This is a genomic window from Chryseobacterium foetidum (genome assembly GCF_025457425.1).
In the GTDB taxonomy this organism is placed as follows: Bacteria; Bacteroidota; Bacteroidia; order Flavobacteriales; family Weeksellaceae; genus Chryseobacterium; species Chryseobacterium foetidum.
Map to the genome: position 1 here is coordinate 288,356 of NZ_JAMXIA010000001.1, position 57,671 is coordinate 346,026.

General features: G+C 37.1%; 57 protein-coding genes, 1 tRNA gene and 1 other RNA gene (2 of these 59 running past the window's edge). 42 read left to right on the forward strand and 17 right to left on the reverse strand.

From position 1 onward, the window contains the following. The 5 genes from hisB to hisIE all read left to right on the forward strand — a co-directional run. Window positions 1–185, forward strand: partial view of a bifunctional histidinol-phosphatase/imidazoleglycerol-phosphate dehydratase HisB gene (gene hisB / locus NG809_RS01320; protein ID WP_262147369.1) — the 3' end only. It extends 910 nt beyond the left edge of the window; 185 of the gene's 1,095 nt are visible here — the last part of the coding sequence; its start codon lies off the left edge, out of view; it ends in the stop codon at window positions 183–185. A gap of 1 nt (window position 186) precedes the next feature. Beyond that, a complete protein-coding gene (gene hisH, locus NG809_RS01325) occupies window positions 187–765 on the forward strand; it encodes an imidazole glycerol phosphate synthase subunit HisH (protein ID WP_262152540.1) in 579 nt (192 codons plus the stop codon). Window positions 766–871: 106 nt separating this feature from the next. Further along, entirely contained in the window at window positions 872–1,591 is a 720-nt protein-coding gene (hisA, locus tag NG809_RS01330; protein ID WP_262147371.1) for a 1-(5-phosphoribosyl)-5-[(5-phosphoribosylamino)methylideneamino]imidazole-4-carboxamide isomerase, read from the forward strand. A 155-nt stretch (window positions 1,592–1,746) separates the two neighbouring features. Continuing rightward, window positions 1,747–2,499: an imidazole glycerol phosphate synthase subunit HisF gene (hisF, locus tag NG809_RS01335; RefSeq protein WP_262147372.1), complete on the forward strand. Its 753-nt coding sequence runs from the start codon at window positions 1,747–1,749 to the stop codon at window positions 2,497–2,499. After that, window positions 2,496–3,083: a bifunctional phosphoribosyl-AMP cyclohydrolase/phosphoribosyl-ATP diphosphatase HisIE gene (gene hisIE, locus NG809_RS01340; RefSeq protein WP_262147373.1), complete on the forward strand. Its 588-nt coding sequence runs from the start codon at window positions 2,496–2,498 to the stop codon at window positions 3,081–3,083. The genes hisF and hisIE overlap by 4 nt, the downstream gene beginning before the upstream one ends. Window positions 3,084–3,124: 41 nt before the next feature. On the opposite strand, the gene NG809_RS01345 is transcribed toward hisIE, so the two are convergent. The 13 genes from NG809_RS01345 to NG809_RS01405 all read right to left on the reverse strand — a co-directional run bounded on the left by NG809_RS01345 (window position 3,125) and on the right by NG809_RS01405 (window position 17,323). Then, window positions 3,125–4,054, reverse strand: coding sequence for a M28 family metallopeptidase (locus tag NG809_RS01345; RefSeq protein ID WP_262147375.1), 930 nt, complete (start codon window positions 4,052–4,054; stop codon window positions 3,125–3,127). 31 nt (window positions 4,055–4,085) lie between these two features. Then, window positions 4,086–5,246, reverse strand: coding sequence for a M28 family peptidase (locus tag NG809_RS01350; protein ID WP_262147377.1), 1,161 nt, complete (start codon window positions 5,244–5,246; stop codon window positions 4,086–4,088). A gap of 91 nt (window positions 5,247–5,337) precedes the next feature. Further along, window positions 5,338–5,682 (reverse strand): 50S ribosomal protein L20, encoded by a 345-nt coding sequence (rplT, locus tag NG809_RS01355; protein WP_262147379.1) that lies wholly within the window; start codon window positions 5,680–5,682, stop codon window positions 5,338–5,340. Window positions 5,683–5,801: 119 nt separating this feature from the next. Next, on the reverse strand, window positions 5,802–5,999 hold the full coding sequence (gene rpmI, locus NG809_RS01360) for a 50S ribosomal protein L35 (protein ID WP_027385360.1): 198 nt from the start codon (window positions 5,997–5,999) through the stop codon (window positions 5,802–5,804). Window positions 6,000–6,270: 271 nt separating this feature from the next. Further along, window positions 6,271–8,049 carry a glycosyltransferase family 39 protein gene (locus NG809_RS01365; RefSeq protein ID WP_262147384.1) on the reverse strand — a complete coding sequence of 593 codons (1,779 nt, stop codon included), beginning with the start codon at window positions 8,047–8,049 and terminating at the stop codon, window positions 6,271–6,273. Between the two features lie 146 nt (window positions 8,050–8,195). Beyond that, the gene (infC, locus tag NG809_RS01370; protein WP_185113201.1) at window positions 8,196–8,696 is read right to left on the reverse strand and encodes a translation initiation factor IF-3; all 501 of its coding nucleotides are present in this window, start codon (window positions 8,694–8,696) and stop codon (window positions 8,196–8,198) included. A 170-nt stretch (window positions 8,697–8,866) separates the two neighbouring features. Next, window positions 8,867–10,804, reverse strand: a complete 1,938-nt coding sequence (thrS, locus tag NG809_RS01375; RefSeq protein WP_262147388.1) for a threonine--tRNA ligase — start codon at window positions 10,802–10,804, stop codon at window positions 8,867–8,869. Between the two features lie 156 nt (window positions 10,805–10,960). Then, a complete protein-coding gene (locus tag NG809_RS01380) occupies window positions 10,961–11,143 on the reverse strand; it encodes a hypothetical protein (protein ID WP_262147390.1) in 183 nt (60 codons plus the stop codon). Window positions 11,144–11,155: 12 nt separating this feature from the next. Beyond that, window positions 11,156–11,761, reverse strand: a complete 606-nt coding sequence (locus NG809_RS01385) for a DUF4230 domain-containing protein (protein ID WP_262147392.1) — start codon at window positions 11,759–11,761, stop codon at window positions 11,156–11,158. Then, a complete protein-coding gene (locus NG809_RS01390) occupies window positions 11,758–12,330 on the reverse strand; it encodes a TlpA family protein disulfide reductase (RefSeq protein ID WP_262147394.1) in 573 nt (190 codons plus the stop codon). Before NG809_RS01390 ends, NG809_RS01385 begins: the two co-directional genes overlap by 4 nt. A 1-nt stretch (window position 12,331) precedes the next feature. Next, window positions 12,332–12,799: a nucleoside triphosphate pyrophosphohydrolase family protein gene (locus tag NG809_RS01395; RefSeq protein WP_262147396.1), complete on the reverse strand. Its 468-nt coding sequence runs from the start codon at window positions 12,797–12,799 to the stop codon at window positions 12,332–12,334. Between the two features lie 196 nt (window positions 12,800–12,995). After that, window positions 12,996–15,929 carry a reprolysin-like metallopeptidase gene (locus tag NG809_RS01400; protein WP_262147398.1) on the reverse strand — a complete coding sequence of 978 codons (2,934 nt, stop codon included), beginning with the start codon at window positions 15,927–15,929 and terminating at the stop codon, window positions 12,996–12,998. Between the two features lie 254 nt (window positions 15,930–16,183). Beyond that, window positions 16,184–17,323: an acyl-CoA dehydrogenase family protein gene (locus tag NG809_RS01405; RefSeq protein WP_262147400.1), complete on the reverse strand. Its 1,140-nt coding sequence runs from the start codon at window positions 17,321–17,323 to the stop codon at window positions 16,184–16,186. A 186-nt stretch (window positions 17,324–17,509) separates the two neighbouring features. Here NG809_RS01405 and NG809_RS01410 point away from each other — a divergent pair, with 186 nt between their 5' ends. After that, window positions 17,510–19,381 (forward strand): endonuclease, encoded by a 1,872-nt coding sequence (locus tag NG809_RS01410; RefSeq protein ID WP_262147402.1) that lies wholly within the window; start codon window positions 17,510–17,512, stop codon window positions 19,379–19,381. Between the two features lies 1 nt (window position 19,382). Here NG809_RS01410 and NG809_RS01415 read toward each other — a convergent pair whose 3' ends face one another. Continuing rightward, entirely contained in the window at window positions 19,383–19,580 is a 198-nt protein-coding gene (locus NG809_RS01415; protein WP_262147404.1) for a hypothetical protein, read from the reverse strand. A gap of 138 nt (window positions 19,581–19,718) precedes the next feature. On the opposite strand from NG809_RS01415, the gene amaB reads away from it, so the two are divergent. From amaB to NG809_RS01495, 16 genes are all read left to right on the forward strand, one after another. Then, window positions 19,719–21,269, forward strand: a complete 1,551-nt coding sequence (gene amaB / locus NG809_RS01420) for an L-piperidine-6-carboxylate dehydrogenase (RefSeq protein WP_262147406.1) — start codon at window positions 19,719–19,721, stop codon at window positions 21,267–21,269. Window positions 21,270–21,330: 61 nt separating this feature from the next. Then, entirely contained in the window at window positions 21,331–22,656 is a 1,326-nt protein-coding gene (lat, locus tag NG809_RS01425) for an L-lysine 6-transaminase (RefSeq protein ID WP_262147408.1), read from the forward strand. Between the two features lie 61 nt (window positions 22,657–22,717). Beyond that, window positions 22,718–22,948, forward strand: coding sequence for a DUF2007 domain-containing protein (locus NG809_RS01430; protein WP_262147409.1), 231 nt, complete (start codon window positions 22,718–22,720; stop codon window positions 22,946–22,948). Between the two features lie 118 nt (window positions 22,949–23,066). Next, window positions 23,067–23,579: a GNAT family N-acetyltransferase gene (locus NG809_RS01435; RefSeq protein ID WP_262147411.1), complete on the forward strand. Its 513-nt coding sequence runs from the start codon at window positions 23,067–23,069 to the stop codon at window positions 23,577–23,579. 116 nt (window positions 23,580–23,695) lie between these two features. Next, the gene (locus NG809_RS01440; RefSeq protein ID WP_262147413.1) at window positions 23,696–24,160 is read left to right on the forward strand and encodes a GbsR/MarR family transcriptional regulator; all 465 of its coding nucleotides are present in this window, start codon (window positions 23,696–23,698) and stop codon (window positions 24,158–24,160) included. A 2-nt stretch (window positions 24,161–24,162) separates the two neighbouring features. Then, window positions 24,163–25,347, forward strand: a complete 1,185-nt coding sequence (locus NG809_RS01445) for an efflux RND transporter periplasmic adaptor subunit (RefSeq protein WP_262147414.1) — start codon at window positions 24,163–24,165, stop codon at window positions 25,345–25,347. Next, on the forward strand, window positions 25,347–28,493 hold the full coding sequence (locus tag NG809_RS01450; RefSeq protein ID WP_262147415.1) for an efflux RND transporter permease subunit: 3,147 nt from the start codon (window positions 25,347–25,349) through the stop codon (window positions 28,491–28,493). Before NG809_RS01445 ends, NG809_RS01450 begins: the two co-directional genes overlap by 1 nt. Window positions 28,494–28,516: 23 nt before the next feature. Further along, window positions 28,517–29,932 carry an efflux transporter outer membrane subunit gene (locus NG809_RS01455; protein WP_262147417.1) on the forward strand — a complete coding sequence of 472 codons (1,416 nt, stop codon included), beginning with the start codon at window positions 28,517–28,519 and terminating at the stop codon, window positions 29,930–29,932. A gap of 195 nt (window positions 29,933–30,127) precedes the next feature. Next, a tRNA-Ala gene (locus tag NG809_RS01460) sits at window positions 30,128–30,201 on the forward strand. Between the two features lie 29 nt (window positions 30,202–30,230). After that, window positions 30,231–30,611, forward strand: a complete 381-nt coding sequence (locus NG809_RS01465) for a hypothetical protein (RefSeq protein WP_262147418.1) — start codon at window positions 30,231–30,233, stop codon at window positions 30,609–30,611. A gap of 137 nt (window positions 30,612–30,748) precedes the next feature. Continuing rightward, entirely contained in the window at window positions 30,749–33,577 is a 2,829-nt protein-coding gene (gene uvrA / locus NG809_RS01470) for an excinuclease ABC subunit UvrA (RefSeq protein WP_262147419.1), read from the forward strand. Between the two features lie 40 nt (window positions 33,578–33,617). Next, window positions 33,618–33,800 (forward strand): hypothetical protein, encoded by a 183-nt coding sequence (locus NG809_RS01475; RefSeq protein WP_262147420.1) that lies wholly within the window; start codon window positions 33,618–33,620, stop codon window positions 33,798–33,800. Between the two features lie 228 nt (window positions 33,801–34,028). Beyond that, window positions 34,029–34,430, forward strand: coding sequence for a hypothetical protein (locus NG809_RS01480; RefSeq protein WP_262147422.1), 402 nt, complete (start codon window positions 34,029–34,031; stop codon window positions 34,428–34,430). A 90-nt stretch (window positions 34,431–34,520) separates the two neighbouring features. Then, on the forward strand, window positions 34,521–35,033 hold the full coding sequence (locus NG809_RS01485; RefSeq protein ID WP_262147424.1) for a DUF421 domain-containing protein: 513 nt from the start codon (window positions 34,521–34,523) through the stop codon (window positions 35,031–35,033). A 3-nt stretch (window positions 35,034–35,036) separates the two neighbouring features. Further along, window positions 35,037–35,531 (forward strand): GNAT family N-acetyltransferase, encoded by a 495-nt coding sequence (locus NG809_RS01490; protein ID WP_262147425.1) that lies wholly within the window; start codon window positions 35,037–35,039, stop codon window positions 35,529–35,531. Between the two features lie 107 nt (window positions 35,532–35,638). Next, window positions 35,639–35,929, forward strand: a complete 291-nt coding sequence (locus tag NG809_RS01495; protein ID WP_262147427.1) for a hypothetical protein — start codon at window positions 35,639–35,641, stop codon at window positions 35,927–35,929. A 45-nt stretch (window positions 35,930–35,974) separates the two neighbouring features. Here the strand turns inward: NG809_RS01495 and NG809_RS01500 are convergent, their stop codons facing one another. Then, window positions 35,975–36,289, reverse strand: coding sequence for a DUF4286 family protein (locus tag NG809_RS01500; RefSeq protein WP_262147429.1), 315 nt, complete (start codon window positions 36,287–36,289; stop codon window positions 35,975–35,977). 147 nt (window positions 36,290–36,436) lie between these two features. On the opposite strand from NG809_RS01500, the gene gyrA reads away from it, so the two are divergent. Together gyrA and NG809_RS01510 are read left to right on the forward strand one after the other, a co-directional pair. After that, entirely contained in the window at window positions 36,437–39,019 is a 2,583-nt protein-coding gene (gene gyrA, locus NG809_RS01505) for a DNA gyrase subunit A (RefSeq protein ID WP_262147431.1), read from the forward strand. Between the two features lie 122 nt (window positions 39,020–39,141). Further along, window positions 39,142–40,170 carry a tetratricopeptide repeat protein gene (locus tag NG809_RS01510; RefSeq protein WP_262147434.1) on the forward strand — a complete coding sequence of 343 codons (1,029 nt, stop codon included), beginning with the start codon at window positions 39,142–39,144 and terminating at the stop codon, window positions 40,168–40,170. A gap of 54 nt (window positions 40,171–40,224) precedes the next feature. On the opposite strand, the gene NG809_RS01515 is transcribed toward NG809_RS01510, so the two are convergent. Beyond that, window positions 40,225–40,953 (reverse strand): DUF6261 family protein, encoded by a 729-nt coding sequence (locus NG809_RS01515; RefSeq protein ID WP_262147436.1) that lies wholly within the window; start codon window positions 40,951–40,953, stop codon window positions 40,225–40,227. A 488-nt stretch (window positions 40,954–41,441) separates the two neighbouring features. Between NG809_RS01515 and NG809_RS01520 the strand changes: the two genes are divergently transcribed. From NG809_RS01520 to NG809_RS01540, 5 genes are all read left to right on the forward strand, one after another. Next, window positions 41,442–42,263: a hypothetical protein gene (locus NG809_RS01520; protein ID WP_262147437.1), complete on the forward strand. Its 822-nt coding sequence runs from the start codon at window positions 41,442–41,444 to the stop codon at window positions 42,261–42,263. Window positions 42,264–42,325: 62 nt separating this feature from the next. After that, a complete protein-coding gene (locus NG809_RS01525) occupies window positions 42,326–43,162 on the forward strand; it encodes a 1,4-dihydroxy-2-naphthoyl-CoA synthase (RefSeq protein ID WP_262147440.1) in 837 nt (278 codons plus the stop codon). Between the two features lie 67 nt (window positions 43,163–43,229). Then, a complete protein-coding gene (menA, locus tag NG809_RS01530; RefSeq protein WP_262147442.1) occupies window positions 43,230–44,162 on the forward strand; it encodes a 1,4-dihydroxy-2-naphthoate octaprenyltransferase in 933 nt (310 codons plus the stop codon). Window positions 44,163–44,167: 5 nt separating this feature from the next. Next, window positions 44,168–44,449, forward strand: coding sequence for a hypothetical protein (locus NG809_RS01535; RefSeq protein ID WP_262147444.1), 282 nt, complete (start codon window positions 44,168–44,170; stop codon window positions 44,447–44,449). Between the two features lie 182 nt (window positions 44,450–44,631). Then, window positions 44,632–45,318: a metal-dependent hydrolase gene (locus NG809_RS01540; protein WP_262147446.1), complete on the forward strand. Its 687-nt coding sequence runs from the start codon at window positions 44,632–44,634 to the stop codon at window positions 45,316–45,318. A gap of 69 nt (window positions 45,319–45,387) precedes the next feature. Here the strand turns inward: NG809_RS01540 and ffs are convergent. After that, an RNA gene (gene ffs, locus NG809_RS01545) (signal recognition particle sRNA small type) lies at window positions 45,388–45,484 on the reverse strand. Window positions 45,485–45,615: 131 nt separating this feature from the next. On the opposite strand from ffs, the gene NG809_RS01550 reads away from it, so the two are divergent. From NG809_RS01550 to NG809_RS01610, 13 genes are all read left to right on the forward strand, one after another. After that, a complete protein-coding gene (locus NG809_RS01550) occupies window positions 45,616–46,212 on the forward strand; it encodes a DUF4199 domain-containing protein (RefSeq protein WP_262147448.1) in 597 nt (198 codons plus the stop codon). 52 nt (window positions 46,213–46,264) lie between these two features. Next, window positions 46,265–46,522, forward strand: coding sequence for a DUF6364 family protein (locus tag NG809_RS01555; protein WP_262147449.1), 258 nt, complete (start codon window positions 46,265–46,267; stop codon window positions 46,520–46,522). Next, a complete protein-coding gene (locus NG809_RS01560) occupies window positions 46,523–46,942 on the forward strand; it encodes a type II toxin-antitoxin system VapC family toxin (protein ID WP_056079870.1) in 420 nt (139 codons plus the stop codon). Window positions 46,943–46,975: 33 nt separating this feature from the next. Continuing rightward, window positions 46,976–47,926 carry a glycosyltransferase family 2 protein gene (locus NG809_RS01565; RefSeq protein ID WP_262152541.1) on the forward strand — a complete coding sequence of 317 codons (951 nt, stop codon included), beginning with the start codon at window positions 46,976–46,978 and terminating at the stop codon, window positions 47,924–47,926. Window positions 47,927–47,931: 5 nt separating this feature from the next. Further along, window positions 47,932–48,315: a hypothetical protein gene (locus NG809_RS01570; protein WP_262147455.1), complete on the forward strand. Its 384-nt coding sequence runs from the start codon at window positions 47,932–47,934 to the stop codon at window positions 48,313–48,315. Then, window positions 48,315–49,019, forward strand: coding sequence for a DUF2807 domain-containing protein (locus NG809_RS01575; RefSeq protein WP_262147457.1), 705 nt, complete (start codon window positions 48,315–48,317; stop codon window positions 49,017–49,019). Before NG809_RS01570 ends, NG809_RS01575 begins: the two co-directional genes overlap by 1 nt. Before the next feature lie 32 nt (window positions 49,020–49,051). Beyond that, window positions 49,052–49,393, forward strand: a complete 342-nt coding sequence (locus tag NG809_RS01580) for a hypothetical protein (RefSeq protein WP_131725513.1) — start codon at window positions 49,052–49,054, stop codon at window positions 49,391–49,393. A gap of 19 nt (window positions 49,394–49,412) precedes the next feature. Next, window positions 49,413–51,137, forward strand: coding sequence for a phospho-sugar mutase (locus tag NG809_RS01585; protein ID WP_262147459.1), 1,725 nt, complete (start codon window positions 49,413–49,415; stop codon window positions 51,135–51,137). Window positions 51,138–51,199: 62 nt separating this feature from the next. Beyond that, entirely contained in the window at window positions 51,200–52,453 is a 1,254-nt protein-coding gene (locus NG809_RS01590) for a pyridoxal phosphate-dependent aminotransferase (RefSeq protein ID WP_262147461.1), read from the forward strand. An 89-nt stretch (window positions 52,454–52,542) separates the two neighbouring features. Beyond that, window positions 52,543–53,883, forward strand: coding sequence for a S1 family peptidase (locus tag NG809_RS01595; RefSeq protein ID WP_262147463.1), 1,341 nt, complete (start codon window positions 52,543–52,545; stop codon window positions 53,881–53,883). Window positions 53,884–53,957: 74 nt separating this feature from the next. Further along, a complete protein-coding gene (locus tag NG809_RS01600) occupies window positions 53,958–54,884 on the forward strand; it encodes a DUF6438 domain-containing protein (protein ID WP_262147465.1) in 927 nt (308 codons plus the stop codon). Between the two features lie 31 nt (window positions 54,885–54,915). Further along, a complete protein-coding gene (locus tag NG809_RS01605; RefSeq protein WP_262147467.1) occupies window positions 54,916–55,437 on the forward strand; it encodes a hypothetical protein in 522 nt (173 codons plus the stop codon). A 79-nt stretch (window positions 55,438–55,516) separates the two neighbouring features. Continuing rightward, window positions 55,517–57,671, forward strand: the 5' portion of a protein-coding gene (locus tag NG809_RS01610; RefSeq protein ID WP_262147468.1) for a VIT domain-containing protein. The gene runs 701 nt beyond the window's last position; only the first 2,155 of its 2,856 coding nucleotides appear in the window; the start codon lies at window positions 55,517–55,519; its stop codon lies off the right edge, out of view.

Here is a 57,671-nt window from a genome sequence, read left to right on the forward strand (position 1 = left end):
TGTTTTACCACTTTTTCAAGTCATTTACAGATGCCGCAAAATGCAATTTAAATATTAAATCGGAAGGTGAAAACGAGCATCACAAGATTGAATCTATTTTTAAGGCTTTTGCAAAAGCAATAAAAATGGCAGTTAATCAAACCGATGAAAATTACAATTTACCATCAACAAAAGGAAGTTTATAAGATGATAGCCATTATAAAATACAACGGCGGAAACGTGAATTCCGTTCAGAATGCTTTGGAGAGACTGGGTTTTGAATCAATGATTACAGATGATTTTGAATTGATAAAAAACGCAGAAAAAGTAATCTTTCCGGGGGTTGGTGAAGCTTCTTCGGCGATGAAAGTTTTAAAAGAGAAGGGTTTGGATCAATTGATTCCGTCATTGAGTCAACCTGTTTTGGGAATTTGCCTCGGAATGCAGCTGATGTGTAAAAATAATGAAGAAGGAAATACGGTTGGAATGGGAATTTTCGACTGCGATGTGAAAAAGTTCCCCCCACTAAATCTCGTTCCGCACATGGGTTGGAATAATGTTTCAAATTTGAAATCTCTTTTATTTTCAGAAATTTCGGAGGAAAATGATCTGTATTTCGTTCACAGTTATTACTGTGAATTATCAGAAAATACAAGTTCGGTCTGTGATTATATTTTGCCTTTCAGTGCTTCACTGCAGAAAGATAATTTCTTTGCGACTCAGTTTCATCCTGAAAAATCAGGAAAGTATGGGAATGAGTTGTTTAAAAACTTTTTAAAACTTTAAAAATGAAAACGCCATGATTGCAAATAGAAATATCCGTGAAAAAAGTGCGATTGCGTCACTTGTCGCTATTCTTCGGGATGACTTATTAAAACAATAAAAACTACATATGAAAATTATACCTGCAATAGATATCATCGACGGAAAGTGTGTGCGACTGTCGAAAGGTGATTACAATACCAAGAAAATATACAACGAAAATCCGCTTGAAGTCGCCAAAGAATTTGAAAGTTTTGGAATTCAGTTTCTTCATTTAGTAGATTTGGATGGAGCAAAATCAAAACATATTGTTAATCAGAAAGTACTTGAAAATATTGCGAAAGAAACTTCTTTGCACATCGATTTTGGTGGTGGACTGAAAACTGAAAATGATATTGAAATCGCATTTAACTGTGGAGCAAAACAGATTACAATTGGCAGTATCGCCGTTCAGAATCCTGAGTTTTGTTTTCAACTAATTGAAAAATACGGCGCTGAAAAAGTAATTCTTGGTGCAGATTGCGAAAACAAAAAGATAAAAACTGCTGGCTGGCTCGAAGAAAGTGATAAAAATGTGATTGATTTTATTTTGGATTTTCAGAATAAGGGCATTCAAAATGTGATTTGTACTGACATCTCAAAAGACGGAATGCTGGAAGGTGCTTCCACAGAATTATATCAGGAAATTTTAGAGAAAACAAAAATACAATTGGTAGCAAGTGGCGGAATTTCCTGTATTGAAGATGTTTTTCTGATGAAAGAAATTGGTTGTGCAGGAACAATAATCGGTAAGGCAATTTATGAAGGTAAAATTGCTCTGAAAGACTTGCAGAAATTTATTGAAAACTAAATTTGGATTTCTTTAAACTAAATTCATTCTAGTCACTATAAACTTTTTAGAGGAACATATCAGCTTAAAAACTTACATCAACAAGTCCCGACGGGACGCTTTAACAAAGGATAGGATGAAATCCTATCAGCATTACACATAACAAATAAGAAAAAATGCTCAAAAAAAGAATAATCCCCTGCCTCGATATCAAAGACGGAATCACCGTGAAAGGAATCAACTTTGAGGGTCTGAGAAACGCCGGAAACCCCATTGACTTAGCCAAGAAATACGAAATTGAAGGAGCTGACGAACTGGTTTTTCTCGACATCACAGCAACCATTGAAGAGCGAAAAACTTTTGTAGAACTGGTGAAAAATATTGCGAAAGAACTGAGTATACCCTTTACAGTTGGCGGCGGAATTTCGTCCGTAGAAGACGTCAGGAAACTTCTGGAAGCAGGAGCTGATAAAATCAGTATCAATTCTTCTGCAGTGAAAAATCCATATCTGATTTCTGAACTGGCAAAAGAATTTGGCAGTCAGTGCATCGTCGTGGCGATTGATACGAAATTTGTTAATGATGAAGACTGGGTTTTTGTGAAAGGCGGAAGGGAAATGACTCCGTTGAAAACATTGGATTGGGCAAAAAAAACAGAAGAACTGGGAGCCGGCGAGATTCTTTTAACGTCAATGAATGGCGACGGAACAAAAAACGGTTTTGATTTAAGATTGACGAAACTCATTTCTGAAAATATAAATATTCCCGTGATTGCTTCGGGTGGAGCGGGAAAAAAGGAAGATTTCGAAGATGTTTTTAAACTTACAAAAGCTACCGGAGCTTTAGCAGCAAGCGTTTTTCATTTTGGAGAAATTCGAATTGATGACTTAAAAAATGAATTAAAAAACAGAAACATTAGTGTAAGATGAAAATAGATTTTAATAAAACAGATGGATTGGTTCCGGTCATTATTCAGGATGACAGAACTTTGCAGATTTTAATGCTGGGTTACATGAACGAAGAAGCTTTTAACAAAACAGAAGATGAAGGCATTGTCACTTTTTTTAGCCGTTCAAAAAACAGATTATGGACGAAAGGTGAGGAGTCAGGAAATTTTTTAAAAGTAAGAAACATTCAGATTGATTGTGATCAGGATACGGTTTTAATTAAAGTGATTCCAACAAATATTGTTTGCCACACCGGAACTTTCAGCTGTTTTGGCGAGAAAGATTCCAAAGGTTTTCTGTATGAACTGGAAGAAAAAATAGCTCAGAGAATTGATGATCAGGTTGAAGATTCTTACACGTATTCTTTATTTCAGCGAGGCATCAACAAAGTCGCTCAGAAAGTGGGAGAGGAAGCTGTAGAACTGGTGATAGAAGCAAAAGATAACGATGCTGACTTATTTAAAAATGAGGCTGCAGATTTATTATATCACTTTTTAATTTTACTGAAAGCAAAAAACTTTTCTTTAAATGAAATTGAAAAAATTCTGTTGGAAAGAAATCAATAAAAAAACCTGCATTTCTGCAGGTTTCGTGTTATATCAAATAATTATTTCCCGTCACTGTCCACCTTCGACGCTTCAGCAAAATGTTGCAAAGCACCAAGCGTTGCCTTGCCAATATTGAAAACATATCTTGTATCTGTATTGGCAAAAGTGTCATCCGGTGTATGTGGAAGTTCACTTCGGAGATATTCAAAGAAACCCGTAATCACTTCGCCTTTTCTCTCGAAAGAGATATAATCGGTATCTTCAGCAGGATCGATATCGGCTTTGAGAGGCGAATAAAGCGTAACATATTTCATTAAATTTTTCGTCGCATCTGTTGAGGCTTTATTGTTTTTAGACGTTCCTCCTTGATCTTCATCGCAGTACACCGTATCGTGGAAAAGCCCTTTTTTGCCGCCAACCTGATCAAGATTGAAAACCAGTTTAATATCAAACTGTCGAACATTATCTTTGTAAACTACATTGTCTACATAATGTTTGCTTCCTTTCAATCCCTGTTCTTCACCTGAAAAATGGATAAATTTTATTGAATAATCGGTAGGCACATCTCTTAAAATTCTTGCAGCTTCCAGAATGATGGTAGTTCCGCTGCCATTGTCGTTTACGCCAGGACCGTTGATGCTGTCGAAATGACCACAGATGATAATGTATTTGTCTGGATGAACGGTTCCTTTTTTGGTAATAATCAGATTTTTAGATTCTGCTCTGCCCATTTTAAAAGGATCTTCAGAAATCTGGTCTTCGGTAAATCCGTAAGAAAGATATTTGTTTTTAATCCAGTTGAAGGCGTTGTCATTTTCTTTAGAACCTGTGGTTTTAATTCCCAAACTTTCAAATTCCTTCAGATTGGCAACAATATTTTTTTCTGAAACCATATCAACTCTGGTCTGATATGCCGGAACTGCATTTTGAGCATGAAAACCTGTCGCTGCAAATGACAAAAGCAGGAGAGAATGAATTTTTTTAATCATGAGTTTTGTAAGCTGTTAGTTTTTAAATTTATTATTCAATAATGATCTTTTTTGATGTCTTTTCACCGTTAAAACTGATTGTACAGATATAATTTCCGGAACTGATTTGCGAAATATTAATCTCATTCTGATTTTCTGATTTTAAAACGAGTTTTCCGCTCATATCAGAAATTTCAACCGTAAAGTTTTTTAAAGAAGCCGGCGTTTCAATATGCAAAATGTTTTTTGCAGGATTTGGATAAATTTTAATCTGATCTGAATTTTTCTGAGCTTCATCAATCGCAAGAACTGTAGTAGCAACTGCAAAATGCTGCAGAGCTCCCACAGCTGCCTTACCCACTTTAAAAACGTAAACAGGGTCTACATTCGCCAAAGTATCATTGGGAGTATGTTGATTTCCGCTCACAGGAGTTTCATAAAAACCGGTGATGATGTCGCCTTTGTTTTCGAAAGGAATGTAATCTGATGAAAAAGCATTAGACATATTCACCGATAGAGGAGAATACAGTCCTGTACATGCCGCAAGTTGCTGAGTCATTGCAAGCGATGCTGCGTTGTTGCCGGTCTGACCGCTTTGGTCGCTTTCACACGTAACTGTGTTACTGGGATTACTAATTTTGCCGCCAACCTGGTCAATATTAAAGACAACCTTTAAATTAAGCTGACGCACATTGTTTGAAAAAACCACATTGTTCACATAATGGTTGCTTCCAACAAGCCCTTGTTCTTCCCCCGAAAAATGAATGAATTTAATAGAATATTCTGTAGGAACATCTTTCAGAATTCTTGCAGCTTCAAGCAAAACAGAGGTTCCGCTGCCATTGTCGCTCACACCCGGACTGTTAATCGTGTCGTAATGTCCGCAGATAATCACATAAATATCAGGATAAACAGTTCCCGTTTTGGTAACGATTAAATTCTTCGAAGTACTGCTTCCAATGGTGAAAGTATCTTCCGTCATCTGACCTGCCGTGTATCCGTAAGCCTGATATTGGTTTTTCAGCCATGCCAACGTATTATCGTTGGCAACTGATCCCGTGGTTTTGATTCCGAGGTTGGAAAACTGCTGCAGGAGGCTGGTGATATTCGTCTGCGTCACCTGGTTGGCTCTGTCCTGATACGCCTGGATAAAAGTTTGCCCATGGAAAACACCAAGAATACCTAAAGACAGAATGGTAAGTACTTTTTTCACTTTAAATTTTATTACTTAGAACAAATTTAGATAATAAAAAAATCCCGAGCAAAAAACTCAGGATTTTATATTGATAACAAAATAGTTTAAATTATTTTACTTGATCTACAACAGCTTTGAAAGCCTCTGGATGATTCATTGCAAGATCTGCAAGAACTTTTCTGTTTAGCTCGATGTTGTTCTTTTTAAGAGCTCCCATAAACTGAGAGTAAGACATTCCGTGCTCTCTGGCTCCCGCATTGATACGAGTGATCCAAAGAGATCTGAAGTTTCTTTTCTTCTCTTTTCTACCACGGTAAGCATAAGACATTGCTTTTTCTACCGCGTTTTTAGCTACGGTCCAAACGTTTTTTCTTCTACCGAAAAAACCTTTAGCCTGCTTTAATACTTTTTTTCTACGAGCTCTTGAAGCTACGGAGTTTACTGATCTAGGCATAATGTAATTGTTTTTTTGAATTCAGCGCTGCTTGTTTCATCAGACTTTTGGGCTGCAATTCAGGGTTAAATTTTTGAATTTGTTTGAATTCTTATAAACCGAATAAGGATTTATAAAAACTACTTAATTGCTAATTGACGCTTAACGCTTTTTTCGTCCACTTTCGCTACATAAGAAGTAGTAGTAAGATTTCTCTTCTGCTTCGTTTCTTTTTTAGTCAAAATGTGGCTTTTGTAAGCATTTTTTCTTTTGATCTTACCAGAACCAGTAAGAGCAAAACGCTTCTTAGCACCTGATTTCGTTTTTAATTTTGGCATTGTTCTGCTTTTTTATGTTTTGTTATCAATATCTTTTAATCTACCAATGAATCAGTTTACCAGTTTACCAATGTTGTTACATTGATACATTGTTAAATTGTTACATTGATTTTGGGCGTGCCCCTCAGTCGTTTATTCCGCTTCGCTGCATTCACTCCTTCGGGTCGGGCTATCCATTACAAGTCCTCGCGCCTCCGCATTTCCCTCCGCTTGCTGTGGGCTTTTCATTACTATCCCTCACGCAAACAAGACCGCAAAGATACAAAATATATCAATTCGCAGATTCTAAAACCACAGATTTTAATAATATTTTTTTTGAAGACCTCAGTTTTATCACCACACTGTTGCCGTCTTGCTGAAAAGTACATTCCAAAGTACTCAGTAATTGATTATTTACCGTCTTTAAAAACCAATCTGTTCCGTTAACATCATCAAGTTTTAAATAATAAGCTTTGTAAGGTTCCAGAACTTTTAAAACTTCACCATTTTTAAAAACCGAAAACGATTCTTTATTACCTGAAAACAAGTATCCCGGGATTGAAATTTCATTTTTTAATCTTCTGATTCCTGTATTTTCTGAATATTTATTAAAGTATAAAATGTATTTAAAATTATCATCCTGAACCGTAGATTCGATATATCTTTTTCTGAACAAAGGATTTTTTATCAGTTGTAGGGTTATGTTATACTGCAAATCGTGGGCATGGCTTCCTGTATCAAAAATAATAATCTCAGGATTTCTTGTCATCACATAACCGGCATTTCCCAGCTCGTGAGCTAAAAGCCCGTTTCCAAAGTTTTTTGGTGGATGACGTGGAATATAGTAATCATTTAATCCAAGCATATCTATAGTTGGTAATTGTGATGAATAAGGGATACAACCTGCTGCAGTTACAGCAATCAAGGTCTGCTTTGGAAAAGTTGATTTTAAGTTTTCGCCCAATTTCATTCCCCGAAATTCCCATCTTTCATCAATTGCACTTCGATTTGCAGGAATAAAATGTTGCAAAAATCCATTTAGAATGAATACAAAAACAAGAATACATTTTTTTTTATTGTTGGTTTGTTTAAAACTGATATATTTTAATCCGCAGATAATTGCAAAAACAAATAGAATAATTATCACGTAATACTGTCTGTAAGCCGGGAAAATATCTCCTCCTACCAAAGTGATGTACAATCCCCACGCTGTAATGTTCAGAAACAGAAATAAAGCAAATAAATCTTTCTTTTTGAAAACTGATAGATATAAAAAATACAATCCGGCTGCTGAAAGAATAAGTGTTCCGAAAAACGCTTTTACAGTATAAAATCCGCCTCTTAAAATGTGATGCATTGTAATTCTAACCTTAACTAAAGCTGTATTCGGAACAAACTCACCATAGTAACTGTATCTGAATAATAATTGTCCTTCCAAAAATAAAGTAGGAATTGCACCAACAGTCAAAATAATTTGGAAAATTTTAGACTTATCTTTTCTATTAATTAAAACTAAAAATCCTGTGGTTGTTAAGGTAAAAAGAAATCCATCCGGTCTTGTGATAGCTAAAAGTCCAAGCCAGATTGACAGAAAAAAAAGTCTCTTAAAATTTTGATCAATAATTTTTGAAACCTCTGTTAAAACCAATGTTAAAAGTAGAATGTAAAGCGGCTGTTCCAAACCTCCGATTGCCCAAATGACAAAACACGGAGTAGTGGTAAGTAAAATCAAAGGAATGAAAATACTTTCCTTTTCAGTAAATCTATTTTTTAAATAATTGAAAATTACTATTAAAGTTCCGATTGAACAAAGAATACCTAATATCCTGGCTGACAATATTAAATTCAATCCTATTTTACCCAAAACTGAAACAAGCAAAACCCACAAAAGATTAGAATATCCTTCAACGGGATGACCGTCATTCCATGAAAGACCTTTTCCAGAAATAAACCGCTCTGCATATCTTAATGAGATGAGACTGTCATCAGAAATAAACGGATAATAGTATGCACATCCCAAAAAGAATAATACTAAAATCACTATAAAATAGAAATAGTGGACAGATTTCATCAGGTTTTAGTCTAAGTAAAGTTGCAAAATTAGATTGTTGTGCAAATTAACAAAAACGCATTTTAAGATTAATACAGTTTACGGAAATAACATAAAAAAACCTCAAAAAATTGAGGTTTTAATATAGTTGTGAAAACTTTGTGCTGTTATTTCGCAGGCTTTTTAGGGCTCATCATCATGATCATTCTTTTCCCTTCAAGCTTAGGAAGCTGGTCTACTTTTCCCACGTGCTCAAGTTCCTGAGCAAGTTTCAGAAGTAAAATTTCTCCCTGATCTTTAAAGATGATCGAACGGCCTTTAAAAAATACGTAGGTTTTCAGTTTAGAACCTTCCTCAAGAAACTTCTCAGCATGTTTTTTCTTAAACTCATAATCGTGCTCGTCAGTCTGAGGCCCAAAACGGATCTCCTTTACAACCACTTTTATTTGTTTAGCCTTCAGTTCCTTTTGCTTTTTCTTTTGCTCATAAAGGAATTTTTTGTACTCCAGTATTCTTGCAATAAACGGTTCTGCCTTATCGGAAATCACTACCAAATCCAGATCCTGCTCAGCGGCAATCTGTCTTGCTTTATCGATAGGATAAATTCCCGGCTCTACGTTATCGCCCACCAAACGAAGCTCTCTCACACGAATTTTATCGTTGATCAAGTGTAAGTCCTCCTGTACAGGACGTCTTTGTGGGCCCCTGTTGTTAAATCTTTGTGCTATTGTATTATAATTTTATTGGTTAATTTTCTCTTATTGCAATTGGTGAATTCTTCTCCTAACTGCGTTTTCTATCTCGAATTTTCGTTTCGCCGGTAGCCATCAGCTAAAAGCTATACGCCAAACTCAAATCCTGTTTTCGACTGCTCTTTAAAGTAAGAGACAAAGTTTTCGATGCTCATCGCACCAAGGTCACCTTCGCCACGTCTTCTTACAGAAATTGTGCCATCATTCTCTTCATTTTCTCCTACAACAATCATGAATGGGATCTTTTTCAATTCTGCATCACGGATTTTTTTACCCGTTTTTTCGTTTCTGTCGTCAATTAATCCGCTAATATCGTGATTTTCTAAAAGTTGTGAAACTTTTTTCGCATAATCTGTATATTTTTCACTGATCGGAAGGATAATGAACTGATCCGGAGCCAGCCACAACGGGAAATCTCCAGCAGTATTCTCAATCAGAATCGCAATGAATCTTTCAAGAGAACCAAACGGCGCTCTGTGAATCATCACCGGTCTGTGCTTTTCGCCATCGCTTCCTGTGTACCAAAGATCAAATCTTTCAGGCAAATTGTAATCCACCTGAATGGTTCCCAACTGCCATTTTCTTCCTAAAGCATCTTTTACCATGAAATCCAGTTTAGGACCATAGAATGCAGCTTCGCCGTATTCAGTTACAGTATTCAGACCTTTTTCTGTAGCAGCAGTTACAATCGCTGTTTCTGCCTTCTCCCAGTTTTCGTCTGTACCGATGTATTTTTCTTTATTTTCAGGATCTCTCAGTGAAATCTGAGCTGTAAAATCAGCAAATCCTAATGAACCGAAAACATAAAGAACCAAATCAATCGTTTTCTTAAATTCATCCATCAGCTGATCCGGCGTACAAAACAAATGCGCATCATCCTGAGTAAATCCACGAACTCTCGTTAAACCGTGAAGCTCTCCACTTTGCTCGTATCTGTAAACAGTACCGAATTCTGCATATCTTTTTGGCAAATCTCTGTAACTCCATTGTGATGTTTTGTAAATCTCACAGTGGTGCGGGCAGTTCATTGGTTTCAGCATAAATTCTTCTCCTTCATTCGGAGTTTTTATCGGCTGAAAACTGTCTGCTCCATATTTATCCCAGTGACCAGAAGTTACATACAGTTCTTTTGAACCGATGTGTGGCGAAATCACAAATTCGTAACCTGCCTTTTTCTGAGCAACGGAAAGAAAATTTTCCAGTTTTTTTCTCAAAGCGGCGCCTTTAGGCAACCACAAAGGCAAACCTTGTCCAACTTTTTCAGAAAAAGCGAAAATCCCTAATTCTTTGCCTAATTTTCTATGATCTCTTCTTTTTGCTTCCTCTAATCTTTCAAGATATTCCGTTAATTCTTTCTGTTTAGGGAAAGAAATTCCGTATACTCTGGTTAATTGAGGGTTCTTTTCATTTCCTCTCCAGTAAGCACCCGCAGCATTTAAAACTTTAAAAGCTTTTACAATTCCTGTATTCGGAATGTGCCCTCCACGACAAAGATCTGTGAAGTTGTCATGTGTTACAAAAGTGATTTCTCCATCGTTAAGATTGGAGATCAATTCAACTTTATAAGGATTATCAGCATACGTTTTTAAAGCTTCTTCTTTAGAAACAGGGTATAGAGAAAATGTTGATCCTTTTTTTGCGTTTTCTAAAACTTTTTTCTCAATCTTTTCGAATTCCTTGTCAGACAAACTGTCGTCTCCAAAATCTACATCATAATAAAATCCGTTTTCGATGGCCGGACCAATCGTTAACTTAGCGTTTGGATAAAATTCAAGGATAGCCTGCGCCAAAAGGTGGGCAGAAGAGTGCCAGAAGGCTTTCTTTCCAAGATCATCATTCCATGTTAAAAGCTGTACCGTAGAATCTGTGGTTATAGGCGTGGTAACTTCGACTTGTGTGCCGTTTACAACTGCGGAAATGGTATTTCTAGCCAATCCCTCGCTAATAGATTTTGCCACATCCAAAGGAGTCACTTCTCCTTCAAATTCTCTGACGCTTTGGTCTGGAAGTGTAATTTTTATCATTGTTTACTAAGAAATTTTAGGATGCAAAAATACGAAAATTTTATGTCATAAAGACAAACGGATATTATAAATCCTTAAAACTGCAATTTATTTGCTTCAAGAATATTTCTGAAATTCTACCTTTCCGAAATATTCAGCAAAAAAAATACTAAGCTCTCACTTAGTATTGTCTGTTTTTCCTGATTTGTTTTTTGAAGACTCCTGTACATCCTCTTTATCTACGTCAGGTGGATTTTGTTTATCTGAAGAAGCCGGAATATCGCGGAAATCTTCATTCTGTTTTTTGGTTTCTGCAGAATTTGCAGATTCTTTCTTTTTGTTATCTTCTTCTGTACTCATAGCATTGAATTTTTAAAGTCCGAGAACGCCGAGTTTGCCGGTCTGATCTTCAATCTTATAGTTCAAAGCCTTTGCCAAAACAAAAATATTGTTTAAATTTTCCAGAAGCTGTGCCTTTCCCTCATTTCTGAGTTTGTTCTGATCGATAGATTTTACAGCTGCAGCTTTCGCTTTCTGAGTCACATTTTTTACATCTTTTTCTGTAATTCTGTTGATAAAAGAATCGTCCATCGACTGAATTTCCACGCTCGGGGTAATTCTGATTTCAGGCTCCGGAATTTCCGTAATAATCACTTTTTTGTTGATGGAATCTACTTCCATTTTCATTTTATTGAGATCATAGGAAACCTGTGCATTGGTTTTGGTGTAGGTAATGATGTTGTTGCTCGTCATTTCTGCACCCATAAATGTGTAGCTGAATTTGCTTTTCTGCATCTGAGAAGTATTCTGCTCCATCACCACCATTTTATTCATCTTTGAAATCTGATTGGTGATTAGATAATATTCAGAAGTTTCTTTTTTATCGTTTAGTGTCAGACAGGATTTAAAAATAAAAAACAGGATTACCATTAAGATAATTCCTGCTAAAAATGCGATAGGTACTTTTATATTTCTCAAGACTTCGGTTTAAAAATTTCTTTGATAACAGAGCTGTCATCTTTTTTCAAAATATCTACCAGGTCTCTCTCGATGTATCCTGTGGTAGGCATTTCTATAATTCTACCAATTTCCTTGCCATATTTTTGTACGATAATCGTAGGCACTTTTTGGATATTGTGAAGGCTTTCGTCACCGGTAGGAGATTCTTTTTTTCTGTTAACAGCGATAATCGTCAGTTTTGCTTCGGGGTACTTTAATTCATCCAAAATTCTCATTAAACGAGGAAAATCCCTGTGGCTGTCTTCGCACCACGTTCCCATAAATACGATAAGATCGTAGCTTGTAAGCTTTGCTTTTTTTAAATCTTTGATTGCATTTTGGTCTAAAGCGTATTCGTCTCTTTCTTTCACAAACCATATTGAATAGGGCTCCTTCAGAAACTGATCTTTCAGCTGATGTCCCAAAAGCATTTTTCCGTCTTCGGTGGTTTCCACTTCTCTGTTCACGACTACTTTTTGAGCGTTGATCTGCTCAGCAGCTAAAAACAGAGCAGATGCAGCAAATATTTTTGTAATTAATTTTTTCATTTTATTTTTCTAAAATTTGTGTAAGGTCGGCAGGAGAGTAGTATTTGTTTTTCAAAACTTTGTGATCTGCTTTTCTGTAAACATTAAATTTTTCTCCTGATTTTTCGTAGAACGATTCCACGTCTTTTTCTTTGTAAAAATCAACTGTTTCCTGAGCCTGTGCTTCATTTTCGCAAGCTTTAGACATATTCGAACGCTGAACCTCATTGAAGAGCTCAACGAATTTTTCGCCCAAACCAAATTCCAAAACAGCACCGCTTAAAACGTACTGCAAATCACACAAAGCATCAGCAATTTCAACGATGTCATTGTCTGCAATTGCCTGTTTTAATTCGTTTAATTCTTCCTGTAAAAGTTCAACTCTAAGGTTGCAACGGTCTGCTGAAGGGATTTGAGGGGTATCTAAAATTGGTGCTTTGAAAGTTGTATGAAATTCTGCCACTTGATTAAGGCTGTCGATCTTCTCCATGAATATTTTTAAATTTAAAGCAAAGATAGTAATTTTATGAAATTTCTGTCGGGTGCCGGATGAGGGATGTTGGATGTAGGAAATTATAGTTCAATCAAGTGCTTTCAATTATTACTAATTGCTTATTACTCATTACTCATAAAAAAAGCTGCCCGTTTCCGAACAACTTTCAAATTTAAGGTTAACTAAAGTGATTTTATTTTTTAATAAATCTTTTTGAAATTTCTCGAATCTGAATGACGTAGGCACCACTGATTAAGCTGCTTACATTCACAGAACCTCTTTCCAGTTTTCCTGAACGGATGACTTTTCCTCCCATGTCGAAAATTTTGTACTCTTCGTTGGTGGTGTTGGAAATATTTAAAAGATCTCTCGCAGGATTTGGATACAATTTAAAATCTGTAAATAAATCTTTAGTATCTGATTCACCTGTTCTTCCGGACGAAACAATATTTAAAGTATAGTCTTCAACCTGACCATACGTATAAGAACCGCAAGATGACGAAGGCACAGAATTGTACTGCATCATTACTCTCATTCTGGTTGTTCCCAAACTTGCAGAAGCAGGAATTGTAATTGATCCGGTTACCGGAGATGTTTGTGAACCTGTTTTAGTCCAAACCAGTTCGCCGCTGTCTGTGAAATCGCCATCTTTGTTGTAATCAATGTAAACGGCGTACGCTTCATTGTATTTGGTAGATGTCCAAACCGGAGTTATTGAAACTGTGTAAGCTGTACCTCTGGTCACATTCGTTGAGATTGCCGTGAAGTTTTCGTACCCAGCGGTTCCTGTGGAAGTGTTGTTGATGGTTCCGAATTTTACATTTCCAATTCTTTCATCTGAAGTATTGGTCGATATTGCTGAACAGTAGGAAACCGAAGTTCCCGCCAAAGTTGTCACGCTCACAGAGTTGCTTGCAGTAGAAATATTGCCAGCTGCATCTTTAGCTCTTACTGTAAAACTGTACGTTGTGGAAGGTGTTAAACTCGTCACTGCGTAAGTCGTGGAAGCTGTAGAGCCAATTAAGGATGACCCTTGGTAAACATCATAACCCGTTACGCCAACCACATCAGTTGCACCCGACCAAGAAAGATTAGTGCTTGTAGAAGTCGTTCCCGAAGCCGCCAGAGTTGGAGCTGTTGGTGGAGTAGTATCAACTGTTCCCGAACCCGCATTTACGGTAATATTGGCATTGTTGACATCAAAGAAAATATGATTTGAACCTTTCACCATAATCCTTCCCGTTGTTGTTGAAACATTCGGAATGGTTAATGCCTGAGAACCGTCGTTTGGAGTTCCTGAAAGAAGGGTAGTCCATGTCGCACCTGAATTCGTCGACCATAAAATATCCACGTTGGCAGCATTTACACCGTTGGCTGTAGTTCCGGCAACATTCCATGTAACAGTTTGTGAAGTTCCGCCAGTGTAAGACGTTGCAGAGTTTTGCGAACTTACGCTGAATGGTCCCGCAGTTCCGTTGACTGTGATTACCGCATCATCAGAATTATTTCCTGAACCTCCGGCTTTGTTGTCACGAACCGTAAATCTGAAATTATAAGACCTCGCAACATTGGATAAAGCTTCAACCGTTATTTCTGAACCGGCTGTCGTTGTTGCTCCCGTTAAAATGGAAGCCATTCTCGGAAAATATCTTGTTGGCGTTGTCTGCGGAGTCCATGATCTGAAAGTTGGTCCTGTTGCTTTTGTTGCGCTCGCTGCAGAATTGGCTGCCGTTTGAGAAGATGATGCGTTGTTCATCTGTTCCCAAATGTAGGTTAAAGCATCTCCGTTGGCATCGGTTCCGGTGCCTGTCAGCATAAACGGTGTTCCTTTCGGAATGGTATAATCTGCTCCTGCATCTGCTGTAGGAATTGCATTTCCTGTATTGGTGCTGGTTGGGCAGGTTTTAGCTTTAATATTATTCGTAATCTGCTGAATACTCACGGCATGAAAAAACGAATCTGAATGAGGCTGAACATCCTGAGCAGTAATTCCTGCATAACCCATTATAGTTGATCCTGAGCCAGGTTCCATATTAACTCCAGTTCCTTCGTTTCCGTGTGAGAAAGTGTGATTTCCTCCGAACTGATGACCCAATTCGTGGGCAACATAATCGATGTCGAAATTGTCACCTGAAGGAATTCCGTCTGATGGGGAAGTGTAGCCGCTGCCTTTGGAACCGTTCACGCAGACGCATCCGATACAGCCAGCATTTCCGCCCCCTCCGGAAGCTCCGAACAAATGTCCGACGTCGTAATTGGCCTCTCCGATTACAGAAGTTAAAGTAGATTGTAACTGAGAATTCCAATTACTCATCTGAGCTGCTGCAGAATACGGATCTGTAGATGCGTTGGTGTAAATTACAGCATCGTTATTGGCGATTAAAACCATTCTGGCAGAAAAATCTTTCTCAAAAACACCATTCACGCGGGTCATCGTGTTATTGATTGCGGCTAAAGCGTTGGCTTTTGTTCCTCCAAAATACGTGGTGTACTCACCGGTTGTTGACATCGCCAAACGGAAAGTTCTCAATTTTGCATCATCGGCATTGGGTCTCAGAGCCCAACCATTGTCATTAATGCTTAATCCTTTTTGTGCAACATCTAAAACGGTGCATTCAAAAGTATTTAAATCAGATTTTTTATCAGTTTTTCTGTAAACGGCGTAGGTTGAAAGGTCTTTTGTATACGGTTCAATGAAAACTGCAGATTTGTCGCCATAAATTTCCATTGATGACAGACCGAGAGGCGAAATGCTGAAATAAATTGTCGAGCTTGAATCTTCCAGACCTTCACCTACATAAGATTTGATGTCCGGATATTTCGCAGCCAAAGCAGGGTCAAAGTTTGAATTTTCTCTGACTTTGAAATTTTCCATTCTGCCTTCCGAGTTTGGGAAAGAGATGATGACTTCAGATTTTTCCCCGGCAGACAATCTCTTTGGAGCTTTTGTCAAGGCATTTTTTAATCCGTTAAAATCTAAAGAGAAAATTTTTGGACTGAGAAGAGAAGTTTTGTTTTCAACAATTTCAGCATTTGCTTTTGCGGATGTTGAAGTCCAAAGTCGGTCGGTCTGTGCGAATGAAATGCATGATGTAAGCATTCCAATCACCAATAGTTGTTTTTTCATATAAATTCTATTTTGTTTGTGGAGAATCAAAGCTAATAAAAATTATATTATCAAAAACAAAAGTAATTAAGAAAATTTTAGATAATTCTTTTAAAATTATATGCAATGCATTACACTAACTTTAAATTAAATCATTTATGTATGAGAAAAATTAAATTTAAAATTTCAAAATTGCTGTAATAATCGTGAATTTCCTCAAATAAGAAAACCGCCTTAAAAAAGACGGTCTTCATTTATAACAAATTAAATTCTGACTATTTTGTAATGTCTCTTCCGATCACCAATCTCTGGATCTCAGAAGTTCCTTCCCCAATGGTGCACAATTTAGAATCTCTGTAGAATTTCTCAGCAGGGAAATCTTTTGTATAACCGTAACCACCGAAAATCTGTACGGCGTTGTTTGAAATTCTTACACAAGCCTCAGAAGCATACAGTTTTGCCATCGCACCTTCTTTGGTCATTTTTTGCTTCGCATTTTTCAATGTAGAAGCTCTCTGAATCAACAGTTCTGCGGCATCAATCTCAGTTGCCATATCTGCCAACATAAAGTTGATCGCCTGAAATTCTGAAATTGATTTTCCGAACTGTTTTCTTTCTTTAGCGTATTTCAAAGCAGCTTTGTAAGCACCTCTTGCAGTTCCCAAACTTAGTGCAGCGATAGAAATTCTACCTCCGTCCAAAATTTTCATTGCCTGTTTGAAACCTTCACCTACTTCACCTAAACGGTTGGCATCTGAAACACGAACATTACCAAAAATAAGCTCAGCTGTTTCTGAAGCTCTCATTCCAAGCTTGTTCTCTTTTTTACCGGAAGTGAAACCAGCCATTCCTTTTTCCAAAACGAAAGCTGTGGAATTATTTTTAGCTCCGATTTCTCCTGTTCTTGTAATTACCACAGCGATATCTCCTGAAATTGCGTGTGTAATAAAGTTTTTTGCTCCGTTGATTACCCACTCGTCTCCATCTTTCACAGCAGTGGTAGACATTCCTCCAGAATCTGAACCTGTGTTGTGTTCAGTCAATCCCCAGGCTCCGATTACCTTGCCTGAAGCCAGTTGAGGCAACCATCTCTGTCTTTGCTCTTCATTTCCAAATTCATAGATATGATTGGTGCAAAGCGAGTTGTGAGCAGCCACAGAAAGACCGATAGAAGGGTCTACCTGAGAAATTTCGTCAAGGATGGTTACATATTCATGATATCCAAGACCGGAACCGCCATATTCTTCAGGAATTACAATTCCCATAAAGCCCATTTCGCCTAACTGGTGGAACAATTCTTTAGGGAAAGTCTGACTTTCGTCCCATTCCATAATATTAGGTCTGATGTTTTTCTCAGCAAAGTCTTTCGCCGTTTCGGCTATCATTTTAATGTTATCCATTGTTTCTGTATTCATATCTCAAGAAGTTTGTGCCCAAAGATAATTAAATTGACGAAATAGCAAAATTTTTACAGGGTACAAAATGTTTTAGTTTTAAATAATTTATTATCAGTGATTTAATTGAATAATTAATAGATTTTTAATATGTAACCTAATATTTAACTTGCAATAAATGTTATCTTAGCAACCCAATTTTAAGATATGAAGAAATTTTTATTCTCTGCTGTGTTTTTATCTGCTGTTTTATCTGCTCAGGCTCCGGCTAATTATTACGATGGAACTGCGGGTCTTACAGGATATGCTTTAAAAACTAAACTTCACAATATTATTTCAGCCAAAAATATCAACTGGCATTATGGTGATCTTCCAAATTACTATAATCAGACAGATTTAGATAAATATTATGATCACGGACCTGGCAACACAACAATTTTGCTGGATATTTATTCTGAAATTCCTGCCGGACCAGATTCTTATGAATATACTTCTGCAAATCTCCTTTCAGGTGCCGGAACTGTGGAAGGAATGGGATACAACAGAGAGCACGCTGTTCCTCAAAATACCTTCAACAGCAACTATCCAATGTATTCGGATTTACATTTTGTAATTCCTACTGATGCGAGAGTGAATAATCTACGAAACAGCTATCCTTATGGAATTGGCAATGCCACTGTGCATCATTCCTTTACAAACAGTTCCAGAGTTTCTAACAGTGCAATCCCGAATTATGCCTATACTAACCGTGTTTACGAACCCATCGCTGAGTTCAGGGGCGATATAGCAAGAATGCTTTTGTATTTTGCTGTGAGATATGAGGATAAGTTGCCTTCATTTAACTATACGACCAACGTCAATCCTGAAATGGACAGATCGCCTTTTGATGGGACTGCCGAGCGTGCTTTTGAGCCGGGCTACATTACCATGTTGTTGCAATGGCATCAGCAGGATCCTGTTTCTCAAAGGGAAATTGACAGAAATAATGCAGTTTTTGCTATTCAGAATAACAGAAATCCTTTCGTTGATAATCCGCAATGGATTAACGCAATTTGGGTGCAAACGCCCGACAGTGTTGCTCCTCAGACACCATTAAATTTAACATCTACACAAGCTGGTGCTAATTTTACTTCCTTATCATGGTCGCCAAGCACGAGTACCGATGTGATAGGTTATAATATTTATCAGAATGGAACTTATCTTACGACAACAAAATCTACATCTATTGTAATTGATCACCTCACTGCTTCAACAACGTATAATTATACGGTAAAAGCATATGATGCGGGATATCTGCTTTCTCTTGACAGCAATACAATTTCGGTTTCTACTTTGGCAACATATTCAAATTCAAAAGATCTCTTTATTACAAAATATATTGAGGGAACCGGAGACAATAAAGCGATTGAAATCGTCAACAGAACAGGACATGAAGTTAACCTGAACGATTATAATATCAGGGTACAATATTATAACAGCACCGGTACAAATCCAGGTTACTATTACGGGAAAAGTTTTGAGCTCGAAGGCAAAATTTCTAATAATGAAAGTTTAGTAATCCTAAATCCAAAAGCTTCACTTTCATGTTATACCAATACCAATGCAGATTTCCTTACCGCAGGAGATGCCATGACTTTTTCCGGAACTCAATATGTGGAATTAAATTATAAATCAACGACTGTAGATGCCATTGGAAGCAGATTTGTGAGCAATTCACTTGGTGATGTTTCTTTGTACAGAAAAAGTACTGTTACACAACCGAATACAAGTTTCACAATTGGTGAGTGGGATTCTTATGGCGTGAATTACTGTCAGAATTTGGGTAACCTTTCAGTTTCTGATTTGATTTCAGGGAATAATGAATTCAAAATCTATCCAAATCCTGTTTCTGATTATATTTCTGTCAGCGGAAATGTAGAGAATGTGAAAACGGTTCAGATTTTAGATTATTCAGGGAAATTGATTTATACTGAAAACAATCCGTTTAAAAACAGGAAAAATATTTCGGTACAGAATCTATCCGGCGGAAATTACATCCTTAATCTGGATGGGAAAACTTTTAAACTTATAAAGAAGTAGATTAACCGAATAGGTTTGCAAAGTAATTGTTGATCACCGTCCAGAAATTTTTACCCAGAAAATAAATCAGGGTAGAAGTGATGATCCCTTTTACTGTGAAGAAAATAATGCCGCCAACGCCGAATTTCTTCACCAGCTGCTTCCATTTGGATTTTTTCTTTTCTTCAGTTCCCTCATCAAGTACCTTGTTGTTTTCCATCTCTGAATTTCAAATGATTACTGCACAAAGATAAGCATGTTTATAATCATTCCAAATAATTTTGATTTTAAATTTTATAAATTTTTTCTGGTACGGGATATTTTTTTATCTTTAGAAAAACGAAAAGTAAAAATTTTTATGTCAAAAAAAGTCAAAGATTTCGGAATTGAAAGATCATTAAAAAATTTAGGAATCAAAGATGAAAACAAAGGAACTTCTACTGGAGGTAAATTTTTTGCATCAGGAAAAACAATAGAAAGTTATTCTCCGGCAGACGGAAGATTAATTGGTAAAGTAAAATTATCGGGCGAAAAAGATTACGACAAAGTAATGGAATCTGCCCAAAAAGCCTTTCTGGAATTCAGAACAATGCCCGCACCCAAAAGAGGCGAAATCGTACGCCAGCTCGGGCAGAAATTAAGAGATTACAAAGACGACCTCGGCAAACTTGTTTCATACGAAATGGGAAAATCTCTGCAGGAAGGTCTTGGTGAAGTTCAGGAAATGATAGACATCTGCGATTTCGCAGTCGGATTATCAAGACAGCTTCACGGCTACACCATGCATTCTGAAAGACCAGGTCACAGAATGTACGAGCAATATCATCCGCTTGGTATTGTAAGTATTATCACAGCATTCAACTTTCCGGTAGCAGTTTGGGCGTGGAACACAGCTTTGGCTTGGATCTGTGGAAACGTTACCATCTGGAAACCATCAGAAAAAACACCGCTTTGTGCCATTGCGTGTCAAAATATTATGAATGAAGTTTTAAAGGAAAATAATCTTTCTGAAGGAATTTCAAGCGTATTGGTTGCAGATCATGAGATCGGACAAAAATTGGTGGATGACAAACGTGTCGCTTTGGTTTCATTTACCGGTTCTACAAGAGTCGGAAGAATGGTTTCTTCTAAAGTGGCTGAAAGATTCGGTAAATCAATATTAGAATTAGGTGGAAATAATGCGATCATCATTTCTAAAGATGCCGATCTGGATATGTCAATCATCGGAGCAGTTTTCGGAGCTGTAGGAACTGCAGGGCAGAGATGTACTTCTACAAGAAGACTGATTATTCATGAATCAGTGTATGATGAAGTGAAAAACCGTTTGGCAAAAGCTTACGGACAGTTAAAAATCGGAAATCCTTTAGACGAAAACATGCACGTTGGTCCGCTGATCGATGTGGAAGCAGTAAATCAATACGAAAAAGCGATTGAAAAATGTAAATCTGAAGGCGGAAAATTTGTCGTTGAAGGTGGAGTTCTGGAAGGAAAAGATTACGAATCAGGTTGCTATGTGAAACCATGCATCGCGGAAGTCGAAAATTCTTTCGAAATCGTTCAGCATGAAACGTTTGCACCGATTTTATATCTAATTAAATATTCAACTTTAGAAGAAGCAATCGCGATTCAGAATGATGTTCCTCAGGGACTTTCTTCGGCAATTATGACTACAAATTTGAGAGAAGCGGAATTATTTCTTTCCCATGCAGGTTCAGACTGCGGAATTGCCAACGTAAATATCGGAACTTCAGGTGCCGAAATCGGCGGTGCTTTCGGTGGCGAAAAAGAAACCGGCGGAGGCAGAGAATCCGGCTCTGATGTTTGGAAATACTACATGAGAAGACAAACCAACACCATTAATTACACTGCAAGCCTTCCATTGGCTCAGGGAATTAAATTTGATTTATAAATAATTTTAAAGCTGGGTTTTGTACTCATTACTCATTGCTCATTACCAATTACTCATCAATATGGACAATACAATTGAAATTCAAACAAATAAAATAAAAGAAACAGTCGGCAAACACGTTTTGGCAGACGGTTTCGACTTTGTAATGGATATTGAAAACTCTCACGGATCTTGGATTCATGATTCGGTTTCAGGGAAAAATTTTCTTGATATGTTTTCAATGTTCGGCTCGGCTTCTATCGGTTACAATCATCCTTATTTAGTGGAAAAATCTGAATGGCTGGGCAAAATGGCAGTCAATAAACCGACTTTGGCGGATGTTTATTCTAAAGAGTACGCTCAGTTTCTTGAAACTTTCGAAAGAGTAGTGATGCCGAAAGAACTTCAGTACGCATTCTTTATTGAAGGCGGAGCTATGGGCGTTGAAAATGCCATGAAAGCGTGCTTCGACTGGAAAACGAGAAAAAATTTCGAAAAAGGTTTAGACATTGAAGCAGGAATCTGCATCCATTTCAGACAGGCATTCCACGGAAGAAGCGGTTATACTTTAAGTTTGACCAACACTTCAGATCCGCGAAAATATCAGTATTTCCCGATGTTTGACTGGCCAAGAATTTTAAATCCGAAACTGCATTTCCCAATCACGGAAGAAAATTTAGAGGAAACCATTAAAAATGAAAATCTTGCTTTAATTCAGATTGCAGAAGCGATAATTTCAAATCGTGATAAAGTGGCATGTATTATTATTGAACCGATTCAGGCTGAAGGTGGTGACAATCATTTCAGGGATGAGTTTTTTGTAGGTTTGAGAAAAATATGTGATGAGCATGAAGTCCTGTTAATTTTTGACGAAGTTCAGACAGGAATCGGAATCACCGGAAAAATGTGGGCTTTTGAACATTTAAGTGTAAGACCGGATATTATTTCTTTCGGTAAAAAAACTCAGGTTTGTGGTGTTTTGGCGAACAAAGAAAAATTTGACGAAATCCCGAATAATGTTTTCAGAGAGAGCTCAAGAATCAATTCTACTTTTGGAGGAAATTTAATTGATATGCTCCGTTTCCAGTTGGTAATGGAAGTAATTGAAAAAGAAAATCTTTTGGAAAATGCCAATAGTGTTGGAGAATATCTTTTGGAAGGTTTACAGAAGCTGGCTCAGAAATTTCCTGAAAAATTATCTAACGCAAGAGGTAAGGGTTTGATGTGTGCAATAGATCTGCCATCCGGTGAGCGAAGAGATAAGATAAGAAACGAGCTGTACAACGATGGTTTAATCATACTTTCATGTGGTGACCAATCCATCAGATTCAGACCACATTTGAATGTTACAAAAGAAGAAATTCAGATTGCTTTGGATAAAATCGAAAACAATATTAATAAAATTTAAAATACCCAGATTTGCTTTTTTATAATTTTTTCCCTAATTTTAGATATTCAAATCAAAGAACATGGAAAGAAGTACAAGAGTATCAGTTTTTGAAAGCGATAAACCAGCTGAAATTCAGTTAATTAAGTCTAAACTTGATGATGCTGATATTACCAACGAGACAGAAAACAATTATCTCACCTTTACAACAACGCCTACAGCAACAACTTTAAAGGTGATGGTAGACCTTCAGGATGAGAAAAAAGCTTTTGAAGTGATTGATGCCTATTTGCAGCAAAATCAAAATCAATAAATAAACAATTTCATAATTTTAAATTTTACTACTTCGGAACCGAAAATTAATTCATATTAGTTTTCGGTTTTTTATGGGTAAAATATTTTCATACAACCATTAAAACCAAATCAAAAGCATGGAATCTAAAATTGAAATGAGAGAAGCCCAAATTACTGAAGTCGGGCAAATCTGGGAAATCATTCAGCAGGCGATTGAGAGACGCAGGAAAGAAGGAAGCACACAGTGGCAGAACGGTTATCCAAATAGAGATACCATCGAGTCTGACATTAAAAAACATTTCGGATACGTTCTGACGGTTGATGATGAAATTGCTGTTTACACTGCGCTCATAATGAATGACGAACCCGCTTATTCTTCTATTGAAGGGGCGTGGTTGAGCGACGGAGAATTTGTAGTAATTCACAGAGTCGCTGTAAACGAAAAATTTGCAGGCAAAGGAATGGTAAAAATTCTCTTTGATAAAATTGAAGATTTTACAAGATCTCAAAACATTAAAAGTATAAAAGTGGATACCAATTTTGATAATCTTGCCATGCTTAAAATACTGGAATCTAAAGGATATTCTTACTGCGGAGAGGTGATGCTTGCAGGCGGAATGAGAAAAGCTTTTGAGAAGATTATATTTTAAGACAAAAGTTAAATTTTACTCTCATTGATTCTTTCTTAAACAATTGATTAAAAAAGTCTATCGTCTTTGTTCGTTTTGTTCCGAACCAATATCTAATTTTGTCGAAAATTTTTAGTTTGGATAAACGCACACACTTTGATGAAAAGATTTTTCAGGATGCCGTAAGATTTTACGGTACGGTTTTTAATATACCACCCTTAGCCTCAAAAATTTACGCGTACCTCCTTTTTGATTTTCAGAAGAAGGGAATTACGTTTGATGAATTCGTTGAAGTTTTTGGTGCGAGCAAAAGTTCGGTATCTACAAGTCTGGTTTTGCTTTTAAATGCAGAACTGATCGTAGATGTAAACAAAATTGATGAAAGAAAAAGATTCTTTTTTATCAATGACGATTACAAAAGGATAAGATTTGAAAAAATTGTTCAGAAAATGCAGGATGAACTGAAACTTCTGGATGAGCTCGATGCGTTTAATAAAAACAATAATGTGACCTACGAAGAATACAATGACAGGATCATCGCCTACAAAGATCTTCTCACAAAAAATATAGAAAACATACAGGAATCTCTTAATAAACTATAAAAATGAATAATAAACTTATACTCCTTTCTTTCGCTGCATTGTCGCTGGCGTCTTGCAAGAAAGAAGAGCCAAAACAGGATACCGCCAAATCCCTTCCCGTGGTGAAAGTTGAGAGCAGAAATATCACGGGCTACCAGACTTTTCCGGCAAGCATCGAAGGTAAAGTCAACAATGATGTGAGAGCTAAAATACAAGGGTACATTACTCAGGTTTTGGTTGACGAAGGCCAGCATGTAACTAAAGGTCAGCCTCTTTTCCGTTTGGAAACCAATACTTTAAATGAAACTGCAGCCGCTGCAAAAGCTGGCGTGGGTGCAGCACAATCCAATATCGCAGCAGCACAGGCTGCTGTAAATGCCGCGCAGGTTGAAGTGAATAAACTGAAGCCCTTAGTCGACAAGAAAATCATCAGCAGTGTTCAGCTGCAGACTGCTCAGGCAAATCTTGCTCAGGCTCAGGCACAGGTTCAACAGGCAAAAGCTGCAAGAGAACAGGCAAACGCCAATTACAAAGGAGCTGCCGCCAATGTAGATTACTCGATTATCCGTGCTCCTATTTCCGGAGTCGTTGGTAAATTACCTTTAAGAGTGGGAAGTTTAGTTGGGCCAAATGATCAGGCTGCTTTAACGACAGTTTCAGACACCTCAGAAATCTACGCATACTTTTCGATGAATGAAAAAGAATATTTTGATTTCCTTGAAAAATCAATGGGTTCAAGCATGCCTGAAAAGATCAAAAATATACCGATGGTCGAGCTTGAGCTGGCCAACGGAAGTTTATATCCTGAAAAGGGGAGAGTGGAAGCCATTACCGGACAGATTGATCCTACAACGGGAACCATTCAGTTCAGAGTTTCATTTACAAATGCTTCAAAGCTTCTGAGCAACGGAAACAGTGGTAAAATAAGACTTCCAAAATATTACAATAACGTTTTGGTGGTGCCTGAAGGTGCTACTTACGAACAGCAGGGCATTGTTTACGTTTACAAAGTAGACAAAGACACTGCAAGAAACGCTGTGGTGAATATCATCGACAGAATCGACAATTTAGCACTTATAAAAGACGGTGTAAAAGTGGGCGACCCTGTAGTGGCAGCCGGCACCGGAACTTTGAAAAACGGAACTCCTGTAAAATCACAGCCTACCACCACTGATCAGATTGTGAAATCCATAAAACCGAAATTCTAATGATAAAGAACTTTATTAACAGACCGGTTTTATCCACTGTAATCTCCATCCTTATTGTTATTCTTGGGGTTTTGGGACTGACAGCACTTCCGGTGACACAGTATCCGGATATTGCACCGGCAACCGTGAGTGTAAGAGCAAACTATACCGGAGCCAACGCCGAGACCGTGATGAAAAGTGTTGTGGTTCCGTTGGAGGAACAGATCAATGGTGTTGAAGGAATGGATTATATTACTTCCACGGCAGGTAATGATGGTTCGGCACAGATTCAGGTGTTTTTTAAACAGGGAATTGATGCAGATATTGCTGCCGTAAACGTACAAAACCGTGTTGCGAGAGCGTCCCCGCTTCTTCCGAGTGAGGTTACCAGAGCCGGTGTTGTTACCCAGAAACAGCAAACAAGTGCCTTGATGTACCTTTCTTTCTATTCTGAAAACAAAAATATTGATGACGTTTATCTTCAGAATTTTTTGAATATCAACGTTATTCCGGATCTTCAGAGGATTAACGGTGTAGGTGAAGCCAACGTTTTTGGTGGAAAAAACTATTCAATGAGAGTATGGCTGGATCCTGCAAAATTAGCAGCCTACGGAATCACGCCTGCTGAAGTGACCAATGCCATTAATGATCAGAGTAGGGAAGCTGCTGCGGGATCTTTAGGCCAAAACAGCGGAAGTTCTTTTGAATATATTATTAAGTATGTAGGTAAATTCAGCGAAAAAGAGCAGTACGATGACATCATCATCAAATCACTTCCGGACGGACAGAATTTAATGCTGAAAGATGTTGCCAAAGTAGAATTGGGCGGGCTTTCTTATTCAGGAGTCGGTGAGAATGGTGATTATCCATCAATCAGTATGGGGGTTTTCCAGACTCCGGGATCGAATGCTCAGGAGATTATTGAAAATATTAAAAAACAGCTTAAGGAAAACGAAAGTTCATATCCTGAAGGTGTAAAATATACTTTTAACTTTGATACCAACGAATTTTTGGATGCATCGATTGAGAAAGTTATTCACACTTTGATTGAAGCCTTCATTCTTGTATTTATCGTTGTTTATATATTTTTACAGGATTTCAGATCAACTTTGATTCCGGCGATTGCAGTTCCGGTTTCGATTGTAGGAACATTCTTTTTCCTGAATTTATTTGGATATTCATTAAACCTTTTGACGCTTTTTGCCCTTGTATTGGCAATTGGTATTGTGGTCGATGATGCGATTGTCGTCGTCGAAGCCGTTCACGCCAAAATGGAAAATGGTATTTCAGATGCCAAAAAAGCTACCGTTGAGGCGATGGACGAAATTACTGGAGCGATTATCTCAATTACTTTGGTAATGGCAGCGGTATTTATTCCGGTAACATTTATTACTGGTCCTACAGGTGTATTTTATCAGCAGTTTGGTATTACTTTAATTATTGCGATTATTATTTCTGCTGTTAACGCATTGACTTTGAGTCCGGTTTTATGTTCATTATTTCTAAAACCTCACGATGAGCATCACAAGGAATATAAAGATTTAAATTTCATTAAAAAATTCTTTTATAAATTTAATATTGGTTTTAAAACAGCCACAGACCGTTACGGAAGAGGATTTAATTTCCTGATTAAACACAAATGGGTGACTTTGGTTATTCTGATTGTAACAGGAGGAATTATCTACTGGGCCAACGGAAGCATGAAAAAAGGTTTCGTACCAACCGAAGACAGAGGTATTATCTTTACAGACGTTCAGCTGCCACCGGGAGCTTCGATGGAAAGAACTTATACTGTTCTGAAAACTTTACAGAGAGAAGCTTTAAAAATTCCGGGAATTCAGAATGTGACGATTTCTACCGGTAGAGGACTACTTTCAGGAAACGGCAGCAACAATGGTCTTGCCTTCGTTAAACTGAAACCGTTCGATGACAGAAAAGGTGATGGATTGTCTTCCGAAGAAATTTCAAAAAGATTATTTGGTCTTGCAGGAAAAGTTCCTGATGCGAAAGTAGTATTCTTCCAGCCGCCGAGTGTACCGGGATTCGGTAACAGTGCAGGTTTTGAGATGGTTCTTTTAGATAAATCCGGTGGCGATTTTGCTCAGTTGGATGCGAAGACAAATGAATTTATTGGAAATTTAATGCAGAGACCGGAAATTGAATTTGCCCAAACATCATTCAATACAAAATATCCTCAGTATTTAATGGAAATCAATGTTCCTTTAGCCAAACAAAAAGGGGTTTCAGTAAATGATATTTTATCTGCCATGCAGGGTTATATTGGTGGAATCTACGGTGCTGACTTCACGAAATACGGAAAGCAGTTCAGGGTAATGATTCAGGCACTTCCTGAAGACAGAGCCGATGCTGCGAATCTTAATCAGTATTATGTGAAAACAAGTTCAGGGGAAATGTCGCCAATTTCACAGTTTGTGAGCTTGACTAAAACTTACGGACCGCAATCTGTCGGTCGTTACAACCTGTTTACCTCAGTAAAAATTACAGGTGCCAACAAAGCAGGATTTAGTTCGGGAGATGCAATCACAGCAGTTCAGGCTGTAGCTAAGGAAACTTTAGATCAGAATTATGATGTTGAATTTACAGGACTTACGAGAGAAGAATTAAGTTCAGGATCTCAGACCCTATTGATTTTTGCTTTGAGTTTGGTATTCGTTTATTTCATTCTTTCAGCTCAGTACGAAAGTTATATTTTGCCTTTGGTTGTGGTAATTTCACTTCCTCTTGGGGTAATGGGAGCTTATTTCGGACAGAAAATCATGGGTCTAGAAAACAACATTTATTTCCAGATCGCATTGATCATGTTGGTAGGACTTTTGGCTAAAAATGCAATTTTGATTATCGAATTTGCGGTTCAGAGAAGACACCACGGCGAAACTATTGTAGACTCTGCGATTAATGCAGCCAAAGCGAGATTGAGACCAATTTTAATGACATCCTTAGCATTTATTTTCGGTCTTTTACCATTGGTTTTGGCAAGCGGAATCGGAGCGGTAGGAAACAGATCAATTGCAACGGGAGCTGCAATAGGATTGTTGATCGGAACCATTTTAGGAGTGTTTGTTATCCCAGTTTTGTATGTAGTTTTCCAGACTTTACAGGAAAAAATCAAACCAATCAAACCGAAGGATATTAATCTTGCCGAGTAAGTAATTTTTTAGAGTTATTAAAAATGAAAAATTTATCAATCTATATAAAAGGAACAGCTTTTTCGGTGCTTACTTTGGCGATGGTTACCTCGTGCAACATCAGAAAAGAGTACGAAAGACCGCAAAATATCGTTCCTGAAAATCTTTTCCGTACAGACAGGCTTCCCAAAGATTCTTCATCGATTGCTGAAGTGTCGTGGCGTGAAATTTTCACCGATCCTATTTTACAGGGTTACATTGAAAAGGCGCTGCAGAATAATCTGGATATCAGAATTGCCATCCAGAATTATGAAGCAGCCGAAGCGTATTTAAAACAAAGCAAGGCCGCTTACCAGCCGACACTTTCGATTGGTCCGAACTATACTTTTCAGACGCAGTCTGTGAACACGCAGTTTGGGCAGATCATCGGGGAAAGAAGGTATGTCAATCAGTTTGACATCACAGCAAGCATTGGCTTTGAAGCAGATATCTGGGGTAAACTAAAAGCTCAGGAAAAGGCACAGCTTGCGGCATTCTGGGGAAGTATTGCGGCTCACAAAGCCGTGAAAAATGATTTGGTTGCAGCTTTGGCTTCATCTTATTTTCAGCTATTGACTTTTGATCAGCAGAAAAGAATTATTTCTGAAACAATCAAAATCAGACAAACCAATCTGGAAACTACGAAAGCATTAAAAGAAGCCGGAATTCTTACTGAAGTTGCCGTGCAGCAAAGTGAGGCCTTGGTTTATAACGCTCAGGCATCATTAATAGACATCGAAACACAGATTCAGATTTTAGAGAATACGATGAGTCTGTTATTGGCAGAGCCCTCTCAGGCAATCAACCGTTCGACTCTTGAAGCGCAGAAAATTCCTGCTGATATTGCAGTAGGTTATTCCGCAAGTCTTTTGGCCAACAGACCCGACGTGATGCAGGCAGAATACAACCTGATGAATACTTTTGAACTTACCAATTCTGCAAAAGCCCAGTTTTACCCAACATTCAGAATTACAGGATCGGGCGGGGTGCAGTCGGTGGATATTGACCATTTATTCAGTGTGAACTCTCTTTTTGCAAATATTGTGGGAGGCCTAGCCCAACCATTATTAAATAGAAGACAGATCAGAACCAATTATGATGTGAGTTTGGCCAACAAAGAAATTGCCTATCTGAATTTCAGAAAAACTGTGCTGAGTGCCGGAAAAGAAGTTTCAGATGCCATCAGGGTTTTTACTGTGCAGGATGAGTTTATTGATTTAAAGAGAAAAGAGCTTACAGCATATAAAAACTCAGTTAGCTTTTCACAGGAGTTGGTAAACTATGGTATGGCAAATTATCTTGAAGTACTTACAGCAAATGTAAACGCTTTAAATGCGGAACTGAATATTTCAAATGCCCAGTACAACAAAATGAAAGCGGCGGTAGACCTCTACAAAGCCTTGGGAGGCGGGTGGAGATAATCTTTCTTCCGTTGGATTTTTATATTAATCTTGTTTTAAACGCATACTTTTCGGAGTGTGCGTTTTCTTTTTTGATGAATCTTAAGCATTTAGCAATTATTTTCAGAAGATCTTCAATAAATTTTAACAAAATATTTGTATATATGGTTTAATTACTTACTTTTGTACCGCTTCGTGTAAAAAGCACGGGATAATGGGGAATTAGCTCATCTGGCTAGAGCGTTAGACTGGCAGTCTAAAGGTGACGGGTTCGATCCCCGTATTCTCCACAAAAAACTTTATCAAACCTTGTAATCTTATGAAGAAATTTTTTTTACTTGCGTTAATGGCTGTAATGTTCATCGGTTGTAATTCTGATGACGAATTAACACTTATTGATTACGTCGGAACATGGTCTGGTACCTACACCGGAACTAATGATAAAGGAGACTGGAACTTCATAGTTGCCGATGACGGAAAAGTAACCGGAACGATGCATTCCATCAACAGCAATCAAAACTTTGCCATTATCGGTCGCCTGGACAGATCCGGACAGTTGGTTGCAGAACTGGCTGTACCTGCAAAAGGAAATTTCAACGGTACGCTGACTGTAGAGAAAAAAGGTAACGGAGCGTGGGACATCAGTCTTCCAGCACCTGCAAGAAGCGGAAATTGGGAAGGTGTTAAGGATAAAAAATAATTCTTATCGAAATATAAAAGTAAACCACAGTTTTTCAGCTGTGGTTTTTTGTTTTTCAACAGGTTTTCTATACATTAAATTGTTTAAAATTCCGTATTTTTGCCACTTGTGATTTTCATGTAAAGTCACTCCAAATTATGAGCGAATCTAAAGAATATATAGAAGTTTACGGAGCCAGAGAACACAATCTTAAAAACATTGATGTCAAAATTCCGAGAAACGAATTGGTCGTGATTACAGGGCTTTCCGGAAGCGGAAAATCTTCACTGGCTTTCGATACGATTTTTGCCGAAGGACAGCGTCGTTATATCGAAACATTTTCTGCTTATGCTAGACAGTTTCTAGGCGGTTTGGAACGTCCCGATGTCGATAAAATTGAAGGACTTTCTCCCGTAATCGCAATCGAACAGAAAACAACCAACAAAAATCCGCGTTCAACCGTAGGAACTGTTACTGAACTCTACGATTATCTGCGTCTTCTGTTTGCCAGAGTTTCCGATGCCTATTCGCAGACGACTGGTAAAAAACTGGTAAGCTATACTGAAGATCAGATTTTAGATGCCATCAAAGAAAACTACAAAGGCGAAAAAATCATGCTGATGGCGCCTGTTGTGCGTTCCAGAAAAGGTCATTACCACGAACTTTTCGTGCAGATGGCAAAAAAAGGGTACGGACAGGCAAGAATTGACGGCGAACTGCAGGATATTGAATACGACTTAAAACTCGACCGTTACAAAACCCACGACATCGACATTGTTGTAGACCGTTGGATTATCGGTGAATCTGCCTCCGAAGCCAGAATGGAAAAGTCTTTGCGAACCGCCATGGAAATGGGTGAAGGTTTGATTGGAATTCAAAAACTGGGAACAACAGATATTGAATATTTTTCTAAAAATTTAATGGATGCCGAAACTGGTCATTCACTGGCTTTACCGGAACCGAATACGTTTTCATTCAACTCTCCGAAGGGAAGTTGCCCAAGCTGTAAAGGTTTAGGAACGATCAAAAAAATCAACACTGATTATTTTGTTGAAAACCCGAAATTATCAATCAATCAGGGAGGTTTGCTGCCTTTGGAAGATATTAAATCTAATAAATACATTCTCACACAGATCAAAAATATTCTTGAAATATTCGGTTTGGGACTTTCGACACCGTTTAAGGATATTCCGGCTGAAGCGCTGGACTATATCTACAACGGCTGTCATAAAGAATTTAATAAAGATTTAAAATACGCAGGAATTACCAAGAAAATCAAAGTAAGTTTTGATGGTTTAATTCCTTTTATGGAAGAACTGATCGAGGAAAGAGAATCTTACGAAGCGATTTTACTCGAAAGACATTTCACCACAGAAGAAACCTGTCCTGAATGTAAAGGTGCACGTCTTCGGGCATCAAGTTTAAGTTTTAAAATTGACGGAAAAAATATCGCTGAAATCAACGGTTTAAGTTTATCTGATTTAAAAGACTGGTTAAGAGATGTAAAAGATAAATTTTCGGAGAAAAACGGAATTATCGCTCACGAAATTTTAAAGGAAATTGAAACCAGACTTCAGTTTTTACTGGATGTCGGTTTGGATTATCTGAGTCTGAGCAGAAGTTCAAAAACCCTTTCCGGTGGGGAATCCCAGAGAATCCGTCTGGCAACACAGATTGGTTCTCAATTGGTCAACGTTCTTTATATTTTGGATGAACCAAGTATCGGTCTGCACCAAAGAGACAACGAAAGGCTGATTAATTCATTGAAAAACCTTCGCGACATCGGAAACTCGGTTTTAGTGGTGGAGCACGACAAAGATATGATTATGGAAGCCGATGAAGTTTTGGATATCGGTCCAAGAGCAGGTAAATTCGGCGGTGAAATTCTTTGGCAGGGAAAACCGAAAGACTTACTGAAAGCGGATACCATCACAGCTGATTATATCAACGGTAAGAGAAAAATTGCCATTCCGGAAGTTCGTAGAGAAGGGAATGGAAAAAGTATTGTTTTAAAAGGCGCTACAGGGAACAATCTTAAAAATGTAACCCTTGATATTCCGTTAGGAAAACTGGTGGTTGTCACCGGAATTTCAGGAAGTGGAAAATCGTCGCTGATCAACGGAACTTTGTACCCGATTCTGAACAAACATTTTTACAGAGCCGTTCAGGAACCTTTGCCATTCAAAAAAATAGAAGGTCTTGATAATATTGATAAAATTGTAGACGTAGATCAGACTCCGATTGGAAGAACGCCCCGTTCAAACCCTGCAACCTACACAGGAATGTTTACCGACATCCGAAATCTGTTCTCCGAATTGCCTGAATCTAAAATACGTGGTTACAAGCCTGGAAGATTTTCTTTCAACGTGAAAGGCGGAAGATGCGAAACCTGTCAGGGAGGCGGTTTGAAGGTGATTGAAATGAACTTTTTACCTGATGTTTACGTTCACTGCGAAACCTGCAACGGAAAACGTTTCAACAGAGAAACCTTGGAAGTACGTTACAAAGGAAAATCAATTTCTGATGTATTAGAAATGACCATTGATGAAGCCGTGGATTTCTTCCAGCCGATTCCGAAAATTTTTGCAAGAGTGAAAACTTTGCAGGACGTCGGTTTAGGTTACATCACGATGGGACAGCAGTCGACAACACTTTCCGGTGGGGAAGCACAACGTATCAAACTGGCAACCGAACTTGCAAAAAGACAAACTGGAAATACTTTATACATTCTAGACGAACCCACAACCGGACTTCACTTTGAAGACGTGAAAATTTTAATGGATGCTATTAATAAATTAGTAGAATTAGGAAATTCATTCATCATCATCGAACACAATATGGATGTGATTAAACTGGCAGATCACATCATTGATGTTGGTCCTGAAGGTGGAAAACATGGTGGAGAAATTATTGCCAAAGGAACGCCTGAAGAGATTATAAAGTCTAAAAAATCTCTGACGGGGAAGTATCTGAAGAAGGAGATGTAAGTGGTATTATATTTGTGAGCGTAAGCACAAACATTGTGTTATGAAATCAATTAAAATTTTTCTTGCAATATTTGTATTTTCATTGACGTTCGCGTCATGTGAAGTCAGAACAGTAGGAAACGGCCGCGGGCACTCAAAACCAATGCCACCAGGACAGACAAAAAAGGTTTTTGGAACAAAATCTGCGAAACCCTTCGCACCCGGACAAAATAAACGGAAATAACAACCAAACTGCAGCGAAAGTTGCAGTTTTTCTGTTTAGAAAGTAAGATTAACAATTCCAATGTTAACTTTTCAATTATTTTAAAAATTTAAACAATTGAAAATCAACAATTTAATTTTCAATGTTAACCCAATGTTAACTAAATGTAAAATTTATATGAATTTATTTATATATCTTTGAATTAGACAATAAGATACAACAATAATTAACTCTAAAAATCAAAGACATATGAAAAAATTACAAATATTAGCAGCTTCAGTTTTCGTATTTGCATTTGCAGCAAATTTTAATACAGCAAAGGCTCAAATCTCTTCAGATCAAACCATAAAGGAAGTTCAGCTGAATAAGGCAGACGCTTTTAATGAAATCAGAAATCAGCTGATGGCCAATTTTGATTTTACAAATCAGGATTACCAGCAGGGAATCGTTAATTCCGAAGTGAAATTTGATATTTCTGAAGAAGGTAAAATAGTAAATGTAAAATCTAAAGGTGACTGCAAAGTAGTAAGCAAAGAAATTGAAAAAATCCTCAGCAACCTACACTATAGAATCGATTCTTCAAAAATGAACGAAAAAATGCTGGCTTCAAGTTTTGTAATGCCGGTAAGAGTAGATATCAACAACAGATAAATGACTTATCATATATTTTTTTAAACTGCCTTCACAGGGCAGTTTTTTATTGCCATCAATTGACTAAATTTGATTTTTAAAATATAGGTTTTGGAAGAGATACTGAATGTGGTTTTCCGCTCACTTTGCGTCTACCTTTTTATGGTCATAGCCATCCGTGTGTTTGGGAAAAACCAGTTGTCACAGCTTAATGCTGGCGATGTAGTTTTGCTTCTTCTCATTTCAAATGCCGTTCAGAATGCCATGGTTGGCCCGGATACTTCGCTTGAAGGAGGAATCATTGCTGCGCTAGTACTTTTCGCAGCCAATTTTATTCTGAAACGGTTGATGTTTAAAAATCCAAAATTCAAAAGTTTTATGGAAGAAGATCCTGTCGTTCTCATCAGAGACGGTAAGATTGATGAACCCGCACTGAACAGGGTGAAAATCACTGAAGACGAGCTCGAAGAATCGATCAGAGAACATGGTGTGGACGGGATAAAGAATGTGAGACTCTCCGTCCTTGAGGTGGATGGCAACATCAGCGTTGTCTCGATGGACAGGACTGGCGAACAGACCCATTACACAAGAATCAAAAGAAAAAATAAAAGAAAATATCACTAAAAAATGTATTACGAATTACGGGAAATGCGTCCTGAAGATGGCAAAAGAGTTCTGGAAATTTTTCAGCAGGGTATCGACGGCGGAATCGCCACTTTTGAAACCACCGTACCTACGGAAGAAGCATGGGGCATGGAATTTCTGAACGACTGCCGTTGGGTTCTTGAAAATGATAAAAGCGAAGTTGTAGGATGGTGCGCCTTGAAACCGATCAGCAAAAGAGACTGCTTCAGGGGAGTAGCTGAGATCAGCATCTACTTTGATGATGAGTATCAGGGAAAAGGTCTGGGTTCAATGTTGCTCAAAAAACTGATTGTCGACAGCGAGGAACATGGTTTCTGGACTTTGCAGGCCAATATTTTTCCGGAAAATGAAATATCCATCAGATTCCATCAGAAATTTGGGTTCAGAACAATCGGTACAAGAAAGAAAGTAGGCAAACTTAACGGAGAATGGAAAGATTTGGTGATGCTTGAAAGAAGAAGCGAATTAATTTTTTAACATAAAACATATTAAAGTTTCTTAAATATTGTTTTATTTGTAATCATAATCTGTTATTGGCATTTTCATTGTTGCGTATTTTTCAGAAATTTAAAAACAATGGAATTATGAAGAGTTTTGTGAAAATTTTAGGAGCGTTTCTCCTGCTGGTTTTTTCTGCCAGCTTCAATACTGTAGATGCTCAAAGACATCATAAACATAAAAAACATCATTTTAAATCTGCCAAACATTATCATAAACGTGTAGCTCATCATCACAGAAGACCTGCCAGATATGTTACTCATTACAGAAAACCCGTTAGGCACAGGTATTACCGTCCGGTAGTGCATCACAGACCTGTAAGGCATTATTACAGACACGTGCCGCCAAGACAGACTGTAATTGTTATTAATCGTTAGCATAAAAAACCGACTGTTTCAGTGAAGCAGCCGGTTTTGTTTTTTCTATATTTTACTTTTAATGGGATCGAGAAAGGTATTGAAAATCATAATATCCTGCCCGAACTTCATTTCAATTCTGTCTGCAATGTTCTGGAGTTCGCTCTTGATAAAATCTTCACGGAATTCAGAATCATCAAAAATCAAAAGAAGATTGTAGTTTTTGCCCTCTTCAATAAAGTCGCTTTGTACTTCAGAAAGGATATATTTATTGACGTCAAGAAGGTTTTCTGTCATTAGAAACAACTCTTCATCTACATATTTTGTCCATTCTTCGAGGTTGTTTTTCGGGCAGTGAAAGGTAATACTGAGAACACTCATATTTTATGATTTATTTAATATTTTAGATGCAATTCTCAGGCAAAAATCGGTATTTTTTTCTTAAATTAGCACGTTATAATTTTACCGAAATAAATATTTTTCAGATGTGTGAATAACGCTCTGATTATCATAATAATAAACTTTTATATGCAAAAAGAAGGAGAAAGACTGATTCCTATTAACATCGTTGATGAAATGAAGTCATCTTACATCGACTATTCTATGTCGGTAATTGTTTCCAGAGCACTTCCGGACGTGAGAGATGGCCTTAAACCTGTACACAGAAGGGTATTGTACGGTATGTATGGATTAGGGGTTTTTTCAAACAGAAAATATTTAAAATCTGCCAGAATTGTAGGAGACGTTTTAGGTAAATATCACCCTCACGGTGACTCTTCAGTTTACGATGCCATGGTAAGAATGGCTCAGGACTGGAGCTTGCGTTATCCACAGGTAGACGGGCAGGGTAACTTCGGTTCAATGGATGGAGATCCGCCTGCAGCAATGCGTTACACCGAGGCAAGACTTAAGAAAATTTCCGACGAGATTTTATCTGATCTTGATAAAGAGACGGTAGATTTTCAAAATAACTTTGACGACAGTTTAACTGAGCCAAGTGTAATGCCTTCAAAAATTCCTAACCTTTTAGTGAATGGAACTTCCGGTATTGCTGTTGGTATGGCGACAAACATGGCGCCGCACAATTTAACTGAGTCGATTAATGCAATCTGCGCTTACATCGATAACAGAGAAATCACCATCGATGAACTGATGCAGCACATTATTGCTCCCGATTTCCCGACAGGTGGTATCATCTACGGTTACGACGGTGTGAGAGACGCTTTCCATACAGGAAGAGGACGTGTAGTTTTGAGAGCTAAAGTAGGTTTTGAAGAAGTTCACAACAGAAATGCGATTATTGTAAGCGAAATTCCTTATCAGGTCAACAAAGCAGAGATGATTGCCAGAACTGCAGAGTTGGTAAAAGACGACAAAATCCCCGGAATCTACGAAATCAGAGATGAATCTGACAGAAGAGGTATGCGTATCGTTTATGAATTAAAGAATGATGCGATTCCGAATGTGGTTTTAAACATGCTTTATAAATATACGTCGCTTCAGACGTCTTTCAGTGTCAACAATATTGCATTGGTACACGGAAGACCGGAGCAGTTGAATGTAAAGGATATTATTCATCATTTTGTAGAGCACAGACATGAAATAATAGTAAGAAGAACTCAGTACGAGCTTAGAAAAGCGAAAGAAAGAGCTCATATTCTTGAAGGTTTCATGAAAGTGATTGGAACTCAGGATGCTTTGGATAAAGCCATTTCCATCATTCGTCATTCTGCCAATCCGCAGGCTGCGAAAGAAGGTTTGATGACAGAATTTGAACTTTCTGATATTCAAGCTCAGGCTATTCTTGACTTGCGTCTTGCACGTCTGACAGGAATGGAGCTTGACAAAATCCGTGATGAGTACGATGCAATTATGAAAGAAATTGCAAACCTCGAAGATATTTTGGCTAATGAAGGAAGAAGATTCGAGATCATCAAGGAAGAATTGGTTGAAGTAAGAGAAAAATACGGTGACGAAAGAAGAACTGAAATCGACTATTCAGGTGGTGAAATGTCTATCGAAGATATCATCCCGAACGAAGAGGTTGTTCTTACTATTTCTCACGCAGGTTATGTTAAGAGAACGTTGCTTTCAGAATACAAAGTTCAGAGCAGAGGAGGCGTTGGTAACAAAGCTGCTACTACAAGAGATTCAGATTTCCTGGAGTACATTGTTTCTGCAACCAACCACCAGTATATGTTATTCTTTACAGAAAAAGGAAGATGTTACTGGCTGAGAGTTTTTGAAATTCCGGAAGGATCAAAAATATCTAAAGGCAGAGCGGTTCAGAACTTAATTAATATTGAACCTGATGATAAAATTAAAGCTTACATCAGAACCAATAATTTAAAAGATACAGAATACGTCAACCAAATGAGTGTGGTAATGGTTACTAAAAACGGTACCATCAAGAAAACATCTTTGGAAGCTTATTCAAGACCGAGAGTAAATGGTGTAAATGCTATTGAGATCAGGGATAATGACCAGTTGTTAGGTGCTTATCTAACGAATGGTACCTCTCAGATCATGATTGCTACGAAAAACGGTAAATGTATCCGTTTCCCTGAAGAAAAGGTAAGAGAAGTTGGAAGAAGTTCTATCGGTGTACGTGGAATTACTTTGGAAGAAAATGATGAAGTAATCGGAATGATTGTTGCCAACGATCTTGAGAACGAAACTGTTTTGGTGGTTTCTGAAAAAGGTTATGGAAAAAGAACTGCGGTTTTAGACTACAGAGAAACCAACAGAGGTGGAAAAGGAGTTATCACTTTAAATATCACCGACAAAACAGGAAACCTGATCGCCATCCAGAACGTTACAGACGAAGACGGATTAATGATCATCAACAAATCCGGAGTTGCCATCAGAATGGGAATGGATGAGATGAGAGTGATGGGTAGAAATACTCAGGGTGTGAGAATGATTAACCTGAAGAAAAATGACGAAATCGCTGCAATCGCGAAAGTAGCCATGGATAAAGATATTCCTGAGGATGAAGAAGCGGAAGGGGAAAACGAAAATATAGCTGATAACCCAGAAAACGATACAGAAAATTTGCCACAAAACGAAAACGAGGCAAATGAAACCGAGAATTCAGATTCTGAAGAATAAATAAATAAATAATATAATATGAAATCGCTGTGATTTGCAAAATAAACACGAATGTAGATAGCGATTCCATAACTAGTCCCGACAATTCGGGATGACCAATTAAAAACAATAAATAATTCCATATGAAAAAGCTGATTTTAGGGATTACTATCCTGGCATCTTCTCTTTCGTTTGCACAGAAAGACGATGTGAATGCAAAACTTCAGGCTGCCAATAAAGCAGCAATGGACGCTTTCAATGCAAAAAATTACGCAGTAGCTGCTCCCAAATTCGTAGAAGTTTATGACCTCTTAAAAGCAAGTGGACAGGACGATAAGACCTATCTTTACAACGCCGCAATTAGCTATGCAGTTAACAATAATATTCCTGAAGCTACAAAGCTTTACGAACAGTTAATTGCTGCAAATTACACAGGCGAGCAGATAACTTATACTGCGAAAGATAAAAAAGGTGAAGTTCAGTCGTTTGATAAAACAATGTGGACAACCCTTAAAGTTAAGTCTAAGGACTACACAGATTTTAAGGAAGAAAAAACTCCGTCTGTAGAGCCTGAATTGTATGAAACTTTGGCAACACTGTATCTTAATTCTAAGCAGAATGACAAAGCAGTTGCTTTAATTGAAAAAGGTTTGGCTAAATTCCCAAACAATGCCAAGTTAAAAGATTTCCAGGGAACAGCGTATTACGCATCAGGAAATAATGACAAGTTTGCCTCTGTAATAAAAGAACAGTTAGCGAAAGATCCTAACAATGCCGAAAACTGGTACAACTTAGGAGTTCTTCAGTCTAAAAATCCTGCCAGTGCTGCAGAAGCAGAAGTATCTTTTAAAAAAGCGATTGAACTGAAGCCAGATTTCTCAAATGCTTATCTGAACCTGGTTTACAGCATCATCGGTGACGAAGACAATGCTGTAAAAAAGATCAACGAGGCCAACAGAACCAACAAAGCTGAAGGTACAAAACTAATCGAAGAGAGAAGAGGACGTTTTGCTAAAGCATTGCCTTACGCAGAAAGCTGGTACAAAGTACAGCCGGAAAATATCGACGCCGTATCTACGCTGAAAGATATTTACACAGTTACTAAAAACACTGAAAAAGCGGCTGCTCTTAAAACAAAATTAGCTGAACTTGAAGCTAAACAGACAAAATAATCTTCAAAAGATTTCATAAAAAAACCGAAGCAGAAATGTTTCGGTTTTTTTGTTTTATTGAGCAAGTCTTCTCGAGACAATCACATCAGAAAAATACGCTCTTCCGTTATTGATCAGGGCCAGCATATCTTTGTAGTAAGATTCTTCATTTTCTTCCACAGAAGCCATTGCAAGTATATAATTTGTAAGCCTTTTGTAATCTCCAGCCAATGCTTTCCTCAAAGATTTCATGTCTAAAACTGTTTTTTGAGAAGTTTTAAATGACCTTTGAGCGAAAAGACTGTTGAATGCCACATTAGAAACGGAGAGATGATTTACAAATTTTCCGATCGCCAACACAGCAACACCATTGCTGAAATCACTGCTTTCTAACCTGTTGATCAACTGTGTAATCTGGTTGGTTTCTGCTTCGTATGATGCGTTTTCCACATTTTTGTACTCCGAGAGCAATAGCTGTAATTTTTTGTAGGCATCAGCTTCTTCCTGATTTTTTGCATTTCGGTAGGGCTTTAAAGAATCCCTCAATGCCTGCATGCCAGAATCTCTTTCTTCATCAAGTCTGGCAATTGCTTCAGACTCTTCACTGGCTTTTACCTGGTTCAGTCCGGCATTGTACATAGGAAGCTGATCTTGCAAAACCGTAAAAAGTTTTTTAGCTTTCAGATCATCGTCGGGGTTTAAGGTAGAAGATCCCAGATCTTCAAATAGTCTCACGATCAACTGCCCAAATTCTGAATGGTGCAGAGCCTTTGCATAAAGGCTTTTTAATTTAATTTTACTCATAACTGTGCTTTATTTTTATTGCATTTTTTATTTTAAATCTAAATATTGCGGGATTGAAGCAAACCATATTTAAAGGAAGTTTTCCCAAATTGGGACGGGGCAAAACTGTTTCGGGGGAAGCTGTCCCAAATTGGGACGTGAAGAATTTATTTTAGTTTAAACCATCCCAAACCGGGAAAACGTAAACTAACAGTGGGGGAGCGGAACTCTGTTTTTTTTCATCGTAAATATTGTTTGTGTCTTTCAAATTTAATATAAATATCGATAGGGTGATAAAAAATATAAATAAATATACCACATTTATTTATATTTAAAACTTATATAAAAACCTACTCAATGATAAAAAAGTATTACTACTTATTTTTCTTTCGTCAACAGTGATCTTATTTGCCCAGAAAATTTTAGTTGAGGGCGTCGCAAGAGATACAGCAAAGACAACAAATTATGTACACATCACGGTGAATGATACTTTGCGTAAATACAAAGATATGGAAAAGAAAACTGGTTTAAACCGTGGAGATGAATATGTTAAACTTGCGAGAAATAAAGATTACGTAACAAATACCGATAGCTTAGGTAATTATAAAATTTATGCTCGACCTACTGATACCTTATATTTTCAGCGTCCTCATTATTACAGTCAAAAATACAAAGTTGAAGATATTGTTCGGGATAAGATAGAGGTTGATCTTCTGCCAGAACCATGTGTTCCTTATGTTTCATGTGAACAAAAGGAACCTTTTGCATTTTACATTTTTGTTGGAGAACAGATTGCAATGACTTTTAAGTCTGATCCTTACTACTGTAATGTTATAACTTTAGATGGAGGTGCTTTTGAATGTACATATAAAATAAATCAATCGTTGTATGGAAATTATCCTTCAGATAAAATCAATTTTAAAGCTTATGATCATTACGGGCGACCAAAGTTTTCAAATTTTAAAAACGTTATGCTTTTTGTGGGCGAATATTGTGGAAGTCTGTATCATACAAAGTATCAGTTCTTTGATGTATATAAAACTAAAAAAGGCAAATGGGCAAGCCCAGGTGATCCTTATAAGTACAATAAATATGTTAAAGATAAAACAGTAAAAGCTCAGAAAATTAAGTTCGATAAAGATGTATGGATTGATTTATCAGAAATGTATAAAAAGGAAAAAGAGGAATATAAACTTCCTTACTATAAAGTCGTTGGAGACAAAGCTTTTCCACTAATGGGTACTTATGTAGATGAGCATATTGACATTAAGAAAAATACTGTTTTAAAAGAACTGAATATAAAACTTGATAAAAGTAAGTTTGGTCACTAATCATTAAATTTCCACCTAAATTTTCTGCTTAAATCCTTATCTTTGGGCAAAATTATTACAAAATGATCGAGTGGAAAACCGTGAAGGAATACGACGATATTACCTATAAAAAGTGCAACGGCGTAGCCAGAATTGCCTTCAACAGACCGGAAATCAGAAATGCTTTCAGACCCAAAACAACTTCAGAACTGTATGATGCTTTTTATGATGCATCAGAAGATCCATCCATCGGTGTAGTTTTACTTTCAGGAGAAGGACCAAGTTCCAAAGACGGAGTCTGGGCTTTCTGCAGCGGTGGTGACCAAAAGGCGAGAGGTCAGCAGGGTTACGTAGGAGAAGATGGAAGACACCGTTTAAATATTTTGGAAGTTCAGCGTTTAATCCGTTTTATGCCTAAAGCTGTGATTGCTGTTGTTCCGGGATGGGCTGTAGGTGGCGGTCATTCGCTTCATGTAGTTTGTGATCTCACTTTGGCAAGTAAAGAGCACGCCGTTTTCAAACAGACCGATGCTGATGTGACCAGTTTTGATGGCGGTTACGGTTCAGCGTACTTGGCAAAAATGGTGGGACAGAAAAAAGCACGTGAAATTTTCTTTTTAGGCAGAAACTACTCTGCTCAGGAAGCTTTCGATATGGGAATGGTGAATGCTGTGATTCCTCACGATGAGTTGGAAGATACTGCTTACGAGTGGGCTCAGGAAATTCTGGCTAAATCTCCAACATCCATCAGAATGCTGAAATTTGCAATGAATTTAACCGATGACGGAATGGTTGGTCAGCAGGTATTCGCAGGTGAAGCGACGCGTTTGGCGTACATGACCGAAGAAGCAAAAGAAGGCCGAAATGCTTTCCTCGAAAAAAGAAAACCAGATTTCGGAAAAGATCAGTGGATCTCTTAAAATAATCGATAAATGATAATTGATGTTTGATTATACCATCATTTATCATTTATCACTTATCAATTATATGAAAGATTGGATACAGGCCGCGAGGCTTAGAACTTTACCGCTGTCCCTGAGCGGAATCATCATGGGATCATTCATCGCAAAATGGCGACTCTACACCGAAGGCGGAACATGGGACTGGAAAATATTTGCACTGGCACTTTTGGTGACATTACTGTATCAGATCCTGTCAAACTACGCCAACGATTATGGCGACGGAGTGAAAGGAACTGATGCGATAAGAGCAACAGAAGCCGAAGCAAGAGCAGTTGCCTCCGGAAAAATTACGGCGAAACAAATGAAAAATGCGGTAATTCTGTTTTCTGCTTTATCGTTTGTAGCAACTTTAGCATTATTATACCTGGCATTTATCCCTGAACACATGAATGAATTCTACATATTCATCGGTTTGGGTGTGGCTTGTATTTTAGCTGCAATTGGTTATACAGTTGGCAAAAAACCTTACGGTTACATGGGATTGGGCGATCTTTTTGTCTTCATTTTCTTTGGTTTGGTTTCGGTTTGCGGAAGTTATTTTCTGTTTACCAAAACCTTCAGCTGGGATATTTTACTTCCTGCAGCAGCTGTTGGAATGATGAGTATGGCAGTTTTAAACCTGAACAATATGAGAGATATCGAAAGCGACAGATTATCAGGCAAAAACAGTTTTGCTTTAAGAATTGGGTTTAAAAATGCGATGATTTACGAAATTGTACTTCTGCAACTTCCTGTAATCTTGATTTTTGTATTCCTTTGTCTTCAGGGATTTCTGCAGACGCAGCAATATTACGTATTTATCGTGATGATTTTACTTCTGCCAATGATGAAAATCAGAAGACAAATTATGTCTGTAAAAACGCCAAGAGAGCTTGATCCTTTTCTAAAACAGGTAGGGATTTTGACGCTGATGATGGCAGTCTTAACGGTTTTGGGATTAAATTATTTTAGTAACTAAAGGTGATGAAATTAAAATTAGTAAATATTATTTTTTCTGTTTTGATTTTAATTTCAAATATCTATTTTTTATACGGTACATTCATAATTATCAAAGATGATGGTGGACCAATGGGATTTGGTTATGCGATTCTTCCTTTTTCTTTAATCGTTAACTTAGGAATTATTTCAGCGTTGCTAACTTTAATTGGGAAGAAATACAACAGTAAACTATTATTTAGCTTAAATTTATTTGTCGTGATTTTAATGTCATTTTTTCTCTATCTATCTTTAAGAAATATAAAATGAATTCACTATCTATTTATGGCAAAAAGGGTTATATCAAATCTGTCTATGAAGCTTTTGAAACGTTCTCTGGAATTGCAAATCAAAAACGTTAATCCCTCAGATAAAATTTAAATACTTTCAAGTTTCTCATTGAATTATATTTGTGAAATTCGAAAAAATTCGTGCAATAAAAAAATTTTAAAATGAAAATACAATTCTTAGGACAAAACTGTTTTTTGTTCACCTATAAAGACAAAACGATTCTCTGTGATCCTTTTTACAACTACAAAAAAGCAGAATCAGGATTCGAAATTACAGCTCAGAAAATAGATTTTATTTTGCTGACACACGCACACGGAGATCACATTGCCGATGTGGAAGAGGTTTTGGAACATTATCCTGAAGCTACGATCATTGGAGTTCCTGAGATCTGTGGATATTTCAACAATGCAAAAAATACAATCGACGTCAACCTTGGAGGTTCGGCAAAAATTGATGATTTGAAAATCTCAATGGTTCCGGCTCATCACACAAGTTCGTTCCCCGACGGAAGTTACGGTGGCGTGCCTGTAGGATATATTTTCAGACTTCCTGAAGGTAAAAATGTATACTTGGCCGGAGATACCGGCGTGATGGCGGATATGCAGCTATTTCCTGCATTGTACGGGAATTTAGACCTTTCTATTCTTCCTGTTGGCGGTCATTACACGATGTGTGCAAGAAAAGCAGCTTTTGCAGCAGCAGAATTATTGAAAACTCCAAAAGTAATCGGTTGTCATTTTGATACTTTCGCTCCGATAGAAATTGATCATCATGAAGCACAAAAGCATTTTGCAGATAAAAATGTAGGATTGGTTTTACCGAAATTAGGAGAGACATTCGGGATATAACAAAAAAAAAATTAAGAGATTAAGTAATTTAAATAAAATCATCTTAATCTCTTAATTTAAAAAAATAAAAAATGGCAAGCTACCTAAATCACACCGCTCAACCAATTACCTTTGCTGCGTTCCCACCCTGGAGGATTCTCAGGAGCTGGTTGTTTAGGACTTGCCGTTGCAAATATAGGAATTAATATTAAACCTCAAAACTGTATAACAGAAAAATCGGATGAAAACCTACTGAATTAAAGCTAATCTGCTGAAATTTAAGTTAATAATTTTTCATCTTTTTGTAAATTTTTAAACATGACTAAAAGTCCTACCACCTTCGGAATTATCCTTTTTATTGCTACAATGATTGTCTTTTTTGTAGTTTATGTCTTTTTCTCAGGAATCAATTATTTTGATATCTCACTGAAAGTGAATGCTTTCGTTTTGCCCATTCTTTATGCCGGAACTGCTTTTTGGTCAGTAAAAACTTTTTGGAACAACAACAGATATGTAACTTTTAAAGATGCATTCAAAAGAGCATTTTATCCGATGTTTATCGGTGGTTTTTTATCAGTAATCACTATTTTTCTTTTTTTAAATTTCGTTGATAAAGATGCCAAAAAACTTCTCAACTATCAATACGTTGAAAGACAGAGAACTGAATTAAATGCAGAATATACTTCTGCAAAAAAAGTTTTAAAACATCAGAAAGACATCGATGAACTGGAGAAAAAATATAAAGAAACCCTTCAAAGAGTCAGTGACGAGGCAGTGAAAGGAAAAGATATGCTTACATCAAGTCATTTCGCAGGATATTTTGGAGGAATACTGATATTTTACTTAGTTTTGTCTTTGTTTTTCGGAGCATTTTTCAGAACAAAATCAAAGCCTGAAGACGACGAAGAAGCGTAAAATTTTGCGAATATATTTTACAATACGTATATTTGCTTAAAATACACGTGTTATGACAACTAAATTAACATTAACAATAGAAAAGAGCGTCATCGAAAAGGCTAAAAAATATGCAAAAGGTACGCAGAGAAGCCTTTCTGAGATGGTGCAGAAGTATCTGGAGAGCTTAGTAATTGAAAAAACAGATGAGGAAGAAATGTCTCCGATTGTTCGAAAACTTGCAGGAAGTCTAAAATTTCCAAAGGAAGTTAGCGATGAAGATTTAGACAATTACAGAAGAGAATATCTTGAAAAAAAACATTTACTCTAAATGAAATTTTATATTGATACTAACATTGTAATAGATTTCATTATTGAAAGAGGGAACTTTTTTTATGAGGCAAAAAAGATATTTGAATTAAGTGAGCTTAAAAAAATTTCAATCTTTATATCTTCCCATACAATTGCAACAGCACATTATATTTGCAAAAAGCATTTCAAAGAAAATGAGATTAGGCAGGTTTTGGATGATTTGCTTCTGATTGTAGATGTAATTGCAGTTGATGAAGATATCATCAAAAAATCTCTAAAATCTCATCATAAAGATTTCGAAGATGCTATTCAGATTTTCTGTGCGCATCAGGTAAAAAATATTACGGGGATTGTTACAAGAAATATCAAAGATTTTTCTACGTCAGAAATTCCGGTCTTTGCACCTGATGAAGCATTAGATTATATCCGAAATAATTAATTTTAAAGCAAATAAAAATTCACTTTGAATAATATAAATTTATCTATAGTCATTCCGTTGCTGAACGAAGAAGATTCTTTGGAACAACTTTTTTCAAGAATTGACAAAACGTGCGAAACCAGCAGTTTATCCTATGAAGTTTGGTTTGTAGATGACGGAAGCACAGATCTTTCGTGGAGCATTATTGAAAATCTGAAAGTACAGCATCCTCAGATTCACGCAATCAAATTTTCTAAAAACTACGGAAAATCTCAGGCGCTTCATGCTGCATTCGCAAGAACTCACGGCGATGTAATTATCACAATGGATGCCGACCTGCAGGATTTTCCCGAAGAAATTCCGGAACTCTACAGAATGGTGATGGAAGAAAATTACGACATAGTTTCCGGCTGGAAAAGAAAGCGTTTCGACAATGTGATGACCAAAAATATACCTTCAAAACTCTTCAATGCTGCGGCAAGAAAGGTTTCGGGAGTTTATCTTCACGATTTCAACTGTGGTTTGAAAGCTTATAAAAAACAGGTTGTAAAGTCAATCGACGTCTATGGAGATATGCACCGTTATATTCCTGTTTTGGCTGCCAATGCAGGCTTCAGAAGAATTACCGAGAAAGAAGTTCCGCATCAGGCAAGACCTTATGGGACCTCAAAATTCGGAACCGAAAGGTTTATCAGAGGTTTTCTTGATCTCGTAACACTTTGGTTTGTAAGCCGTTTTGGCGGAAGACCAATGCACTTCTTTGGAGCTGTAGGAACGATTATGTTTATCGTAGGTTTCCTTTCAGCATTTTGGCTGGGAGTTTCAAAATTAATCGATGTTGCAAGAGGAATTTATGGTCATCTTATCACCAATAATCCTTGGTTTTTCATTGCATTAACGATGATGCTGATGGGAACTTTGCTTTTTATCGCAGGATTTTTAGGCGAAATGATTATCAGAACAAATCGTGAGCATAAGAATTATAATATTGATGAAGTGATATAAATTGTATGAAGTTTAGCCTTGTCATTTTAAGTTTCTTATTATTTTCGTGTTCGGAAACAAAAACAAGTGAACCCATTACTTCCAAATGGGAATTCATCAGTATCAATGAAGGGAAAATGAATACTGTTGATGCTAAAATGTTGAGTAATATCAAAAAGGAGAACGGAACCGGCACGCTGGAATTTAAAAATGATCTGTCTTTTTCATCTCTGGGAAGCAAAACTAACAGTCAGGGGACTTACACTTTGAAAAACAGTACGGTCATCATGCAATATTCTGATCTGCCTGAACCCATTAAATTTAATTATTCTGTCGTCGAAAATAAATATCTCCTTCTTACAAATATAGAAGGTAAACCATTGACGTGGCTTTATAAAAAAAGTAAATAATGAAAAAAGTTGCTTATTCAATCTTAATTTCAGCGTTGGTAATCTCGTGTGGAAAAATTTCACCTGAGGGCAACATCGAAAATAAGGAAGTAAATGTTGAAGAATTTGTAAATCTTGACATGGAAGGTAAATTCCGTGTTTTTTACGCACGGGGAAACAAAAATTATGTTGAGATTGAAACTTATCCCAACATTGCCGATAATCTGGATGTGGAAGTGAATGATAAAACCCTTTCAATTAAAGAAAACAGAAAAACAAAAGGCGTGGATTTCTACAATGTCATCATTTATTCTAAATACAATCTTGAAAAAGTTTCTATTGCAGATTCTGTTGAGATGAATATTTCAAGTGAAATTAAAACAGATAATTTCAGATTAAATCTTAAAAACCATGCAACTTTCATGGGTTCTGTAAACACCAGAAGGGCCGAAGTGGAAATGCTGAACCGGAGCCGCGCCAACTTTTTAGGGCAAACCAAAGATGCAGTCATCAAAATTTCGGATACAGCAAGCCTGATTGCGCCGTACTGGAGAATTGAAAATTTAAAAATAGATTCCAAAAACGGAAATTACGCAGAGGTCAATGTGAAAGATTCTTTGAAAGGAAATATTCAGAATACTTCAAAATTTGTATATTACAACGATCCAATTCGTGCCTTTAAAGTGGAGAAAACAACGAAGGTGGAGAATAAAAAATTACAGTAAATCGTAAAAGTTCAGATTTTATCAACTTAATTATGAAGAGATTTCTAATTTGTTCGTCACTGACAATGATTATGATAACATCTTGTGTATCAACAAAAGTCAGTTCTGAAACTAACTTTGATTATTCAGTTTTACAGCAGAACACAAATTATATCATAGAAACCAGAGATTATAAAAAGATAAGACAGTTTAAGTTCGTCAGTCAGACAAAGGATTCCATTATTGGAAAACAGAAAGATGATGAAATTAAGCTTAACAAAAATAAAGTATTACAGATAAAAAAACCAAGCACAGGAAAAACTGTAGGGCTGGTTGTAGGAATTTTAGCTGCTGTCGGACTCGCTGGTTTTATTCCTGCAGCAGTAAGTAATTAAATAAACACGAAAATATAATATGTCAGTACTTTCAACCGCAGAAAAAGCCCAACTTTGGCTTAGCGACACATTCGATCAGGAAACAAAAGACGCCGTTCAGGCCTTGATTAACAGCAATTCTCCAGACCTTGAAGACTCTTTCTACCGTGAACTGGAATTCGGGACAGGAGGAATGAGAGGCGTAATGGGTGTTGGAACCAACCGTTTAAATAAATACACCTTAGGTCAAGCTACACAGGGACTTGCGAACTATATGTTAAAGCAGTTTCCAAATGAAGAACTTAGTGTTGCAATCGCTTATGACGTAAGAAATAATTCAAGAGAATTCGGAAAATTAGTGGCTGATGTTTTAACGGCGAACGGAATTAAAGTTTTGCTTTTCAAAGATCACAGACCAACGCCGGAATTGTCGTTCACCGTTCGTGACAGAAAATGTACAGGAGGAATTGTTCTTACGGCTTCCCACAATCCACCGGAATACAACGGTTATAAAGTCTATTGGAACGACGGTGCACAAATCGTTCCACCACACGACGAAGCCATTATCAAGGAAGTGTATTCTGTAAAATTTGAAGAAATTAAATTTAACGGAAATGATGAGCTAATTGAATGGATCGGGGAGGAACAGGACGACGTTTACATCGATGCCTGCATCGAAAATTCCACTTACCAGAATGTTGAAAAAGGAAATCTGAATATTGTCTTCACTTCTATTCACGGTACAACTTACACAACGGTTCCAAAAGCTTTGGAAAAAGCAGGTTTCAAAAAGATAGATTTGGTAAGAGAACAGATGATCCCAAGTGGAAATTTTCCGACAGTAGATTCTCCGAATCCGGAAGAGCCTGCAGCTTTGGAAATGGCGATGGATCTTGCAAAAATTACCAATGCAGACATCGTGATCGGTACAGATCCGGACGGCGACAGATTAGGAATTGCCGTTAGAAATTTGGAAGGCGAAATGCAGCTTTTGAACGGAAATCAGTGCAACACCATTCTAACTTATTACATCTTAAATGAGTGGAGAAAACTGGATAAAATCACAGGAAAAGAATTCATCGGTTCTACAATTGTAACTTCTGATATTTTCTTTGATATCGCTCAGAGATTCGGTGTTGACTGTAAAGTTGGACTGACTGGTTTCAAATGGATCGGAAAAATGATCCGTGATTTTGAAGGAAAAGAAAAATTCATCTGCGGTGGAGAAGAAAGTTTCGGGTTTATGACCGGAGATTTCGTTCGTGATAAAGATTCTTGCGGAAGTATTGTTTTGGCGTGTGAAATCGCAGCATGGTGCAAAGCCAATGGCAGAACGATGTACGAATATCTGATCGAAATTTATCAGGAATTGGGATTGTATTACGAAGGTTTAATTAACATTACCAAAAAAGGTAGAGATGGCGCAGAAGAAATTCAGAATATGATGAAGAATTTCCGTGAAAATCCGCCAAAATCATTGGCAGGTTCGTTGGTGAAAGAGGTGAAAGATTTCAAGGAACAGACTAAACTTCTTGTTGCAGCCAATGTGACCAATAAAATGGAAGATATTCCTAAATCAAACGTTTTGATCTATTATACAGAAGACGGAACAAAAGTTTGCGTAAGACCTTCAGGAACTGAACCGAAGATTAAGTTTTATGTTTCAGTGAAAGATTCTTTGGCTTCAAAAGAAGAGTTTGAAGATAAGATTAAGGCTTTGGAAGCAAAAATTCAGCAGATTAAAACAGATTTGCAGTTGGATTAAACGGAATGTTAATACTTAATATTCTGTCAACAATATTAAAATAAATTTAAATAAAAAGTAAAGTGAAAGTTTCAAAATTAGCGGCGAACCTGATCGGTTCTGAGATTGTAAAAATCGGTAATGAAGTAAATGATTTAAAGGCAAAAGGAGCAGAGATTGCAAATCTTACGATTGGTGATTTAAATTCTAATATCTATCCGATTCCTGCAAAATTAAAGGAGGAAATTCAAAAAGCATATCAGAATAATTTAACCAACTATCCGCCCGCAAACGGACTTTTATCTTTACGAAAACAGGTTTCAAACGACCTCAAAAGCAGATGGAATCTGGATTATGATGCCAACGATATTCTAATCACTGCAGGCTCAAGACCATTAATCTATGCCGTTTACAAAACCATCGTGGACGAAGGAGACAAAGTGGTTTATCCTACGCCATCATGGAACAATAATCACTATGCTTATCTTACTTCTGCAGATGCTATTGAGGTAAAAACAACGCCTGAAAATAATTTTCTTCCTACAGCTGATGATTTAAGACCTCATTTGTCAGGTGCCGTTATGGTAGCGCTTTGTTCACCGCTGAATCCTACGGGAACGATGTTTACGAAAGAACAGCTGACAGAAATCTGCGAACTGATTATAGAGGAAAATAAAAGCAGAGGCGAAGATGAGAAACCATTGTATTTAATGTACGATCAGATCTATTCAAACCTTACTTTTGGTGCAGAACACGTAGATCCGGTTTCACTTTTTCCGGAAATGAGAGCATACACAATTTACATCGAAGGAATTTCAAAGTGCCTTGCAGCAACGGGAGTTCGTGTAGGTTGGGGATTTGGTCCGGCTCACATTATCGATAAAATGAAAGCGCTTCTTACCCACGTTGGAGCATGGGCGCCAAAACCAGAGCAGGAAGCTACGGCAAAATATTTTGAGGATACTTCTGATGTTAACGCATTTATCGAGGATTTCAAAGGAAAACTGGAAACAAGTTTAAAAGTTCTTCATGCCGGAATTCAGGATTTGAAAGAAAAAGGTCTTGCGGTGGAATCTATCGAACCGATGGGTGCTTTGTATCTGACTATTAAATTAGATTACATCGGTAAAACAAAACCGGACGGAACAGTTATTGAAAATTCTTCAGATTTGGTATTCTATTTAATCAATGAAGCGGGAGTTGCTTTGGTTCCGTTCTCAGCATTTGGTGAGGCAAAATCTGAGCCTTGGTTCAGAGCTTCGGTAGGAGGTTTGGCAACAGAAGAAATTTCTCTGATGATGCCTAAACTTGAAAAAGCGTTAAATAATTTGAAGTAAATTCAAAAAATATTTATAAATTTATCAATGTTGATTCTATTCTTTAGAGTCAACATTTTTTTTATTTAAAATTTAAATCAAAATCACAAATGAATAATGATCAGCACGAATCCGGTGAGGATTTTAAGGAAAACAGACAGCCTGAAAATAATTCTAAAAATAATGAGTTTTCAGAAACATCTGACTTGGAAAAGGAAATTCAGGATGGAAATTCAGAAAAACCCAGCGATGATGTTGTAGAAAATACAGCTTCTTCCCAACCAACCATTCCGGTAGAAAATAAAAAGAAAAATCCCTACAAAATTGCTTTTTTCAGCCTCGGCGGAATCATCATTTTAGGTGGAATTTCCTTTTTCGGATACAAATTTTATAAAGAAAGTCAGACTGCTGAACCCATCGTAGAAAATGTCTGTCTGGACAGTGATACCAAAATTTACGATGCCTACAAAGATGCCGTGGTGATGGTAAAACACCGTTACGGTTATTTCGCAAGAATCAAGGGCAAGGAAATTCAGCTCAGTGTGCCTGAAGCTACCGAAGAAACCCTTTACGGAACTGCGTTTTTCGTTGATGAAAACGGAAACATGATTTCCAACAGCCACGTTTTACAACCATGGAACACGGCAGAAAATAAAGAAAGAATTCTTACCAACACCAACAATTTCAAACTGAAAATCGCTTCAATTTTAACGACAGATATTTCTGAAGACGGTTACGAAACTTTCATAGCCTCCAACTGGGGAAATGCTTCGTCAGAATATTATGAAGAAGGCGAAGATCGTGATTATGATGAAGGTTCTGAAGCGAACTCAGGTGAAGATTTTGTAACATCTACAGACTCTGCACCATCTGACCGCGTAGAAACTTCAGTGGACATTGCCGCTTCGATTCCTCAGAAAGATTACGTTTCTACTGAAGACATCGAAGTGTACATGAAAACTTTGGACATTGCCGTGGCACTGCACGATTCCACAGATGAGTGGTTGCCTTGTACCGTCGAAAAAGTCGCTGATGAAGAAGGCGTAGATCTCGGAATTCTCCAACTTTCAAACAAAACAACGCCGAATACGGTGGTCAATATCGTCAATATTGAAAATTCCATCACCGACGACAGATCTTTGAAACCTGGCGAAAAAGCAGTGATGATCGCTTATCCTTTGGGTGAAGATTTGGCGCAGACCAATTCCGGAGTGAAAGTTCAGCTGTACAACGGTCAAATCAGCAAAGAATCTGATGGCACGAAAATTCAGTACAGCGTCACTTCTACACATGGCGCAAGCGGAGCCCCTGTTTTCAACCATTGCGGACAGTTGATTGCCGTCAATTTCAGTGGAGTAGAACAGATTCAGGGTTATAATTTTGGAATTGTGTCCAAACAGATTCGCTCGGCATTTCCTTTTTTAAGTGTGAAATCTGAAACTGCCCGATAATCATGAGGTTTTACAGAATATTTTTTTTTCCGGCTTTTCTTTTTGTGATAAGTTGTGTAGAAAAAAGTAAGCCATTGCATATAACTGAAATAGACGAATTGCAGTCCGAGAAAGATGTGCAGGTTTTTATCAGAAAGACAGATTCTGCCTACAAAAACTATGAAGTTAAAAAAATTGCTGATTTCACTACAAAGGACATTGTATTTTTTGAAAATAAAAAACTTGCCGCAAAATTAAATGTCAGTGAAAGTTTTTATAAAACTGATTTTGACAATAACGGGTACACAGACCTCCTCATTTTGGGGGATAATCATACCTGTTTTGAATCGGCAAATCAATCATGCAGTTACACACCAATTGCACTGATGAATTTTGGAAATAATAATTATAAAATTGTTGGTCTTACGCAAGGATTCAATGATATAATTACTCCTAAAATTAAAAAAACAAACAGCAAAAATCTGCTCCAGATCTACAAACCTGTTGTAAAAGATTGGGAACAAAGGATATTCGAAAAAGAACCTTCTGTACAAATATTGGAATTTAAATTTGATGAATTTATTGAGTATAATTCTAATGATAAAAACTACATCCCAATAAAAAATATTGAGTTTTCTACCTCAGGGTGTTTTGGAACTTGTCCTGTTTTTCAAATGAAAATTGATCAAAACCGAAATGCAACATTTATTGCAGAGCATTTTAATTTCACAGATGACATGGAAAACTGGTCTGAAAATATTGAAGGTAAATTTCACACCGTTATTGATCAGAAAAATTATAACAAACTAATCAATACCTTGCAGTATATAGATTTTCCTTCGCTTAAAGAAAATTATTCTGTTAATTGGACGGATGACCAAAGTGTAAAGCTTAAAATCACTTATTCAGACAATAAAGTAAAAACAATAGATGATTACGGAGCAATAGGAACTTATGGTTTAAAAAGTGTATACGACCAATTGTTTAAGTTTAGGAAAAATCAAAAATGGATTAAATACTAATCACAAATTTTTAATAAAAATAAAAAACAATATGAAAAAAGTTTTCAGTTTAGCAGCAGCATTTGTTTTGACAGTACAATTAAGTGCCCAAACCAATGCATTCCAAAAAACAACCTGGAAAATTGAATCCATTTCAGCCGATGGTAAAGCAGTTTTGAAAAAAGCAAAGAAGATTAATTTGCCTACGGAACAAAGCAAATTCCATTTTCTGCAATTTGGTACTGATAAATTTGATACGGGAAATTCATGTTTCCACATGGATGGACGGTACAGCATTTTTGAACCGAATACCATTGAGTTTTCTGCAGGTGCCGCAGATATGGCTGGTGACTGCAAAGAGCCGAAAAGCCTCACGGGTACCTACACTTTCATTTTTAAAAATGATACTGTAGAACTTACTCCCGCCGAAAAAATCGACTACGATGAACCAATGCCGGAAGTAGGAGGCTTCAACGAAAACGAATCTGTGGAAACTGCAGAAAAAGCCGCCACAGACACCCAAAAATCTCCAGACAAATCAAAAAAGAAATCAGCTGGCAAAACCAAAAAGTAAATATTTTTTTTTGAAGTGAACTTTAATTTTCATTTCATATTTAAAAACATTTGATACATTAAAATTATAAAAACCAAATATGAAAAAAGCGATCAGTTTAATAGCAACACTTGCCTTCACAGCGGCATTTGCTCAGATTCCCAGTCTTGAAGTTTCAGGTGAAAAAAAACATCCGGTGATTCTTCAGGATGCAAAATTTGAAACAAAAATCTTAGGGAATCTTGCGACCACGACAGCTACTTACACCTTTTACAATCCAAGCAACAGACTTCTGGAGGGAACACTTACATTTCCGCTTCCGGATGGGGTGAGTGTAAGCGGATATGCGTTGGACATCAACGGAAAACTCAGAAATGCCGTACCTGTGCCCAAAGAACGGGCGAAAGAGGTTTTTGAAAGTATTGAAAAACGAAATGTTGATCCCGGAATTATCGAGAAAGTTCAGGGCAATAATTTCAGAACAAGAATTTACCCGTTGCCTCAAAAGGGTAGCAGAACCATTCAAATCACATATCATCAGGAACTGAAAAATACTGCTTCTGAATATAAGTATTTTATGAGTTTTGCAAATGCTGTGAGCATTCCTAAATTTGAAATGAAAGTATGGATCAATGACGGAGCATCCACACCAAAAATTATTGAAAACCCTGACGGAAGTTTTTCTTTTCAGAAGCAGAGAAATCAGTGGATTGCAGCAATTACCAAAGAGAATTTCACACCGAATGAAAGTTTGAAAATTAATATTCCGAAAACGAATCAGACCTCGAATGTTCTGTTGCAGAAAGCTTCGGGAGAACAATCTTATTTTGCCGCGAATGTGAATGTAGATTTTCCACAAAAAGAAAAACCAAAATCTCAGAAAATCGCCATTATTTGGGACAATTCTTACAGCGGATCAAAAAGAAACCGTGACAAGGAACTGGATTTTCTGAATGCTTATTTTGCAGATAATAAAAACGTAACTGTTTCTTTAGTTACATTAAATAACACTTTAGATACAGCACAGGATTTTACCATTTCTCAGGGAAATTGGGCAGATTTAAAAGCAAAAATTTTAAATTTAAAATACGATGGTGGAACTGATTTCGGAGCTTTGAAAGAGGTGAATGGAGTAGAGGAATATCTTTTGTTTTCTGACGGTATTTCTAATTTTGGAGATTTAAATATTAAATTTAAAAAGCCTTTGAACAGCATAACGAGTACGCCAACATCAGATTTTAATTTGTTGAAAATGCTCGCCAATCAATCCGGTGGGAATTTTATTAATTTGAATGAGACTGATACGCAGTCGGCTTTGAAAAAGTTTAAAAAATTACCCGTAAGATTTTTAGGGTTTAAAGAAAATCCAAATATTCAGGAAGTTTTTCCAAATGTTGGTTCTGTAGTAAATGAGTCGGTGAATATTTTCGGAATCACATCAGGAAATTTAGGAAAACTGACTGCTGTCTTTTCAAATGGAAACGAAAAATTTGAAGTTCGTGTTGATTTTTCCAATGCTTCACCTACGGAAAACTGGCAGATTGCACAATTTTGGGCTCAGAGAAAAATTGATGAATTGGAAATCAATCCATCAAAGAACAGAGAGGAAATTAAAAACATCAGCGAGCAGTTCGGTATCGTGAGCAAAAATACCAGTTTGATTGTTTTGGATGATATTAATGACTACGTCCGTTATAAAATTATGCCACCACAGGAATTGAAAGCGGAATATGAGAGGATCGTTTCTCAAAATAAAGGAAGAATTTTGGAACAGAGAAGAAACCTTTTATCTAAAGCTTTCGACAAAACAAGAGAATTAAAAACCTGGTGGAATACAGATTTTAAACCATCAGAAAAAAAGGAATATCCGAGAATTACAAATCAATCTACTATTCAGAGAGATTCTGTAAGTTCCGGAGATATTAGAGATGTGATGGTTACCGGAGCACTTGGTATCAAACGAAGATCAGATATGGCAATAGAAGTTTCGTCTGCTAAAATGGAAGAAAAAGTATCAAAACCTAAAGGCAAAATCACTTTGGTTGACGTAGAAAGCACCGCAGAATACATGAAGGATTTCCAAAATCTGCAGTCTGCCGAAGTTATTTATCAAAAATATCTTGAGAACAGATCGAAGCACGAAAAGCAGGTAACTTATTACTTCGATATTTCAAAACTGCTGTTTAAAAAAGGAGACAAAGCTTTGGCTTTAAAAGTTTTAAGTACTTTAGCTGAGCTTGATCTTGAAAATGAAG

Bases quoted from the DNA above. Each gene is read 5' to 3' on its own strand.
- hisH (WP_262152540.1), top strand. From the start codon at position 187: ATGATAGCCATTATAAAATACAACGGCGGAAACGTGAATTCCGTTCAG.
- hisA (WP_262147371.1), top strand. From the start codon at position 872: ATGAAAATTATACCTGCAATAGATATCATCGACGGAAAGTGTGTGCGA.
- hisF (WP_262147372.1), top strand. From the start codon at position 1,747: ATGCTCAAAAAAAGAATAATCCCCTGCCTCGATATCAAAGACGGAATC.
- hisIE (WP_262147373.1), top strand. From the start codon at position 2,496: ATGAAAATAGATTTTAATAAAACAGATGGATTGGTTCCGGTCATTATT.
- NG809_RS01345 (WP_262147375.1), bottom strand. From the start codon at position 4,054: ATGATTAAAAAAATTCATTCTCTCCTGCTTTTGTCATTTGCAGCGACA.
- rplT (WP_262147379.1), bottom strand. From the start codon at position 5,682: ATGCCTAGATCAGTAAACTCCGTAGCTTCAAGAGCTCGTAGAAAAAAA.
- rpmI (WP_027385360.1), bottom strand. From the start codon at position 5,999: ATGCCAAAATTAAAAACGAAATCAGGTGCTAAGAAGCGTTTTGCTCTT.
- NG809_RS01365 (WP_262147384.1), bottom strand. From the start codon at position 8,049: ATGAAATCTGTCCACTATTTCTATTTTATAGTGATTTTAGTATTATTC.
- thrS (WP_262147388.1), bottom strand. From the start codon at position 10,804: ATGATAAAAATTACACTTCCAGACCAAAGCGTCAGAGAATTTGAAGGA.
- NG809_RS01380 (WP_262147390.1), bottom strand. From the start codon at position 11,143: ATGAGTACAGAAGAAGATAACAAAAAGAAAGAATCTGCAAATTCTGCA.
- NG809_RS01390 (WP_262147394.1), bottom strand. From the start codon at position 12,330: ATGAAAAAATTAATTACAAAAATATTTGCTGCATCTGCTCTGTTTTTA.
- NG809_RS01395 (WP_262147396.1), bottom strand. From the start codon at position 12,799: ATGGAGAAGATCGACAGCCTTAATCAAGTGGCAGAATTTCATACAACT.
- NG809_RS01400 (WP_262147398.1), bottom strand. From the start codon at position 15,929: ATGAAAAAACAACTATTGGTGATTGGAATGCTTACATCATGCATTTCA.
- NG809_RS01405 (WP_262147400.1), bottom strand. From the start codon at position 17,323: ATGAATACAGAAACAATGGATAACATTAAAATGATAGCCGAAACGGCG.
- NG809_RS01410 (WP_262147402.1), top strand. From the start codon at position 17,510: ATGAAGAAATTTTTATTCTCTGCTGTGTTTTTATCTGCTGTTTTATCT.
- NG809_RS01415 (WP_262147404.1), bottom strand. From the start codon at position 19,580: ATGGAAAACAACAAGGTACTTGATGAGGGAACTGAAGAAAAGAAAAAA.
- amaB (WP_262147406.1), top strand. From the start codon at position 19,719: ATGTCAAAAAAAGTCAAAGATTTCGGAATTGAAAGATCATTAAAAAAT.
- lat (WP_262147408.1), top strand. From the start codon at position 21,331: ATGGACAATACAATTGAAATTCAAACAAATAAAATAAAAGAAACAGTC.
- NG809_RS01430 (WP_262147409.1), top strand. From the start codon at position 22,718: ATGGAAAGAAGTACAAGAGTATCAGTTTTTGAAAGCGATAAACCAGCT.
- NG809_RS01435 (WP_262147411.1), top strand. From the start codon at position 23,067: ATGGAATCTAAAATTGAAATGAGAGAAGCCCAAATTACTGAAGTCGGG.
- NG809_RS01445 (WP_262147414.1), top strand. From the start codon at position 24,163: ATGAATAATAAACTTATACTCCTTTCTTTCGCTGCATTGTCGCTGGCG.
- NG809_RS01450 (WP_262147415.1), top strand. From the start codon at position 25,347: ATGATAAAGAACTTTATTAACAGACCGGTTTTATCCACTGTAATCTCC.
- NG809_RS01455 (WP_262147417.1), top strand. From the start codon at position 28,517: ATGAAAAATTTATCAATCTATATAAAAGGAACAGCTTTTTCGGTGCTT.
- NG809_RS01465 (WP_262147418.1), top strand. From the start codon at position 30,231: ATGAAGAAATTTTTTTTACTTGCGTTAATGGCTGTAATGTTCATCGGT.
- uvrA (WP_262147419.1), top strand. From the start codon at position 30,749: ATGAGCGAATCTAAAGAATATATAGAAGTTTACGGAGCCAGAGAACAC.
- NG809_RS01475 (WP_262147420.1), top strand. From the start codon at position 33,618: ATGAAATCAATTAAAATTTTTCTTGCAATATTTGTATTTTCATTGACG.
- NG809_RS01480 (WP_262147422.1), top strand. From the start codon at position 34,029: ATGAAAAAATTACAAATATTAGCAGCTTCAGTTTTCGTATTTGCATTT.
- NG809_RS01490 (WP_262147425.1), top strand. From the start codon at position 35,037: ATGTATTACGAATTACGGGAAATGCGTCCTGAAGATGGCAAAAGAGTT.
- NG809_RS01495 (WP_262147427.1), top strand. From the start codon at position 35,639: ATGAAGAGTTTTGTGAAAATTTTAGGAGCGTTTCTCCTGCTGGTTTTT.
- NG809_RS01500 (WP_262147429.1), bottom strand. From the start codon at position 36,289: ATGAGTGTTCTCAGTATTACCTTTCACTGCCCGAAAAACAACCTCGAA.
- gyrA (WP_262147431.1), top strand. From the start codon at position 36,437: ATGCAAAAAGAAGGAGAAAGACTGATTCCTATTAACATCGTTGATGAA.
- NG809_RS01510 (WP_262147434.1), top strand. From the start codon at position 39,142: ATGAAAAAGCTGATTTTAGGGATTACTATCCTGGCATCTTCTCTTTCG.
- NG809_RS01515 (WP_262147436.1), bottom strand. From the start codon at position 40,953: ATGAGTAAAATTAAATTAAAAAGCCTTTATGCAAAGGCTCTGCACCAT.
- NG809_RS01520 (WP_262147437.1), top strand. From the start codon at position 41,442: ATGGAAAAGAAAACTGGTTTAAACCGTGGAGATGAATATGTTAAACTT.
- NG809_RS01525 (WP_262147440.1), top strand. From the start codon at position 42,326: ATGATCGAGTGGAAAACCGTGAAGGAATACGACGATATTACCTATAAA.
- menA (WP_262147442.1), top strand. From the start codon at position 43,230: ATGAAAGATTGGATACAGGCCGCGAGGCTTAGAACTTTACCGCTGTCC.
- NG809_RS01535 (WP_262147444.1), top strand. From the start codon at position 44,168: ATGAAATTAAAATTAGTAAATATTATTTTTTCTGTTTTGATTTTAATT.
- NG809_RS01540 (WP_262147446.1), top strand. From the start codon at position 44,632: ATGAAAATACAATTCTTAGGACAAAACTGTTTTTTGTTCACCTATAAA.
- NG809_RS01550 (WP_262147448.1), top strand. From the start codon at position 45,616: ATGACTAAAAGTCCTACCACCTTCGGAATTATCCTTTTTATTGCTACA.
- NG809_RS01555 (WP_262147449.1), top strand. From the start codon at position 46,265: ATGACAACTAAATTAACATTAACAATAGAAAAGAGCGTCATCGAAAAG.
- NG809_RS01560 (WP_056079870.1), top strand. From the start codon at position 46,523: ATGAAATTTTATATTGATACTAACATTGTAATAGATTTCATTATTGAA.
- NG809_RS01570 (WP_262147455.1), top strand. From the start codon at position 47,932: ATGAAGTTTAGCCTTGTCATTTTAAGTTTCTTATTATTTTCGTGTTCG.
- NG809_RS01575 (WP_262147457.1), top strand. From the start codon at position 48,315: ATGAAAAAAGTTGCTTATTCAATCTTAATTTCAGCGTTGGTAATCTCG.
- NG809_RS01580 (WP_131725513.1), top strand. From the start codon at position 49,052: ATGAAGAGATTTCTAATTTGTTCGTCACTGACAATGATTATGATAACA.
- NG809_RS01585 (WP_262147459.1), top strand. From the start codon at position 49,413: ATGTCAGTACTTTCAACCGCAGAAAAAGCCCAACTTTGGCTTAGCGAC.
- NG809_RS01595 (WP_262147463.1), top strand. From the start codon at position 52,543: ATGAATAATGATCAGCACGAATCCGGTGAGGATTTTAAGGAAAACAGA.
- NG809_RS01605 (WP_262147467.1), top strand. From the start codon at position 54,916: ATGAAAAAAGTTTTCAGTTTAGCAGCAGCATTTGTTTTGACAGTACAA.